Source organism: Roseimarinus sediminis, assembly GCF_050433125.1.
Taxonomy (GTDB): domain Bacteria; phylum Bacteroidota; class Bacteroidia; order Bacteroidales; family Prolixibacteraceae; genus Roseimarinus; species Roseimarinus sediminis.
Map to the genome: position 1 here is coordinate 39,550 of NZ_JBNPXV010000016.1, position 57,671 is coordinate 97,220.

The following is a 57,671-nucleotide window of genomic DNA, read 5'->3' on the forward strand; positions in this document are numbered from 1 at the left end:
CAAAACCAAAGCCAACCTTCGGTTTTGGTCTTTTTTGTTTCCCCTTCGCTTTGCAACGAGTTGCACGCTCTGTGAAAACAAAAAAGCCCCGCAACAAGTTGCAAGGCTTTGGTTTTGCGGAGAGAGAGGGATTCGAACCCCCGGACCGCTCGCACGGTCAACGGTTTTCAAGACCGCCGCATTCGACCACTCTGCCATCTCTCCTGAAATGCGATGCAAAAATAGACGTTTTTTTCAATCCCCCAAAAATTAGTCATGAATTTTAAGTGCTTTTAAATGCTCATTTTTGCCATAACGGGCTTAAATAGCTGGTCGGAAACCTCTTCCTATCCCTTCGTTCAACAAATATTTTATCAACAGTAGTTAATATCTTCATTTTCAGTGTTTGTTATTTATGTGCCAGTGCTTATTCTTTTGTAAATCAATGGGTAATGTCATGATCGACAATAGTATTATTATGAAAAATTACGACAGCTTAAGTCTGAAACCCCCTATTTTACTGAATGTTCAGCGTTTTTTTTTATTGTTAATGTTTGCAAAGCTCACTAAAAACAATATATTTGTGTGAGTTAACGTAGTTTTATAACCCTTAAATCTCAACTTATGAATAAAGCTCAATTAATTGATGCCATGGCTGCAAAGTCGGGCCTGACAAAAGCTGATGCCAAAAAATCGTTAGACGCCTTTATTGATGCTACCAGTGAAGCATTAAAAGCTGGTGACCGTGTTGCTTTGGTTGGATTTGGATCTTTCTCAGTAGCTAAAAGAAGCGCTCGTACCGGACGCAACCCTCAAACTGGTAAAGAAATTCAAATTAGCGAGAAAAACGTGGTAAAATTTAAGCCAGGAAGTGAATTATCAGAAAGCGTATAGTTTTTTTTGATGTAAAGAAATTCTGAGGGAGGACAAACAAAGGTTCTCCCTTTTTTGTACCTTTGGCTGCGCATTTATCATGGAGGAAAAACTGGTAAAATATCTTTCAAGTTATCTTACAGCGAATCGGTTTAATCTTTTTAATCAACTGGTTGAAAACCGAACGCGTTATCTTACTGTTGTACTGGAAGACATCTACCAAAGCCAGAACGCCAGTGCCGTTTTACGCACTTGTGATTGTTTTGGAATTCAGGATGTTCATGTGGTTGAAAATTACAATAAATTTGATGTAAACCCCAAGGTGGCCCTGGGAGCTTCCAAGTGGTTGTCGATCCATCACTATAAGAAAGGAGAAAACAATACCCTTGAAGCGATCAAACGACTGAAGGCCGATGGTTACCGTATTGTAGCCACCTCGCCACATGAAAATGATGTGAACCTTGAAGATTTCGATCTTGCTGCCGGGAAGTCGGCCCTCGTATTTGGTACCGAGTTAAAGGGAATTTCAGAAAGCGTGCGTGAAAATGCTGATGAGTTTCTGAAAATTCCGATGTATGGTTTTACCGAAAGTTTTAATATTTCTGTTTCAGCTGCCATCATCCTTCATTACTTAACGCATCAACTGAAGCAGAGCACGGTTGACTGGAAACTTACTGGCAGCCAGCGCAATGAAATCTTACTTGAGTGGTTGAAAAAGTCGGTCAGGGGAAGCGATCAACTGATTAGAAAGTTTGAAGCTGAAACTAACTTATAGCTTGTTAAATAGTTTTTATTTTAATGCCTAATTTAACTATATTTGAATTAAACATGACGATTCACTATGAACTGTTTGATTATTGATGACGATAAGCTGTCGAGAAAATTGCTTGAAAAGTTTGTGGAAAAAACCGATTTACTCGATCAGTATTTTTCTTTCCCAGGGGCCATCGAAGCCATGAATTTTATCCGTAAGGATGAAGAAAAGATCGATCTGATCTTTCTTGACATTGAAATGCCCGATATGAACGGTGTGGAGTTCATGCAGTCGTTGGGTGATCATCCGATACAGATCATTGTTGTTTCGTCGAAGGAAAAATATGCGCTCGATGCCATTGAATACGATGTAACCGATTATTTACTAAAGCCGGTAACTTATGTGCGTTTTTTAAAGGCTACCGAGAAAGCAGTTAATAAGTTACGCGAAGAAATGCTTCCGGCTTCAAATTCCAAGGAAGACTTTTTTATACGAAATAATGCCAGTCTTAAGCGACTGCGTTACGAAGATGTGGTTTGGATTGAAGCCCTTGAAAATTATATTGTGGTGTATACCAACGATGAACGCTATACGATTCATTTCACCATGAAAGCCATCATGGACCAATTGCCTTCGGACAAGTTCTTCCGGATTCATCGCTCATACATTGTCAATCGCAGCAAAATTGAACTGATCAAAACCAATTCGATTGAGGTCAAAACCAAAGAGGGCAAACAGTCGTTGCCCATAGGTAAATCGTATCGCGAATTATTACTGCGTGATATCAACCTGTTAAGCAAATAGTCGGGGTGCAGGAAGCATTTATTGCACCCTGATAAGCGAAGGGATAAATTGTATGGTGCTGTGCAGTAGTATTTTTCTGTCGTCGCTTGCATCGGCCAATGCTTCTTTTAGCTGATCGATGTATGCTTTTGCCGATGTTTCGGAAAGATGACCTTCCGTATTCTCTATCAGTGTATACGCCTCGAAGGCAAGCATGTAAGAGCCATTGATCAGCAAGTTGATGAAAGTGGATAAATAATTGGTGTAATCGAGTCCGTTTTCCCAACATGCTCTGACAATTTGTTCCTTGATTTCCTCTGATTTTGCATTTTCAATTGCTGAAACCAAAACGGGCACGGCATTGGTATGTTTCACTTCCGAAAGCAGACGCATTATTTTTTGTGCTACTTCACTGCTATCATTTTTCTCAAGCTGATCAAGCAACATGGGGATGTATTCGCTGTTGCCACTTTGCCCGATTTCGTCAATGGCAGCCAGTGTCTCTGCTTCAGTATTTGAATACAGTCTGCTGATTAAAGCATCGTTTACATTTTTTGTTGTCATTGTTTTCTTACTTTAGGCTGCAAAGGTAATTAACAAGGTAAACAAATACACTTTTCATCTGTTCGAATTTAGTTTTTATAGCATTGGTGGGATGTGCGATTGCATACTCACCTGGAAAAAATAAGTGAATCAATGGATCAAACACATGCGCTGGGAAATGAAAAGGTAGGATTATTAATTAAGCGTTTTTACTGGCCTGCATTTGTCAGTGTATTTGTCAGTGCGCTTTACAATATTGTCGATCGCATATTTATAGGGCAGGGGGTGGGTGCTGCTGCACTTTCGGGTTTAAGCATCATCTTTCCCATCATGCTGATCATGATGGCCTTTGGAATGTTGTTTGGTGTGGGAACAGGCGTCCAGGTGTCAATCAGTCTGGGTGAAAAAGATCAGGTAAAGGCAGAGAAAACACTGGGTAATGGTTTTTCACTCATGTTGTTGGTTTCGGTTTTTATTACCGTGCTCACCATGCTCATTAAAGATCCGCTCTTGCGTGTATTTGGGGCTTCGGATGATACCATCGGATATGCCCAGGATTACCTGATGATTATACTCCCGGGGGTTATTTTTCAGGTGGTTGGTTTTTCACTCAACAATGTAATTCGCAGCGAGGGCAATGCAAAGGTAGCCATGTATTCCATGCTCATTGGTGCAGGTATCAACATTGTGCTCGATCCAATTTTTATTTTTGTACTCGACATGGGAGTTAAAGGAGCTGCCTTTGCCACCCTCATCTCGATGATGATGATGTCGGTTTGGGTGTTGAGCCATTTTATCAGACGCCGTTCGGTGGTCGATTTACACTATAAGTACATGCGGCTTGAGTTTCCGGTGGTGAAGGCAATTGTGGCCATTGGGATGGCGCCTTTTGCCATGCAGCTGGCAGCAAGTGTGGTACATGCACTTTTTAATCTTCAGTTGGTAAGGTTTGGGAATGATATTGCCGTAGCGGCCAACGGAATACTGATGAGTGTTATGTCGATGATTTTTATGTGTGTTGTTGCCGTGAACATGGCTACTCAACCCATTATCGGTTATAATTACGGGGCAAAAAATTTCGATCGGGTAAAACAGACTTTGTTTAAAGGAATAAAAATTGCCTCGCTGATTGCCGTGGCAGGATTTATTCTGGTGGAAGTATTTCCGGGTGCCATTGTCAGGATGTTTAATAACACCGACGAGGAATTATACCATATTGGTGTCAGGGGGATTCGTATCGGACTGGCGATGACGGCACTGGTAGGATTTCAGGTAGTGGTGGGAAATTATTTCCAATCGACCGGCAAGGCACGCCTGGCCATGATCATTTCATTGTTGCGCCAGGTGATTGTGTTAACACCGCTACTGATGATTTTTCCCCGCTTTCTGGGGCTCGACGGGGTGTGGTTGTCGATGCCGGTTTCTGGTTTTGTATCGGCACTCATTGTGGCCTGGTACTTTCGCAAAGAGTTGGTACGGCTCAATGAGCTAATCGACAGTCAGGAGAAACTGCTTTAAATTAGTTTCTCCTTCAGGTATTGACCGGTGTACGATTTTTTAGTTTTGATCAGTGCTTCGGGTGTTCCTTCAAATACCAGATTTCCACCCAAATCTCCGCCTTCGGGGCCCAGATCGATCAGCCAGTCGGCCGATTTAATTACTTCCATATTATGTTCTACGATGAGCAGGGTATGGTTGCGTTCGAGCAGCGCTGAAAACGATTTTAGCAGGGTTTTTATGTCTTCAAAGTGCAGCCCGGTGGTTGGTTCGTCGAAGATGAAAAGTGTGTGTTCACTCTTTTCCTTTGCCAGAAATGAAGCCAGTTTTACTCTTTGACTTTCACCTCCCGACAAGGTGCTCGACGATTGTCCCAGCTGCACATAACCCAAACCTACATCCTGCAGTGGCTGCAGCTTCTTAATAATTTTTTGATTGTAGCTTCCTTTGTTGCTCTTAAAGAAATCAATGGCATCATCAACCGTCATTTCAAGAAGATCGTGAATATTTTTACCATGGAAATGAACTTCCAGAATGTCTTCCTTAAATCGTTTGCCTCCACAACTTTCGCACACAAGATAGATGTCGGCCATGAACTGCATCTCTACTTTAATCTGACCTTCACCCTGGCATTCGTCGCAGCGTCCTCCATCGACATTGAATGAAAAGTGGGATGGCTTTAAACCCTGTACCTTTGCACTTTGCTGACTGGCAAACAGGGCCCTTATTTCGTCGTAAGCCTTAAGGTAGGTTACCGGATTGGAGCGGGATGATTTACCAATCGGGTTTTGATCGACGAATTCAACACCATGAATCAATTGGAGATCGCCTTTGATTTTATCGTGTTTGCCGGTTCTTTCTCCATAGGCTCCAAAACGCTTGGCCAGTGCCGGATAAATGACCTGTTTTACCAGCGATGATTTACCTGATCCGCTCACACCTGTTACCACCGTCATGGCGTTGAGCGGGATCTTTAAATCGATGTTCTTCAGGTTGTTTTCGCGGACACCTGCTACTTCAATGAAATTGTTCCATTTGCGCCGTTGGTCGGGAATTTCAATTTTTTCCTTTCCTGTCAGATAGGCTGCAGTCAGACTTTTCTGATCGTTAATCAGTTCTTCCTGGCTGCCGGTAAAAATGACCTCTCCGCCATGCGTTCCGGCCCGGGGGCCTATGTCAATCAGCAGATCGGCTGCCCTGATGATTTCTTCATCGTGTTCGACCACCACAACGGTGTTGCCCAGATCGCGCAAGCGGGTCAGAACCCCAATCAGTCGTTGTGTATCGCGCGAGTGAAGCCCGATACTGGGTTCGTCGAGTATGTAAAGCGAACCGACCAGTCCGCTTCCCAATGAGGTGGCGAGATTAATCCGCTGGGATTCTCCGCCCGAAAGGCTCGATGAAAGTCGGTTGAGTGTGAGGTAACCAAGCCCCACATCGCAAAGAAATTCAAGCCGGTTATTGATTTCCTTTAGCAGTCTTGATGCAATTTTTTCTTCATGCGGAGGAAAAACCATCTTTGCAAAAAGCGGACGCAGTTCGTTGACGGGCAGCAAAACCAGCTCGTGCAGTGAAAGGCCGTTGATTTTTACATAAGCGGCTTCTTTCTTTAATCGGGACCCATTGCAGTCGGGACAAATGGTTTTGCCTCTGTAGCGGGCGAGCATTACCCTGAACTGTATTTTATAGCTTTTTTCTTCGAGGTGTTTAAAAAATGCATTAAGCCCGTCGAAATAGCGGTTGCCGGTCCAGAGTAATTTTTTTTGTTCGGGGCTCAGGTCTTCGATTGGTTTGTGTACCGGAAAATTGAAACGATCGGAATGCAGGATGAGCTGATTTTTCCATTCCGACATTTTTTCGCCACGCCAGCAAACAATGGCATCATCGTAAACCGACAGCGTTTTGTCGGGAATGACCAAGTCTTCGTCAATACCAATGACTTTTCCATAGCCCTCACATTTTGGGCAGGCACCCAGCGGGTTGTTAAAACTAAACATGTCGGGCGAAGGTTCTTCGAAGCGCATTCCATCGAGCTCGAAACAATGTGAGAAGCTTTTTGCTTCTACCTGATCATCAACAAAGACTTTGATAACGCAGTTTCCATGGCCTTCGTTAAAAGCCGACTGTACTGAATCAGACATGCGGCTGATGCTATCATCGCTGTTACTCACTGCGATGCGATCGATGACCACATTCAGCTCATCTTCATGTCCTTTCATCTTTTCGAAGGTTTCGCCCGAATCGATTTTCAACAGTTCATTATTCAGTTCAACGCGAGTAAATCCCTGTTGAAAAAGCAGACCAATTTCTTCTTCCGGTTTTCGGTGGTGATCAGTATGAAAGGGAGTAAGAACCAGCATACGCGTACCTTCGGGATAAGAAAGCAAGTAATCGACCACATCGCTCACATCGTGTTTCTTCACCTCTTTACCCGAAAGCGGTGAAATGGTTTTACCGATTCTTGCAAACAGTAATTTAAGGTAGTCGTAAATCTCGGTCGATGTACCAACAGTCGACCGGGGATTGCGTGTATTCACCTTCTGTTCAATGGCAATGGCTGGTGGTATTCCTTTGATAAAGTCGACTTCGGGTTTGTTAATTCGGCCCAGAAACTGACGGGCATACGACGAAAGACTTTCAACATAGCGACGCTGTCCCTCGGCATAAAGGGTGTCGAATGCCAGTGTCGATTTTCCTGAGCCCGATACCCCTGTAATGACCACCAGTTTGTTTCGGGGAATCTTAAGTTCGATGTTTTTGATGTTATGGAGCCGGGCTCCTTTGATGTGTATATGGTCGGTTAATGCTGTTTTTGCTGACATTTAGTACCTAATTATTTGTACGTTAATGAAAAATACTTATTTTTGAGGCAAAGTTAACATTTTGTTTCACCATTAAAACGATAGGAGATACTTATAGAAACAACTCTACCTTAAATTAACTTCAAAATAATAAGGTAATGATCGACAGAAATAACCTGAGCGATAATGAGTTGGTTCAATCGTATCTGAATGGTGATTTTACTTCACTCGAAGAGCTGATACAGCGCTACAAGGATAAGGTATACACTTATATCCTGATAACCATTAAAAATCAACACCTGGCAGAAGATATTTTTCAGGAAACCTTTATTAAGGTCATCCGATCGTTGAATCTGGGCAAATATACCGACAATGGTAAATTTGCTTCATGGGTGATGCGTATTGCCCATAATCTGATCATTGACCACTATCGTCGCGAACGCAACATGAATACTTATTCGAACGATGGTTCTGAAATTGATTTGTTCAACTCGGCCCGCTTTTCAGAAGAGAATGTGGAGGAGGTGATGATTAATGAACAAATTTTGAACGAAGTGCGTGACCTGGTTGAGGAATTGCCCGATGATCAGAAACAGGTGGTGATCATGCGCCATTATCTGGGGCTGAGTTTTAAAGAAATTGCTGATCAAACAGGGGTAAGCATCAATACGGCACTTGGTCGTATGCGTTATGCCCTGATTAATTTGCGAAAAATAATTAATAGTAAAGGAATTGAATTGACTAAGATTTAAAAAAAAAGCGGCATTCCGAATAATAAACTTTACGCAGGCACGTTACTTATTTAAACATTAAAACGATAGCGTGCCTATGAAAAAAAGTTTTACCTTAAAATTTTATTACAGCATATACCAAGCCGGAAATGAACATGGTTTAACATCTGTTCGCTTAGCGTCCGAAAATAATCAGGAAATGAAAAAAGCTCCGGAAGGATGTGTTGAATACATCATGAATTTTGCCCGTGCATACAGCGTGAAAGAAAGCCAGTCGGCAGGGAAAGTTGAAATGATGTTGAACTGAAAAAAGCAGTTTTAGCATTATGAAAGCCGGTAATCACCATGTTACCGGCTTTTATTGTGACGATTATTTTGAATGAAGCAAAGAATTAACCGGCTTTTTTGCGGATGTTACGGATGGTTTCAGCATGCTTACCGTTTTTTTTACTCCAACTTATTTTTGAGCTTGCTATACTTGTCGTAAATTCGTTTAAATTTTAAACCTTACAAGATGAACCAACAACAATTTTTATGTCCGAAGTGTGGAAACCGTGAGTATGAAGTCGATCAGATGAGGGCTACCGGTGGTGCCTTTGCAAAAATATTTGATGTACAAAACAAGAAGTTTACAACGGTGAGTTGTCGGAATTGTGGCTATACTGAGTTATACAAAGGACGAACTTCAACCATTGGCAATGTGTTCGACTTTTTTACCAGCTAGCCAATGCTAACAAATGTTTAAATTTTCTTCCTGTTCATAAGCAATTGAATGAAATCAACGCCTTGATTGTTAGTTTTATGTGCTATTTTGCTGAAAAAGTGTCAAGCGCTTATTTCGGTTGAATTGGCTCATTTAAGCATTTTGAAATAGTTTGATTATCATAAAAATTAACAAGACAATGGCTATTAGCGCATTACAAAAAGAAAGGGCCAAATATCAGCCCAAACTTCCCAAAGCCTTAAAAGGAAATGTAAAAGCAGTTAACGGTGATGCAACCCAATCGGTTGCCGATCAGGAAGAGATCAAAGCGCTTTTCCCCAATACCTATGGTTTGCCTTTGGTTACTTTCTCGGCAGACGATGCAAGTACCGGGGCATCCGGAAAAGTGCAGAATGTAGGAGTGATTCTTTCAGGAGGTCAGGCACCCGGTGGTCACAATGTTATTTCAGGCATTTTCGACGGGCTGAAGGCGCTCAATCCTGAAAACAAATTGTATGGCTTTTTAGGTGGTCCCGACGGCTTCATGAAAAATGAAGTGGTTGAGCTCACAGCTGAGATTATTGATGAATACCGCAATACCGGCGGATTCGACATCATCGGTTCAGGTCGTACCAAACTCGAAACTGAAGCCCAGTTCGACGAAGGATTACTTAATTGCAAAAAATTGAACATCAATGCTGTTGTTGTAATTGGTGGCGATGATTCAAATACCAATGCCTGTGTGCTGGCCGAATACTATGCAAAAATTGATGCCGGAGTTCAGGTAATTGGTTGTCCCAAAACCATCGATGGTGACCTTAAAAATGAAATGATCGAAACATCGTTTGGTTTCGATACGGCCTGCAAGGTATATTCCGAGCTGATCGGAAACATTATGCGCGACGCCAATTCAGCAAAAAAATACTGGCACTTTATCAAACTGATGGGGCGCTCGGCTTCACACATTGCTTTGGAATGTGCACTGCAAACCCAACCCAATATCTGTTTGATTTCGGAAGAAGTAGCTGAGAAAAAGCAAACGCTTGGCGAAATCGTCGACAACATGGCCGACGTGATTGCACGCAGGGCCGAAGACGGACATAATTTTGGGGTGGCACTGATTCCTGAAGGACTGATTGAATTCATTCCTGAAATGAAGGTGCTCATTAATGAGCTCAATGAATTACTGGCCGAAGGAACAGCAACTGCTCAGGCTTTCTCGCATGTTAAGAAATCGCACCGCGTTGATTGGGTAGCCGAAAAACTGACACCCGCTTCATCGGTTGTTTTTCGTTCATTACCCGAAGGAATTGCCACTCAGCTGACACTCGACCGTGACCCGCATGGTAACGTACAGGTATCGAAAATTGATACAGAGAAGTTGCTCATCGAAATGGTAGAGGCCGAATTGACCGAACGCAAGCTGGAAAACAAATACGCAGGCAAATTTGGTTCGCAGGACCACTTCTTTGGCTATGAAGGACGTTGTGCAGCTCCTTCGAACTTTGATGCCGATTACTGCTATTCTTTGGGTTACAATGCTTCGGCTTTGATCAACAGTGGCCTTACCGGTTACATGTCGTCGGTGCGTAACACCATTGCTCCGGCCGACGAGTGGATTGCCGGCGGTATCCCAATTACCATGATGATGAACATGGAACGCCGACACGGACACATGAAGCCGGTTATTCAAAAAGCGCTGGTTGAGCTCGATGGAAAGCCATTTACTTATTTTGCTTCGAAACGTGACGAGTGGGCGGTAAAAACCGATTTTGTATATCCCGGTCCAATTCAATACTTCGGTCCAAGCGAAGTATGCGACCGTGTTGCAGAAACCCTGAAACTCGAAAAATCGTAAATCAATACTGATCATTCAAAACAAAGGCACAGGGTAGTTTACCTTGTGCCTTTGTTTTATGAATTGCTTGCTAGCGATTTCTCCAGCTACGGATGTGGTGTATCAGTTTCCGTTTCAGGCTTACCCTTATTTTTCGCAGCGGGCTATTTTCAAATTTTCTGACATACTGATGAATGGGAATGCAAACTTTTTCAGGATGCTTTCTCGCCCAGTCACTAACAGCTTCGTATTGTTCCTGTTGAAAGTCGAAATTGAGAATCGGAAAATTCTTTTCCAGGGCTGGTATTGAAATGTAAATGTTCGAAGCAATTTTATGCTTGCGTGACCAGCGATGCAGCCGTTTAACAAAGGTGTCGAAGCCGTTTTGTGAAATCATTTCAAGGAAGAGTCTCAACACTTTAAATTCCTTCAAATCCATTTTGAAACGGTCGCTGGCAGGAATCAGTGCCTTGAGTGCATCAAAGTCTTCCTTAACCACTTCGCGCATGGGGCTAACTATGTAGATATTGTCGAAAGGTCCGTTTTGTCTGAACTCTTTTTTCAAGTGCTTTTCAAACCGTTTGAAAGAGCCCCCGATTCCGCCATCGGCAAAGTTTCCATTCAGAAATTTTTGATTTTTGGGATTGTTATTAACTATTGGCTGATCAGGAAAAATAAGAGGAATGGCCGTGGTAGCCATCAGCAAGGGCAAGAGTTTACTTTCGTTGTGATGTTTGTTTCGGTTGTGCACCCAAATGGTGCTTAGTCGCCTGTACGAAAAGGCCAGAATGTAAGTGTTAAAGCGGCATTGATCAAAGTTCTTCATTCCTGCTTTATCCAAAAATCCATTCAACATATTTCGCAGCGGGGTGGTGTTGAAAGGAAGTGTTTTTCCGGTATTCAGCACATCGGCCGTTTTTGCTTTGAAAAGCAAATCTTCTTTAAAATGCTTATCCCACGAAAGTGGCTGCTCAGTTCTGAAGCAGGCGTTGATTGCAGCAATGTTTAAGGCACCAGAACTGAAACCTGCCAGCATGGTATTTTCCTGATCGATGTTCAGCTGCCTGTGTTCAATCAGCTGGTCGATGAGTGCTACTTCCTGCGAAATTCGTGCCGCCGCGCCGGTTAGTAATAGTGCATTTCTCATAGGGTAAAGCTAAATTTTTCGTGGTCAAAATTACAACATTTTAAAAGCGAATCCTATTCCTGCAAGTCCGTTGATGGAGTAGAGCGGAACATGTGCTTTTCCATCAACAACCGGGACGACAGAAGCGCTGGCAAGCAGTTTGCCCTTGGCCGGCAGAAAGAAATGTTTCCCAATTTGGCATTCAACATAGTAATAAAGAGGCAAAGGAAAGCGGTAAAAGGAAGGATGATCGCAAAGGAGAAACGAAAGACTTTATTTCCAGATTTTATTTCGGTTAAGTGCCTGGCGGTAACGGGCTGCATTTCGGTTGTGTTCACTTAGTGTACGGGTAAAATGATGATAGCCCGAAAAGTCCTCGCGGGCACACATGTACAGATAATTGTGTTCTTTGGCATTTAAAACGGCATCGATCGATGTAATTTCGGGGAAGTTGATGGGGCCGGGAGGAAGCCCCGCATATTTGTAGGTATTGTAGGGTGAATCGCTTTCGAGCATCGCGTTGGTGATGCGTCGTACCGTAAAATCGCCGATGGCAAATTTGATGGTCGGATCGGCCTGAAGGAGCATTCCCCTTTTTAAGCGATTCAGATACAGGCCGGCAATGATGGGGCGCTCTTCAGCTTTAACACTCTCTTCCTGTACGATTGAAGCCAGGGTGCTTACTTCGACCGGCGTCAGACCCAATTCTTCCGCTTTTTTTTTTCGGCTGTCGTTCCAAAAACGCTGGTATTCCTTGTGCATGCGTTCAACAAATTGTTCCGGGCTGCTGGTCCAGTAAAATTCATAAGTGTTGGGTATGAACATGGCCCTGAAATTTTCATGCCCGAAAGGGTAATCGTTGCTTTGCTCTTCGCTGGTGAAAGCGGCAAGCAATTGCATGGAATCGGCTTCGAAATAGGGATTTAATTTACCGGCCAGTTCTTCAAAGGTTCGTACATTGTTAAAAGTAACATCGACCGGATCCTGAAGGCCACCACGCAACACGTTCACCACCTGGTTGGTGTTCCATCCTTTTTTGAGTTCGTATTTGCCGGGTTTTATGTTCTTTTTGTATTCCTTTTTCTTCGAAACCCAGCTGAATGCTTTCATGTTATTGAGGAGATCCTGTTCAATCAGCAGGGCTTCCACATCTTCGAAGCTTGCATCGGAGGGAATGTAAATTACCGCATCTTTTTTAACATTTTCCTTAAAAATGTATCCAAACAATTCAAAGGCACGCACGCCTGCTACCAGCAGCAAAAGTGCAAAAACGATCATCGACCATTTGCCGATTTTTGGAAATAGCAATGCGCGGGTTTTTTTGTCAATCGCCATATTTCATTCTTTTTTGCAAAAATAAACTTTTGCCACGTGTACTGCCGAACATTTGGTGAAAATATTGTTAAAATGGCCAGATCGTTCAGGAGGGAACAGGCTTTCTCCCTTAAAACACTTAAATTTGCAGGCGTTAAATTTTAAACCACGAGCTATGCATAAGGTTCACCTTGCCGATAACATTTTCTATCTGGGCGTTAATGATCGTCGTACCAGTTTGTTTGAGAATTTCTGGCCGCTGCCCTACGGGGTAACGTACAATTCTTATCTCATTGTCGACGATAAAGTTTGCCTGATCGATACTGTTGATCGCAAATTTACTGACGATTATTTTGAAAAACTGGATGAGCTGCTGGGCGACCGGGCGGTCGATTATGTGGTAATTAACCATGTAGAGCCCGATCATTCGGGTTCACTCTCCGCATTGAAGATGAAATATCCCGAAATTACCATCGTTGGAAACAAGAAAACATTTCCAATGCTTGAAAATTTTTACGGAATCACCGAAAATACCCTGGTGGTAGCCGATGGAGATGAACTCGATTTGGGGAAACATCAGCTCAGCTTTCATACCATTCCGATGGTACACTGGCCCGAAAGCATGGTGACTTATGAACGCAGTCAGCAAATACTTTTCTCGAACGACGCCTTTGGTAGCTTTGGCACACTCGACGGCGGCATTTTCGACGATGAACTGAATCTTTCGTTTTACGAAGAAGAAGCCATGCGTTACTTCACCAACATTGTTGGTAAGTATTGCCCGCACACCCAGCGTGCGCTGGTGAAACTCGAAGGACTCGAAATAAAGCAGATTGCTCCTTCGCATGGTCCCATCTGGCGGAGCCACCTTGCTTACATTATGGAAAAATACCAGCAATGGAGCAGCTATATCACCGAAAAAGGGGTGGTCATTATTTTTGGATCGATGTATGGAAATACCGAAAAAATGGCCGATGTCATTGCCCGTCAGCTGGCAGTGCGAGGTATTAAGAACATTCGGATTTACGATGCTTCAAAAACCCATGTGTCGCATATCATCAGCGATGTGTTTAAATACAAGGGAGTGATTGTTGGAAGCTGTGCCTACAATAATGAAATGTTTCCCAGTGTTGAAGCTGCTGTGAACGAATTGGTGCACAAAGGAATAAAAGATCACTTTCTGGGTGTTTTTGGATCGTACAGCTGGAATGGCGGAGGCGTGAAAAACCTGGAAAAATTCTCCGAGGAAATTAAATGGGAAGTAGTCAATCCGTCGGTTGAAGAAAAGGGGGCATTGAAAAAAGACAAATACGAAGAGGCGGTTCTATTGGCCAATTCAATGGCCGACCGGCTCGATGCATTTTTTAAATAGCAAAGAAAATTGCGTTTTACACCAGGGGGTGAAGTTTTGTAGCTTCACCCCTTGTTTGTTATCTTATTCACGAAAGTGAGAAATGAGTCGCAACTGATTGGGAATAATTGAAACATGCAGGGGGTGTAGTCCAAGAAATTCTCCATCGGCTTCGGTATAAACCGGGCTCGAGACTTCTATCTTCATGTCCTGAACCTGATAAAAGTCGAAGTATTTGATTTGATCGACCTTGCCTCCAAACAATTTGGGCAGACTGACAATCAGTTTTTGCCTGGTGATTTTACAAGCCAGGGTCACATCGAGCAAACCATCGTCGGGTACAGCATGTGGCAGCAACCTGAAACCACCTCCCTTGTACTGGCAAACTCCTATGGTGAGGTTGTAAATTTTGCTGTCGATGATCTGGTCGTCGAGATGAATGAGTGAACTGACATTTCTGTGGGCAAACAACGATCGTATCAATCCCTTCATGTAATCACTCTTGCGTGATTTTCCCTTTATTTTACCGGGAAGATTGTATTTTACAACGCGGGCATCGAAGCCAATGCCGACCGAATTAACAAAATACCGGGTTTCAGGCTTTTCATTTCCATTCTGATAAGTAATCTGTCCCACATCCTGGGTAATGGTGTTTCCGGCTTTGATTTGTGCAATGGCCTCCTTGTAGTTGTTTGAAATATTGTGTGTTTTGATCCAGTCGTTGCCCGTTCCGACTGAAATCATACCCAATAATATTTCTGTAGGAGGAAGCTCTTTTTGCTGCATGATACCATTAACCACTTCATGCAGGGTGCCATCGCCACCAATGGCTATAATTTTTCGATAACCCTTTTCAATGTTCTTTTGCACCAGATCAACAGCGTGACCTGCGTAACGGGTTTTAACGGTATCGAAGAGAAAGTCCTGCTTTTTTAGTTCTTTTTTTATCGAAGGCCAAATGCTTTGAGCCTGTTGCCCTCCGGCATTTGGATTCAAAACAACCAGCCATTTCTTTCTTATTCTGCTTTCCATGGTGCTAAATTGGTCTGCAAATTAGACAAATCGTTTTAAAAAATGATTTTTCCGGTAGCTGCTTTTCGACATCTGTCCGTTAAAAATGCTAAAATTGAAAGAAGTAGCATCGATCGCAATGCAGCATTATTTTTTGTAAATTGGCGCAAACTAAGCCAATGAGTCCTTTTAGAATAGCTGGTTTCCTTGTTTCACTTTTGTTGCTTGTTTTTCTTTTTAACGAGCGGGAGAGTTTCAACTCGTTATTTTCAGAAAATATGACTGAATTGCCTGAAAGTTTTAAAACTGATCATTCAGCCGATTCGTTGTTCACTACAGAGTTGACTGAAAATACAAAGAACAAGGACGATTCATTACAAAAGCCTGATGCAAATCCCGTTATGGCCAATGAGCAGGCTCTCACCACATTCTTTACAAAACTGGGTACAACACACGATACACTGGTTCGGATTGTTTATTATGGAGATTCACAAATTGAAAGAGATTTCATCACCCATACTTTCAGGAAAAAACTGCAGCATCATTTTGGAGGAGCCGGACCGGGTTATGTGCCTGCCGGCATGTATTTTAATAAAGCCGAAGGGGTAGATATCGTCAGTAATGATTTTGAAAGTCACTCACTCTCTTATCAAAACGGAAACGATAATTTTGCTTTGTATGGAAGATATTTCGTGGCAACAGGCAATCGGGTCCGTTTAAAAATTAAAAACAGGAAGGCAGAAAATTTCCGTTGTCTGAAGCTTTTCTATCATGGAAATGGAAAGCTGAATATACAGGACGATGAAGATGGCCCGGTTTTTTTTACGCTGAACGACTCTCTGGACAATTTATTTACTAACTGTTTCGGCGCCAGTCCAGGCACCCTGCGTCTGTCCATCGAAAGCGATTCGTCGTTCCTTATTGACGGACTTCTACTGGATCCCATCAAGGGGCTTGTTGTTGATCAGGTGGCTTTCAGGGGAAATCTGAATTTGATGGCCCATAAAATCAATGGCGACAGGTATTTGAATATGGCCCATAAGATGAATATCGGGCTTTTTATACTTCATTTTGGTTTAAATGCCATTCCTGATCAAAGGAGCAGTTACAGCGCTTATCAAAAAGCACTTGAGCGGGATATTTCGCTGTTGAAATTGTGGGTTCCCGATGCTTCGGTGCTTGTTATCGGTGCATCGGACATGGCCTATCGGTTCGAAGGAGAACTGAAGCCCTATCCAAACATTGATGCGCTGATCGAAGCGCAGCGGAAGGCGGCTTTCAGTCAGGGGGCTGCGTTTTGGGATATGCGGGCAGCCATGGGAGGTAAAGGGTCCATTGTTCAATGGGTTGAAGCACAACAGGCCCGATCGGATTATGCCCATTTGACCCAAAAGGGAGGCGAAATAATTGGGGAGCACTTGTACCTCGATTTGATGAAAGCATATAATCAATACCTTGAGCACGATGATTGAAGATTTGGCACAATATTTTAGTCAATGGCTCAGTTACCAGTCTGGTTCGCCATGGCTGTTCACCAGAATTGAATTTTGGGTGTTTCTGGCACTGGTGCTTGTTGTTTATACTTTTTTTTATCAAAAGGTGCGCAGTCGCAACATTTATCTTCTGATCATTAGTTTGTTTTTTTATTACAAAACAGGAGGTTGGTTTACATCGCTGCTTATTTTTTCCTGCATCAGTAATTACTTGCTGGGAAACAGGGTGGGGCTTGCACTGAAAAAACGATCGAAGCAAGTGTGGCTTGCACTTGGGATCACCATGAACCTGGCTTTGCTGGCGTATTTTAAATATGCCTATTTTTTTACTGCTTTGCTCAACCGAATGGCCAATGATGAGTTTGAAACCTATAACTGGCTGGCACAGGTGTGTAACAGGATTTCGCATACATCCATCGATACTTCAGAAATAATTCTTCCAGTTGGTATTTCCTTTTTTACTTTTCAGGCCATCAGTTACCTGGTTGATGTTTACCGAAAAGACACCCGGGTGGTTCACAATATCTTTGATTTCAGCTTCTACCTATCCTTTTTTCCCCAACTGGTTGCAGGTCCAATTGTTCGTGCTTCGGGCTTTGTGCCACAGCTTTACCGGGCGGTAAAAATTACCCGCGAGGAGTTTGGACATGCAGTGTATCTAATACTAAGCGGTTTGCTGAAGAAAATAATCTTGGCTGATTATTTGGCCGTTCAATTCATCGATCGTGTTTTTGACAGTCCGGCCAGTTATTCCGGTGCCGAAAACCTGATGGCTGTTTATGGCTATGCCTTGCAGATTTTTGGCGACTTTTCGGGTTACACCGACTTGGCGATAGGTATTGCACTTTTGTTGGGCTTTAAGTTGCCGCTTAACTTTAACGCTCCCTACAAGGCACTTTCGATGACTGATTTCTGGCATCGCTGGCACATCAGTCTTTCAACCTGGCTGCGCGATTATTTGTACATCCCGCTGGGCGGTAACAGACGAGGCAAATTCAGAACCTACCTGAATCTGATGCTCACCATGGCGCTGGGCGGTTTGTGGCACGGTGCCAATCTGCGCTTTTTGATGTGGGGAATCTTTCATGGATTTCTGCTGGCCGGTGAAAAACTGTTTTTGCCCTTGCGAAAAAGAATACCAACTACCCGGCTGGCAAGGTTCTTCTCTATTCTGCTTACCTTCCATCTGGTTGGAGCGGGGTGGATCCTTTTCAGAGCACCTTCAACAGAGCATGTGCGGCTCATGATCCTGCAAATCGTTCATGTCTTCCATTGGAAAAACTTCGTCGACATGGCTCAACACTATCCTTTAATTGTGGCCGTTATGTTTAGCGGATTGGCCATTCACTGGTTCCCTTCGATGTGGCACGAAAATTTCAGGGGCTGGTTCATTCGTCAATCAATTTGGGTGAAAGCCGTTTTGGTGCTGATCGTTTTATATATATTGCATCTTTTTAGGGTGGCCGATTTGCAGCCTTTTATCTATTTTCGTTTTTAATTCTATAAGTCAATTAAATATAAATTGAATGTTGTCATCTATTAGAACAATTTTTGAACAGGAGGCTGAAGCAATCAGAAATATTCCTGTTGATGAAAACTTTGAACAGGCCATTGCGGTAATACATGAGCATGTGCATCAAAAAGGCGGAAAACTGGTTGTTACCGGAATGGGAAAAGCAGGGCAAATTGCCGAAAACATTGCTACGACCTTCAGCTCAACCGGAACGCCTGCAATTTACCTGCATCCCAGCAATGCCCAACACGGCGACTTGGGGGTGCTGGCTGTAAACGATGTGATGCTGCTTTTGTCCAATTCGGGGAAAACGCGGGAAATCATCGAGTTGGTAATGCTTAGTAAGCGGCTTTATCCGCAAATTCCAATGCTGGTAATTACCGGTAATTGTGAGGGTGAACTTCCACGGCTTTCTAAAGTATGTTTGTTTACCGGGAATCCGCCTGAAGTTTGTCCGCTGGGCCTTACGCCAAGTACCTCTACCACTGTTATGACCGTAATGGGTGATGCTTTGGTGGTATCGATGATGATAAAAATTGGCTTTACCAGTGCCGATTATGCAAAGCGTCATCATGGAGGCTATCTTGGAGAAAAATCGCGCGAACAATCTTCCCTGTAGTTTATATTTTTATTAACTATGAACACAAGTCAGCAAATGGTGCTGAAAGCAAAAGCTAAAAACTGATTTTTGTTGAAACCAATAAAATTGAAACCATGAGAATAAATAAAGAACAAAGCATCGCGGTGATGGTCGATGTACAGGAGCGGCTCTTTCCTGCAATGGATATGAATATGGATTTGCTGAAAAAGAGCAAAATGCTGATTGAAGGACTCAGTGTACTGGAGGTGCCCATGCTGGTAACCCAGCAGTATACCAAAGGACTGGGTAAAACCATACCGGATCTGTCAACCATTATTGCTGATTTTTCACCCATTGAAAAGATTGCTTTTAGTTGTTGCGATGAAAATGCTTTTGTTGAAGCTTTGGAAGAAGAAGAACCAGCCTATGTAATTTTGTTTGGTATCGAGTCGCATGTGTGTGTACTCCAAACGGCCATCGATTTAAAAAGTATGGGTTATGAGCCGGTAATTGTAGCCGATGCCATTGCGTCGCGCAAAGCAGCCGATATGGCCATTGCCATGGAACGCTTCAGGCACGAAGGCATTATGGTCACTACCGTTGAATCGCTTTTGTTTGAGTTGCTTCGCATGGCCGGATCACCGCAATTCAAAGCCATTTCAAAACTGGTGAAATAATACAGTGTAGAAAACAGATGTACTTAGGGCCCGATAATTCGCTTACTGCTTTTTATGGAACTTTATTATCAGCTTACTGCTGTCGTATTGCTGGCTGAAACCATCGGTTTATGGGTTTGGTTCGATGTATTCGGGAAAGAAGCGCCTGGCTGGAAACAAATGAAAAACCGCTTTTTTCTACTTGGTGATTTATTGACAGGGCTGATGCTTCTGGCTTATCTGGCGCTGAGTGCTTATGAATGGACCCGGTGGCCAATGGCACTGATGGTGGCCATGGAACTCATTACCCATTACAGGCGAACCAGCGAATACCTGCTCAAGGTGCCTTCGCGTTACTGTAAGTCGAAACTGATGTTTACAGTCAATTCGTTCAAACTGCTTTTGCTTTTTGGTTTGTTGTTCTTGCTGATTCCTTTTTAATTAGTAGAAGTCAAGTAAGCGAATGTCGAATTGAAGCACAGCATTGGGGGGTATTTTATTGCCGGTACCCTTACGGCCCCAGGCCAGATCGGATGGCACCCAGAACTTGAAACGGCTGCCTTTGGGCATTAGCTGCAGGCCTTCCTGCAAACCTTCAATTAGTTCATTTAGTGCCACTTCGTCGGGCTGATTTTGCCGGTAAGTATCTTCCAGCAGGGTTCCGTTAAGCAGTAACGCTCGTTGGTGAATCGTCACCTTACTCCATTCATCGGGCCGATCGCCCTCAGTAAGTTCTACAATGGCATACTGCAAGCCCGATGCTGTTTCTTTTACATCGGCCTTATCCCTGTTTTTCAGAAGAAAATCTTCGCCTGTTTTTCGATTGTTTCCTGCTGAACCTTTTTGTCTTTTTTTGCTTTCTCTTTTACTCAATGCCAATGATTTTGTTGATTAATAATTACAAAGCTATAAATTTGCCGGAAACAGCACATTCAATAAGATAAAAGGGGTGAAGATGATCCTCACATCCATTCCTCCAAGTCCTGAATTAGCGAAATATGAACCCGACTTTTGAAAATCAGATGCCAAATAAAAATAATGAACTCCGGCAAAAGCTGAGCCGACAGGAAGGATGGATCTCAATCATTGTGAATATCATTCTTTTTGCGTTGAAATACTGGGCAGGGATTGTTAGCGGCTCACTGGCTCTGATTGCCGATGCCTGGCATACGCTTTCCGATTCGATCAGCTCAATTTTTGTTTTAATCAGTTCCCAATATTCCTACAAAAAAGCCGACAGGGAACATCCTTATGGTCATGGTCGCTTTGAGCTGGTAACTACCATTTTTATCGGCATCCTTCTGGTTTTAATTGCACTTAATTTTGTAAAAGAAGGGATTGAGAAATTTTTGGATCACGAAACAGCCCAATATGGGTGGATTGCCATTGCAGCAACCGTATTATCGGTGATTATGAAGGAAGGGCTGGCCCAGTTTGCTTTTTGGGGCTATCGCCAAACTGACTCCGAAACACTTAAGGCCGATGGATGGCATCATCGAAGCGATGCCATTTCATCAATCGTAATTCTGGCGGGTATTTTTGTCGGTCGTTTTCTTTGGTGGATTGATGCTGCCCTTAGTGTGGTGGTGTCGATGTTCCTTTTTTATACGGCCTACGAAATCATTCGTAACAGCATCAGTTCAATTTTGGGTGAGGCGGCAAATCCGGAGCTCATCGATCAAGTAAAGAAGGTTGCCTATTTTGAAGCACAAAGGGAAATATACATGCACCATATTCACCTTCATAACTATGTGACGCACAAAGAAATGACCTTTCACATTTGTCTGCCCGACGATTATACCATTGAAAAGGCACATCAGTTGACTTCATCAATCGAAGCAGCCATCAGGATGCAATTAAACATCGAAGCCACTATCCATATCGATCCATTGGGAGAAGTTCCCGGTGAACTGATTAATAAATAGCGGCTTCGAAAAAAATCAATCTGAGCCGGTGTTTACGATATATGCAGATCGGTTCTGCCTGCAAACTCAAAATAACGGCGCAGTGAATTGGTCAATAAACGTTTGTAGTTGGTTGTAAAATTGTTGGCATCGATGTATTCAGCCAGAAAGCGATTGATATCGCCCTCACTGATATCTTTGTCATCCTTGTTTTTAAACCAGCCGAAAAATACATTCAGCATACTAATGTACACTTTAACTGTGCCTTCGCTATAGCCTTTGTTGAGAAAACTCTTGCTGAATTGCTCCAGTTTTGCCTGCTGTTCTTCCGAAGGTTTTTCTGTTCTGATTCGTTTGCGTCTTTCCTTTTTTTCAGGTTTTTCTTCAAACTCATAGTTTTTGAAGGCAGAACTGTCGATTACCGCAATATTTTTTAATGCTTCCCCAATCTCCCTGATTGTATCAGCTTTTAAAGGCATGTGCCAGAATCTGTATCCTGTGCTCCATTCGACTCCTTCAAAATCTCTTACTACCTCGTCAACTTCAGCACTGTTTGGTGACAGTATCGCAATGTGCTCTCTTCTTCTGAACTTAACAGGCTGTAAAATGACTTTAGTTTTACGTCCCATTGTTGTAATTATTAATTTATTCCCCCAATTCGATAGTGATCAAATATAAGAATAAAATAAATGTTATCAATAATTAAAAATAATTAATTTTTTTGACGATTTTTTTAATAAGCCATTTTAAAGCAAAACTAATGGTAAAAGAACAATACCAAAACTGTTGTACAAGCTGCTTTTTCTATACTTATTGACTTTATTCTAAGAAACTTTGTCTAGATCCCCATTGAATGTTTTGTGAGTGGCTTATGATTTTTAGGGCTTATCGGTTCAGAAAAATTAGGGTTTGCGATAACGCTTATTATTAATTCAGGAAGTAAATCGTTTGGTCACTTATAAACCTGTTCCTGAAGATCGATAGCTGGTTTTGCTTAAATTGCTTTTATGTTTATTGATGGGAATAAAGTATTAATGTGAACCATCATGATAAGCAGTATATTTTATTTTGGTAAGTTGTTTTGTTGTTTCTGATGATATTATTCATCTCCCGGCAGTTTTCTGTTTGCATTTGGGTCAAATAAAGATATGCAGAATTGTGTATATATCTGTCTGTGTTTGACAGTAGTGGCTTACCTGGCGAAAAATCTTTGTTTAAAAAATAATCAAATTATGTTGTCAACTGTTAAATTTTTATAATTTTACTGCAATCGTTTGATTAATTCACGTAATGGAGATGTTGAAAGAGCTTGACTTCCTTGTTGTGTGAAATCATTAAAAACTCAATTGTGGTGGGTTAAAATAGGGGGAATGTTAAGTTTAATGTATAAAAAAATAATTGACCCCCTCTTTTATTCTGTGATTGTGTGTTGAAATGTATATTTGTTTTGAGATTTACTTAATCTTTATAAGAAAATAAATTGCGAAAATGTCTTTTATTAACCTAAATTAATTTTTTATGAGAAAATTTGCGCTTCTAATTACATGCTTCTTTGTTTTCAGTATGCATGTAGTTTTCGCTCAAAGTCGCACCATTACCGGTACGGTAACTGATGCTGACGATGGAAGTACCTTGCCGGGTGTATCGGTTGTTGTTAAAGGTACCAGCATTGGTACTGTTACCGATATCAATGGTGAATTTACTTTAAATGTAACCGAAGATGCTGAAACTTTGGTGCTGTCGTTTGTGGGAATGGCTACAACAGAGGTTGCTTTAACTTCGGCCACTGCTTACAACCTGGAAATGGAAAAGGCCGATATTTCGGTTAGCGAAGTAGTTGTTACTGCTTTGGGACAAAGCCGGGCCAAAAAATCGCTGGGTTATGCTTCACAGGGAGTTGAGTCGGACGAAATTATGGCAACCAACGAAATAAGTCCTATTTCTGCACTTTCTGGTAAGGTAGCAGGTTTGACTATTTCGGGTCAGAACTTTTCTGGTTCACAAAACATCCTGATTCGTGGTGCCAGCTCATTCAGCCAGAACAACCAGCCTTTGTTTGTTGTCGATGGAGTTCCAATCAGTAATGAAAACTTCAACGATGTAAGCACACAAACCGGTGGTGGTGGTTACGACTACGGTTCGATGATTAACGACCTTAACTCCTACGATATTCAAAGTATCGATGTGTTGAAAGGTAGTGCTGCTTCGGCCCTTTATGGAAGCCGCGGTCAGAACGGTGTAATCATGATTACTACCAAAAAAGGCAGTGCCGGTAAAAAAGATTTCTCGGTTGAAATCAACTCAGGTGTTGGCTTTGAAAATGTATCCATCCTTCCTGAATTACAAAGAAGTTATGGTGGTGGTTATGGCGATTTCGAAGTGGTTAACATCGATGGAAAAGACTACAATGTTGTATTGTACAATATGGATGAAAGCTGGGGACCAAAATATGATCCCAATGTGGAAGTACTGCACTGGTGGGGTGCTGCCGATTATGAGCAGGGAATTACCTCAACACCGGTTACCGCTCCATGGGTTGCTCCCGAAAATGATGTAGATGCTTTCTATGAAACTGGTATTTCTTACCAAAATTCGGTTAACGTAACCAATTCATCAGAAAATGCAGCCATTCGTGTAGGTTACACCAATGTGAACCTGACGGGTATTGTACCTAACTCTTCACAAAACAAAAACAGTTTCAACGTAAACGGTAATATCAAATTGTTTGATGGTTTTGCTGAATTGTCCTCAAATATTAACTTCATCGATACCTATACAAAAGGTCGTCCTCAGTTTGGATATGGTGACAACTCACAATCGCAGAAGTTCTTCCAGTGGGGTCAGCGCCAGTTGGACATGGATCGTCTGAGCAACTACGTGAATCCCGATGGTACCATGCGTACCTGGAACCGTGTTTCATGGGATGATGGTAGCCCGGTTTATTCTGACAACCCTTATTGGACCGCTTACAAAAACTACCAGGATGACGACCGTATCCGTGTATTTGGAAAATCAGCCTTGACCCTGAATTTTACTGATTTCCTGAGCGCTACCGGAACGATTTACCTCGATACTTACACCTTTAATCAGCGTGAGCGCGTTGCCAAAGGTTCACAGGCACTGTCTATGTATCGTCAAATCAATCGTCAGGCTACTGAAACCAACTACGAAGGTAAAGTGAATTACAACGATAACTTCGGCGATTTCAGTGTGTTGGCCATGTTGGGTGGAAACATCCGTAACGAAGATTACAGTCGTTTTGAAGGTGAAACCAATGGCGGACTGGTTGTTGATGGTTTATACAACCTGAACAACTCTGCCAACTCACCTATTCTCGACGACTTCAAACGTTACAAGCGGGTGAACAGTTTCTTTGGATCGGCCAGTGTTGGTTTCAAAGATCTGGCTTATGTTGACGCCACTTACCGTAAGGATTTTGACTCATCGTTGCCTTCAGGTAATAATGAATATGCTTATTCATCGGTTTCTGCAAGTTTGATTCTTTCGGAACTCATCGAAGCCGAAGCGATCAACAATCTGAAATTGCGTGCCAACTATGGTGAAACCGGTAATGGTACCGGTGCTTACCAGGTTTACAATACTTACCTGATTTCTGACCCGTTTAACGGAAACCCACAGTTTACAAATAGTGTAAGGCTGAAAAATCAGGATTTAGTTCCTGAAATTACCAAGGAAATTGAAGCCGGTTTGGAAGGTGCGTTCTTCAAAAACCGCATTGGTTTCGATTTCAGCGTATATTCACGTAATACCGATAACCAAATTGTACCAGTAGAAGTTTCGGGTGCAGGTGGTTACACCGAGCGCGTAATTAACGCAGGTAAAATTAACAACAAAGGAGTTGAATTGCTGGTGTATGGTTCACCTGTTCGTACCCGCGATTTTTCATGGGACATCAACGTGAACTTTGCCAAAAACGTCAATACAGTTCTCGATCTTCCCGAAGGTCTGGATAAAATTCAGCTGGCTCGTGCACCATTTGGCGGAGCTTATCTGAATGCTGTTGAAGGTGCCACCTTCCAGGAACTTTATGGCTACGACTTTATTTATGATGATGCCGGTAACCGTGTAGTTGATGCTGGTGGTATGTGGCTCACTTCAGGTGAACTGACCTCTCTTGGTTCAGTACTTCCTGACTGGACCGGTGGTATCCACAATACCTTTAAGTACAAAAACTTCGATGTAGGTGCCTTACTGAACATTTCGATGGGTGGTGTTTACTATTCATTGTCGAATATGTGGGGTATGTATTCGGGTATGTTGGAAGCTACTGTTACGCCAACTACCGATGGAAAAACCATTCGTGAAGACGGTATTGTACTCGAAGGTGTAAATGGTGACGTAAGCTTTGATGAAGAAGGAAATGCCGTAGTTACCAATACCAAACCAAATGATGTGGTTTTGGATGCTGAATCATACGGTGCTTACCATTATCATGGTTATGGAACTCCCAGTGCAACCAGTATTTTCGATGCCTCTTACATCAAACTGCGTGAGTTATCATTTGGTTATACTTTGCCAAAGTTTGTTGATGTAGTGGAAACTATCAGGGTTTCGGCCTACGGACGTAACCTGGCCGTTTGGGGCCTCGATAACAAAGGAATCGATCCTGAAACAGTGGTTGGTGGTTCTGGTAATATTCAGGGCCTTGAAGGAGGTATTGTTCCTGCAACCCGTTCATTTGGTTTCAATGTAAAAATTATTTTCTAAAAATGCTTAATAAGAAGAATATGAAGACTTTAAGATATATTGCTTTAATTCTTGTGGGCACCTTCCTTTTTTCTTGCGAAGTTGACTATTACAGCGATCCTAACAGTCCTGAAATAGCGCCTACTTACGGAATTATGAACCGTGTTCAAAAACGATTGATGGACGATACCCGTGACGAATGGTTCTCGGGACGTCAGGCATTGTTGTGGGTTCAGTACTGGAACCAGGTAAATTACACCGAAGAAGACCGTTTCCAATATCGTGAAACGGTTAATCAGGCAGCTTGGGACGATTTGTACAAAAATGCCCAGGATTTGGTTGACATCATTGAGTTAAATACCAACGAAGAAACCAAAGGTGATATGGCGCAATATGGTTCGAATGAAAACCAAATTGCTGCGGCCCGTATCATGTTGACCTTTGTTTACCTGAATGCAGTTGAATTGTGGGGCGATGTGCCTTACTATTCATATGGCAGTGACAATGCCAGCTTTCAGGCCAACCAGCTAAAAACTGGAGGTTTTGATCAGCCTGTTTATGCAAGTCATCAGGACATTTACCCCGACATGCTGAAAGAGCTCGATGAAGCTCAGGCCATGATCGATGTCAATTCAAAAATGATTGACGGGGACAATTTCTTTGGCGGTGATGCAGCCCAGTGGAAAAAGTTTGCCAACTCACTTCGCTTGCGTATTGCCAACCGCATTAAGGATGTACATTCAGGTGCTCAGGCTCATATTACTGCTGCTATTGCTGCAGGTGTAATGGAATCGAATGCAGATAATGCAGGCGTGAAATATGAACCCAATGCGGTGAATGGTGCTCCAATGTACCGTGCTTTTGTGGTTAGCGCACGTAATGACTTTGCGCCTTCGATGCAATTTGTTGAGCTGCTTCAGGGTAAGCGGGGAAATTTCCCAGCTGACCCACGTTTGGACCTCTACGTTGCTGACAATAAGGATGGACTGAAAGTGGGTATTCCACTTACAGAATCAAACGATATTGTGACCAAGTTTGCTTTCGAATCAATGCCCGGATCGGCTGTTCTTGCCGCCAACTACACCGAAATTTACATGGAGTACGCCGAGGTTTGCTTCATTCTGAGTGAAGTGAATGGCTGGGATCAGGACTGGTATGAAGCGGGTGTACGTGCTTCGATGGAGCGTTGGGGTGTTGCCGCAGCCGACATTGATGCCTATGTAGCTGCATTGCCTGCTGCCAATGAAGAGAATGTGATGATGCAGAAGTACATTGCCTTGTACATGCAACCCATGGAAGCCTGGAGTGAATACCGTCGTACGGGTTATCCCAACACGCTGGTTAAACCCAATACTCCTTACAACTACACCTGGCAGGTTAAAGTTGACGGAGCTTTGAAAGACACTACGGCGACTTACGAATTCAAGCCAATTGGTGGTTTGACCGATATTCCGGCTCGTAATAAGTACCTGCTCAACGAAGCAAGTATCAACGAAGCCAATGTTAAAGCTGCCGGAAGTGCAATGGGCGGTGACAAACAAGATTCTAAATTGTGGTGGGCTAAGTAAGAAGTCTGCTAATCAAAATAAAAAGAGCCGTTGGATTTTTTCCAACGGCTCTTTTTATTATTGAGTCATTAAAAATAGTCATTAAGTTATTAGTTAAGAGTCATTAAGTCATTGGTGAAGAGTTATTAAGTCATTAGTAAAGGGGCATTGGTCAGAAAGTCATTAAGGAAGAAGTGGAAAAGAGTCATTAAGGTGTTGATTTTTAGACTTGTTTATTTAACCCTTTCAACAATGACAACCCTATTACAATCCTTTCAACGCTAACCCGTGGCTTAAATATCCTTAAACACCGGCACGGTAAAATAGAAAGAACTCCCTTTGCCAGGTTCGCTAACCACCCAGATACGTCCGCCAAAATACTCGACAAACTCCTTGCATATTTTAAGTCCCAGTCCGGTACCGGTTTCCTTTTCAGTTCCTTTACGATGAAAGTTGACATCAATCCTGAAAAGCTGGTCAATTTCCTCGCTGCGTAGCCCTATTCCATGGTCTCTGATACAGAAATAGAGTTCGTCCTGGTACTTGTTAACGATGATTTTTATGGTGCTTCCGCGAGGAGAAAACTTTATGGCGTTGGTTACCAGATTGCGAATCACTGTGGCAACCAAATTCTCGTCGGCGTAACCTGCCTCGTTGCTCAGGTATTTCTCTTCTATAATAATTTCCTTGCTTTTTGCCAGGTTTTCAACAGTCTCGAGTGCCAGTTCAACCATGTTGGCAGCATCGATCATTACCGGATTGTTTTTGATGGTACCACTTTGTGTGCGCGTCCATTCCAGAAGGTTCTGCAAGAGATTAAACGCGTTTTTTGAAGCGATGTTGATGTCGTTAATGACTTCTTTCTTTTCTTCGTCATCCACCTGATCAAAATCGCTTACCAGATAACTTGAGAGTCCCATGATGCCATTGAATGGGTTTTTTAAGTCGTGGGCAACAATCGAGAAAAACTTGTCTTTGGTTTGATTCAGTTCAATGAGCTTTTGTTCCGACTGGCTGATGGCTTCATTCTGTCGCATGATGCTGATCCGGTTCAGCACCAGGTAGCCGATTCCAAACATGGCCAGCATTACAATGATGACATTGATGATAAAAATGGCGTCGTTCATTTCCCTGGCTTTCATTAGTATGTGGTCGTTGTTTACTGCCAGCAGATAAACCGACAGCTCCTTGTCGAAACTGTGAAAACGTGAAAACGAAAGTGCTGCAGCTTCATGGCGGGTTTTAAAGTGTACCGAGAAGTCGGGTTCTTTTTCCGAATTGGCTAGTTGCTGTCTGATGTTTGCCAATAAGTGATCGGTACCTCTGATATTGTCGGGAACTATAAAATCGTGATTGATCCAGGTGTTATCCGAAAGTGAAGTCGTTCTGAATTCATTGTTAAAAAGCAGGAGAGGAGCAAGACCGGCGGTGTTTCCGCTAATTAAAAAACCAGTTTGTATTGTAGGGTCGATGGAGTGCAAATACTGTTGCAGGCTGTGAAAGTCAAGCCCGATTTCAACAAGAGCAACAATTTCTTCCTGAAAATAGCAGGGAAAAACAAAGAGATAACCAAGCAGGGCTTCGTTAATCACAAAGCCTTGTATCATTGACCTGCTTGGCAGTTGTTTTTCAAATAGCTCTAGGTAGCTGCTTTTTTCGGGCACTTGTATTTGAAAAAAGGAAAATCCCGCTGTTGCAATATTTGCTGCCAGTAAGCTGGTATTTTGTCTTAGCAGGCCGATGAGCTCTTGTTTTTTTTCAGTTGAATTGGTAGCTCCCAGTTGCTTTAATAGTTGAATGCAGGTACTGTCGGAATTGATCTGATTTTGGGTAAAGAGCGCAGTTTTTTGGTAAGCATTAATGGCATGACTTTGCTGCGTTTTTAAAAAACCGGTGTAAAACTCCAAACGGGATGCCTGTGTTGCACGCGTATCGCGTTGGATAAAAATCCTGACAAATACAATAAATAAAATTGCTGTTATAATTACTATGGTAATAATTGAACTCTTCCTGCCCATCCTTCTGCCTTTTCACGGTGTGATGACAATTTACGAAAAACTATTAAATAATGAAGCAGGAAAATTTCAAGCAAAAAAAAAGGACCCTGGAGGGGTCCTGTATCGTTGTTGATTTTACCATTAATATTCATCCTCATTGAAGAAAAAGTCGTCTTTGCTTGGATAGTCAGGCCAGATGTCTTCAATGGATTCATAAATTTCACCTTCATCTTCAATTTCCTGAAGATTTTCGATCACTTCGAGAGGTGCTCCCGAGCGGATAGCATAATCAATAAGCTCGTCCTTGCTCGCTGGCCAGGGCGCGTCTTCTAGTTTTGAGGCTAATTCAAGTGTCCAGTACATAGTATACTTACAATTAACAATAAATCCTTTAAAATTATTGCGAATATAAAAAATATTTTCAATTAACGCAGGAGAATAAAATTAAGTTTTAGCGCTCGTCCATTTTGTTTCTGAAATCCCTTGCTGGTGGTTGATGTAACGGGCTAGTACAAAGAGATAATCTGAGAGGCGGTTGATAAAAATTATCACCTCTTCATCTACTTCAGCCATCGTTTTTATACTTGTAATACGCCTTTCGGCCCGGCGACAAACGGTACGGGCAATTTGGCACTGAGCAGCTGCTACTGCACCTCCTGGTAGAATAAAGTTTCTTAGTTCAGGCAATTGTTCCTGCATGCGGTCGAGTTCATTTTCGAGCATATTTATATCATCGGGCTTGCAAAGCATCCTTTGTATTGCATTGGGGCTTTTGGTATCGGTGGCAAGATGCGATCCGATTACAAAAAGCTTATTCTGAATCAGCTCAAGCGTAGTGGTAACGAGTTGATCATGAACTGCAGTGAGGAGCAATCCGATCCATGAATTGAGCTCATCAACAGTGCCGTAGGCTTCGAGCCGGGCATCCGACTTTTCAACCCGTGTACCTCCAATTAATCCCGATGTGCCGTCATCGCCTGTTTTGGTATAGATCTTCATTTTTTCTTTTCGTTTTGTTAATTACAATTAACAGTGAATTTGGTTCGACCTGACAAAGATAAATATTTAACAGCCTCGAAAGGACTTGTTAATAAAAAGTGACCAAAAAGCTGCTTCTTCGTGCCATTGAAATAATATATTTGCCAGATGCCTACAGTGTTATCAAGCGACCTTAAGTTTTTACCCGGGGTAGGACCCAAAAGGGCCGAATTGCTTCAATCGGATCTGGGCCTTGCTACCTTTGGTGATTTGCTTTATTATTTTCCCTATAAATATGTCGATCGCACCCGTTTTTATACCATCCGGGAGGTGAATGGCAACATGCAACATGTACAGGTGCTGGGGCAAATTACTTCGCTTGAAAAAACCGGTGAAGGCCGAAAAATGAGGCTTACAGCTACCCTGACCGACCGAAGCGGAATCATGGAATTGGTTTGGTTCAAAGGAATACAGTATTTGGTGAAAACTTTGCAGAAAGGCATAAATTATGTTGTTTTCGGAAAGCCGTCGGTGTTTAATGGCAGAATTAATATAGTACATCCCGAGATGGAACCCTACGATGCAGGAAATGTGCAATCGGTTGGTAAAATGGAAGCCCATTACAATACCAGCGATAAGATGAAGAAAAATTATCTTAACTCCAAAGCCATATTGAAGCTGCAGCATAATTTATGGCAGGCAGTCCATGCGAAAATCTTTGAAACACTTCCGGCCTGGTTTGTACAGCAATTAAAACTGATTTCATTAAGCGATGCATTGAAGGGCATTCATTTTCCCGAAAGCAATGAAGAATTGCAGAAAGCGCGTTTTCGACTGAAGTTTGAAGAGCTTTTTTATATTCAGTTGAAAATTCTGATTTTGAAAGAATTACGAACACAGAAATTTAAGGGGCATGTATTTGGTGTAATCGGCGAAAATTTCAATCGCTTTTATCACGAATGCCTGCCTTTTGAAATGACAGGTGCTCAAAAAAAGGTAATCAGAGAGGTTCGGGCCGATGTGGCCAGCGGTCATCAAATGAACCGCCTACTACAGGGCGATGTGGGCAGTGGTAAAACACTGGTGGCATTAATGTGTATGCTCATGGCCATCGATAATCAACTGCAGGCTTGTATGATGGCACCAACTGAAATACTTGCAATTCAGCATTTCAACACCATCAGCATGTTGCTCGAGCCTTTGGGACTGACCATTCGTTTGCTCACAGGATCAAGTAAGGCAAAGGAACGCCGACTCATTCATCATGAACTGGAAAATGGTGAGTTGGATATACTGATTGGAACCCATGCGCTGATTGAGGACAAGGTGGTTTTTAGAAATCTTGGTTTGGTGGTTATCGACGAGCAACATCGTTTTGGGGTGGCTCAGCGGGCACAGCTGTGGAACAAAAGCCAAATACCACCACATGTGCTGGTGATGACGGCTACACCAATTCCCCGAACCCTGGCCATGACGGTTTATGGTGATCTCGATGTGTCAGTTATTGATGAACTGCCTCCCGGAAGAAAACCTGTGATGACCCGTCATTTTCACGATAACAAACGTAAGCAGGTTTATGATTTCCTTCACGGGGAGCTGAATAAAGGTCGTCAGGTTTATATTGTTTATCCCCTGATTGAAGAATCAGAGAAACTCGACCTTAAAAACCTTGAAAGTGGTTATGAAACTGTTTGTAAGGTATTTCCGGCATACAAAGTAAGCATGGTGCATGGAAGGATGAAACCGGCCGAAAAAGATGAGGCCATGATGAAATTTAAGAATCATGAAACTCATATAATGGTTGCAACCACTGTTATTGAAGTGGGAGTAGATGTTCCCAATGCCAGTGTCATGGTGATTGAAAGTGCCGAACGTTTTGGTCTTTCCCAGCTACATCAGTTACGCGGCAGGGTAGGGCGGGGTGCTGATCAGTCGTACTGCATTCTCATGTCGTCGTACAAATTATCGAAAGAAAGCACCATCAGAATGGAAACCATGGTTCGTACCACCGATGGCTTCGAAATAGCTGAAACCGATCTGAAATTACGCGGACCGGGCGACATTGAAGGAACACAACAAAGCGGGCTTGGCTTTAACCTGAAAATTGCAAACCTTAGCCGTGATGGCGAGATCCTGCAATATGCACGCAATGTGGCCAACGATTTGTTGAAAAGTGACCCGCAACTTCAACTGGAAGCCAACCACTTGTTTAAAAAGCAATTAATAAAAATGAAGCAGGCACAGTTTAACTGGAGTGTGATCAGCTGATGTTTTTTTTAGGTTAAATAGAAAAGAAGATGTAGTTTAGCATGTTCAATAATCAAAGTATAGATGATGAGAATAATTACTACCCTCACACTGCTTCTGACAGGAGCGCTATTCATGACGGCCGGGGCCGAAGGTAAGAATTACAGACAGCAGTTTCAAAGCAGCGAAATAGCAGGTGTATCTTATGGAATTGAAAAGGATGTTTTTGTACGGATACCGCCGCCAGCGGCTTTTCTGGAAAAATCAAGTGAAGCACAGCAAGCCGAGATTGTGGTGAACTATCACGATTTTCCGGAAAATGCACGTACGGCCTTTGATTATGCGGTATCGATATGGGAAAGTCTGCTGAGTTCGCCTCAAACCATTTATATTGAGGCTTACTGGAAAAATCTGGGTCCTGGTGTTCTTGGATCATCAGGTCCTACCAATTACTTCAGGGGCTACGATGGTTTTCCGCAACGAAATGTATTTTATCCCATTTCGCTGGCAGAAAAAATGATTAATGAGCAGCTCAACGAGCCCGGAGAACCCGATTTAATCGCTAATTTCAGCAGTACGGCAGCCTGGTATTTTGGTACCGATGGCAATACCCCTTCATCACGATTCGACTTTGTTACAGTAGTATTGCACGAATTATGTCACGGATTGGGCTTTACCGGAAGCTGCAGCGTGGATAAAGGAATTGGTTCATGGGGCTGGGGTACCGGATCTACTTTCACTTTCGATGATTTCATTTATGATGTTCAGCGCAATCCAATAACTGATACGTCTTTTGTTCCGAATCCATCGAAAGCGCTCGCTGACAAATTGACCAGTGGTTTACTCTATTTTGATGGACCAGTGGTGGGAAGTGAAATCGGCAATCGCATCTTGTTGTATGCTCCGTCTGATTTCGATTCGGGGTCGAGTATCTATCACCTGAACACCACTTTCTCGTTAGGCAATGATCGGTTGATGACACCTTTCACCTATACTGCAAGTTCGAACCACAATCCGGGCAGAGTAGCCATGAGCATGATGGGCGATATCGGCTGGCGACATTTATTTATCGATCACCAGCCAATAAATAACACCGAAGTGGTGGCCGATATTCAGGTGAGTGCCAATATCTATACCGACTTTCCTTCGCCGGTTGAGCGACCACGATTGTATTATTCGGTCGATAGCACCGATTATGTTGAAGTGGACATGATTCAGGATGAAAATGATACCACCTTGTTTCATGCAAGCATCCCTGTAGACGATGCCTGTGAAATTTCCTATTATCTCAGTGCCGACGACCGTTACAACCGACGCTTTCATTTCCCGGTAAGTGCACCTGACTACAATGCATCGTTTGTTGTTGGCCCCGATAACGAGGTGCCCGAAATTGTGCATTATCCCATGATTTTTCTGTTACCGGGTCAGGATTCACTCAATGTGCAGGCCAATGTGAGCGATCCCTTTGGCGTCGATTCCGTGTGGCTTGAATATAGCATCAACGAGCAGGAAATCCGCCATCTTGGTCTTGACAGCATCGGTGAAAACAAATACATGGTCACCCTTCATCAACTGAGCACATTACTCAGTATTGGCGATTCGGTAACATACAGAATCTTTGCACGCGATGCCTCTTTGAGCTCCAATGTAGCTGTTTATCCCGAAACAGGCCATGTAAGCGTGAAAATGGAAGCCGTTCCTGATTTTGTAGATGAAATCGAAGACGATTTTGCAGCCAATATGGGCAACTTCATCATGCAGGGGTTTCAAATCAGTATACCAAGTGGCTTTGATGACGGTGCTTTACATACGTTTCATCCTTATGAATTTGCAGGAGAAGAAAGCTCTCTGGAGTACATTGCCCAACTACGTTTTCCCATTAAAATAAAGGAAGACAAACATTTCATGTCGTTCGACGAAATTGTGTTGGTTGAGCAGGGGGAACCAGGTACTGTTTTTGGTGATGAAGAATTTTGGGATTATGTAATTGTGGAAGCCTCATCGGATGAGGGCAATACCTGGCTGCCCCTTAAAGATGGCTGGGACTGCCGATTGCATGCTGAATGGGAAGATATTTATACGAGTTCAATTTATAACCAGTTTTCACAGGCCATTGGTAATCCGAATCTTTACAAAAAACACCTGATTGACCTTACCGCCTCAGGGGATTTCAAGCCGGGTGACATCGTGATTTTGCGCTTCAGACTTTTCTCCGACCCCTTTGCCTACGGTTGGGGCTGGGCCATCGATAATCTGCTCGTACAAGCCCGAAATGTGGCCAGTCCTGATCTGATTCAAAAAAGCGAGCTCCTTGTTTATCCCAATCCTGTAAGCGATGGAATACTGATGATCGAGGGCAAGGATCCTATCGATCGATTGTACTTGTATGATTTGCAAGGTCAACTGATTCACTCAGCTCAGCCTGCCGCTACAAAGGTCAACGTTTCGACCAGTGCCTTTGCTTCGGGTACTTACCTGCTTCGCGTAATAAGCAACGATCGTTTCTTTGTTCAAAAAATCGTAATACCATAAAATAGAATTAGTTGCTGTTTCCGCTTAATCGTGATCGCTTTTAAAGGGGGTCACGATTTTTTTTAGGTCTGGATGCCAGGGATCATCGAAAGCGGTTTCCTCGTTTGCTCCCCGCTAAAAGTAGCAGGGCATTCACGGCAAATGCGGAAATAATCAGCACTTTACCTGTAAATGGATCGGAATAGAGGGAGATAAGTTTACCGGAGAGCGCCATTAGTCCGCCTGTAATGATTGCGGCCGATACCATCGATTGTTTTATCTTAATTCCTGCCAGTCCTGCCAGTACCGGGAGGGTAAAGGCTCCTGAATAAACAGTGAGGGCAATGAGCAGCATGCCAATGATGGAATGAAAATGAAGGGCAATAAGCAGACTGATGAAACCAGTAAGTACGATAAGGTACCTGCTTCGCTTCAGGCTTTTCTGTCCGGGTTGCTGTTTGCCATCGAAGAGCTCGGCAATAATGATGGAGGCACTGAGCAGGGTGGTATCGGCCGAGGAGAGTACGGCACTGAGCAACGACAATACAATGAGTGGTAACAACCACGCAGGCAACACACTTTTCCCAAGTTCGATAATGACAGCGCCCTGAGTACCGCTTTCGCTCACAAGGGAGGCTGCTGTGGTTCCTAAAAACCCGATGATTAGTGCCACAGGAATCAGAACGGCTATGGTGGTGATAATGGCACGCCGGGCTACCTGTTCATTTGCGGCACAAAAAATACGGGAATAAATGTCGGGACCCGCAGTAAATGTTGTGGCATAGGTGAATAAAAGAATCAGCAAATCGAAGGGTTTAAAATGACTGTTGAAAGGAAATGCCGGTGTTTTGTAGTCAATAGCTTTCATGTCATGCAGCTGAAGAGAAAAAACGGCTACTAGAACCAGCCCTGCCAAAATGAGCAGTGACTGTACTGCGTCGGTTTTCAGAATCGATAATTGTCCACCGGCAACGGTGTATCCGATAAAGACCAGGGCTGCAATCCAAACTCCGGCAGTGTAGCTCATTCCTGTAAAACTTTGAAGAATACTGGCAGCAGCAATAAGTTGTGCCGCGACGATGCCGGTCCAGGCAATTGGAATAATAAAAGAAGCGATGAGCCGGCTCTGCCGACCGTACAGGTCGTTCAGTAAATCGGGCAGGGTGAAGCGCCCCAGACGGCTTATTCTGCCTGTAAGCGGCAGCAATGCGGCAAGCCCGATGGCAGCAGTGAGCATGTACCAGCTTGAAGCCCAGCCTAAAGAAGCTCCTTCGTCAATGGCTCCGATAACTGCCGATCCTCCCAGTATGGTTGCAATCAAACTGCCGCTAACGGCCCTGTAGCTTCCACTTTTTCGGGCAACAAAGAAATCGTTGAAATCGCGGACCTTTTTGAAACTGCCTACGGCCACTGCAATCAGTAATGCAAGATAGAGTAATAGTATTATTGTAGTCATTGAAAGTCAAATGCCTTGCTTAATGAATTTTTATCGTGTTATGTTTAATTGTTTTGGAATACTGTCTGTTTAGTTATCGATCAAAAGTGCAGAAATGGCATGCGACAGTTTTTCAATGCTAACTGGTTTCTGCACTATTTTACTATTGGGGCGGTTAAAGGTTTCAAGCAATTCCCGATCGATGTTGTAGCCAGTTAAGAGTACAATTTTTACCGTACTGTTAAGTTCCCTCAGTTGAGCAAAAACCTCACTTCCGTCCATGCCGGGCATGTGCTTATCGAGTATCACCAAATCGATGTTGTTCCGGTTTTCCTTGAAGAAGCGTATGGCTTTTTCACCTTCCGAGAAGCTGAGTACATTGTAGCCCAGTTTTTTAATCAGTTCGCCGGTAACGATTCGAACTACATCTTCATCATCGACGATCATGATGTTGGCCGTACCTTTTACCATGAATTGTTCGTCGGGTTGAATGCTGTTTGCAATCTCATCCTTGTCGTACTGTGGAAGATAGAGAAAGATGTTGGTTCCGCTTTTTTCCATAGCTGATTCAACAGTAATCATTCCACCATGTTCGCTGATTATTTTTTGTGCAATGGTGAGCCCCAGTCCCGAGTTCAGGTCGTTATTGCGTGTAGTATAGAATGGATCGAAAATTTTGCCGATATCGTTTTTACCAATACCATGCCCTTCGTCGCCAATTTTTATTCGCAGGTATTTTCCGCGATTGAGCTTTTGAAGTTCTCCTCCGGGCACCTGGTCGAAATATACCGATTGGGTGCTGATTGTGATCGTACCTCCGCGTGGCATCGACTCAACGGCATTGTCGATGATGTTTTGAAGTGAACGCTGTAATTGCGAAGGGTCACAAAGCAGGGTATCGCTGTCGTGATCGAAACGTGTTTTTAAATTGATGTTTAAAGGCAGTTTGTTTTCACTGATTAGCTCGTCAAACATTTTACTCACCCGGGTAAGTACTTTGATTCGGCTATGGTTTTGTGAGAATGAAAGCAGTTTCTGCGTGTGGTCGGTTGCTTTGTGCAAAGCATTAAAAAGCCCTGCAGCATAGCGATTGAGTTGTTGATCCTGCGTGTTACTCTTTAACAGATAAGCATTTCCATAAATGGCCATCAGCAGGTTGTTGAAGAGATGGGCAAAACTGTTTCCGATGTAGTTGAGCGTTTGCAGTCGTTGCCGGTTCAATTGCTGACTTTCCTCTTCCTTCCTGCTGGTAATGTCTTCAACAGACTGAATGGCCATTACAATTTCGTTGAACTGATCTTTGAACGGGCTGGCCTTTGCACTGATCCAGCGTCTTTCGCCTGTCAGACTTAGCAGGCTGATGTCGTGCTGAATTTCAGGTGTAACCCCCGAAAAAAGTTCTGAAAAATTGTTGACCAGATCAGACAGATTGCTGGTTTCAACCAACTGATCGAGCCGCATGTTAATGAGCTGATCGGTATTGGCTCCCAGTATGGCAGCATACTGTTCATTACAGGCTATAATGTTTCGGTTGTTGTCGATAAGGGCTGTTCCAACAGGTGCTTGTTCAAACAAAGTCCGGTAATGTTGAAGCGCTCGCTGAAGGTTTTCACTAGTTTCAACTTTATCGGTAATATCCCTAACAACAACATATAACGCCTTTGATGAAATGAGTTCGACCGGTTTCATTTCCACAAAAATGGTTTTATTCGGTGAGCGTTGCTGTTCAAAGTGCAGGGCATTTTGGCTGTTAATCGCTTCGTTGAAATTAACTGCCACGTTATTTTCAATAAAGTACAGATGATTGAAGGTGATCACCGATTGCTCGAGCAGATCAATTTCCATCAGTTTTAACAGGGGTTGATTGTAAACAATGAGCTCCTGATCCTGATTGAATAGCCCGATGGCAGTAATTGCCTGGTCAATCATCGATTTAAACAGGAAGTTCTCTTCAGTTAACAGATCGATCTGGCTTTTGAAGAGGTCGATATTTTCGAGATAAACCACCAGCCACTTTTTTTCGTCATCGGCAGATGGTAGCATTTTCATTCTGATACTTATCCAAAGTTTGTTGTTAAGCAAGGTTTCGCTGTGACTTTGAGCGGCCGATCCCTGGCGAATGTTTGCGATGTCGTTACTCACACGCTGTCGTTCTTCCTCACTAAACAAATGGAGAAATTCATTTTTTGAGCGTGTTTTTTCCCTGTATCCCGAAAGTTCTGAAAATTCGTTGTTGTGGTATACCAGGTTGTTGTGTTCATCGATGACGGCGATTCCGTTCGTTGAGTCTGCTGCAATGGCTTTAAACCGGTTGAGTACCTGGCTCATTTCCATCTCTTTCAATTTGCGCCGGTTGATGTCGTTGATAATCGCAAGAGCGGCTGTACGTCCCTTGTATCGAACCGGTGCCAGGAGTAGTTCAACCCATTTGCTACGTTTGAATTTGGTTTCAATTCTGATTTCAACTTCTTCCTTCGATTGCCCCTGATTCATGATGTTGTCATAGATCCTTTTTACTAAAGGTTTATCTTCGGGTACCACTAAATCGAGAAAGGGAATTTCTCCAGTATTGTATTCATCGGGTTTAAAACCGGTTAATTCTGTGAATTTCTCGTTGATGAATACCAGTTCCTGATCCTGGTAAATGATGATGGTTTGATTGTTTTTTTCGAGATAGCCTCGTATGAGTTGCTGTTCTTCCTTCGATCGGAGCTCTTCTTTTCTGAAATGGGTAATATCCTGAAATATGCCCCTGTATCCGCTTAATCTTCTGCCATGGTCACTAATGGGGCGCGAAATGGCGTTGATGTAACGGGTTGTGTTCTCCGTAATTATCCTGAACGAATGATTGATTACATCCTGTTGTTGTGGTTCAATAAATTGAGCGATGAAGTCATCCTGGTCTTCAGGGTGTACCTGACTTTGAATTTGTCTGAGTGATACCTGTTCCTGGTTGTTGATACCAAAAAGAGAAAAGGTATTGTTTGAACCTTCAAAAAGCATGGTTTTAAGGTTGAGCTCCCAGAATCCGACATTGAGCCAGTCGAGGGCAACGAGATATTGCCGGTTATTTTGTTCGAGTTGATCGCGCTCAATGATGTGACGTGTTATGTCGGTTTGAGTTCCTAAAAAACGTTCAGGCTTGCCTTCATGGTTGTAGGTAAATATTTTGCCTCGTGAGTTGATCCATTTGTAACTTCCATTCTTACATCTGAATCTGAAAGTCACATTAAAATCGAGGGTTTTTGCTGTGAGATAGGCATCTATTTTATTGTAAACAGCCGCTATGTCATCGGGATGTACACGTTTTTCAAATTCTTCGAAACGATTGGGTATTTCATCGGCTTCATAACCGATGATTTTCTTCCATGTTGCTGAATAGAAGATTTCATTGGTCACCACATTCCAGTCCCATACACCGGTGTGACTTAAATCGAGTGCTTCTTTCCAACGGTTTTCCTTCAAGAGCAAAGCTTCTTCAATTTCTTTCCTTGGACTGATATCACGCACTACGGCATGTATTAATTTTTCATTCTCGAAAAGAACAGATGATAGTCTCAAATCGGCATAAAAAGTAGTTCTGTCTTCTTTGAGAAACAGCCAGTCTGATTCAAGCTGCCGGCCCTGAAGGGCCATTTGCATCAATTCGACTACTTTCAGTCTTGAATCTTCACCATTTTTTTGGCGTTCGGGTGAAATGTTCCATAATGTTTTATTTTCAAGAGAATGAAGACCTCCGCCAAAAAGCTGTATGGCTTTCCGGTTGAAATCGATGATCCTGTAATTCCGGATGATTAGCAGCGCATCGTTGGAATAATCGAATAACTGCTTGTATTTCTTTTCACTTTTTATGAGTTCGTTTTGTTCACTAACCCTTCGGGAAATGTCACGAATGGCGATCGTTATCACCCTGCGTCCTCCCCAGTTGAAATAAGCCAGCGTTGCCTCGGCCGGAAATATATTGCCTTCGCGGGTCACCAATTCACATACAAATTGAGTAAGTTTCCGATCAACAATCATTTGTTTGCTTGCTTCCGGGTCGCGGGTTAGCTCATTGAAGGGCCTGTTGATGAGTTTTTCTTTGGAATAAGCTAGCATTTTGCATCCCGATGGATTAACATCGATAATGTTTCCATTTTTAAAATCAATCACAAACAATGCGTCGTTTCCAATGTGGAAAATTTGTCGGTACTTCTCTTCACTTTCTCTTAAAGAGCTGTCGGCCTGTACGATGAGCGAAACATCACGCCATAGCGTGGCAATTATATCGGGCGATGGTGCATAGATGAGCACGTCGAGGAAAAGGTCGATCGATTGCACAAAAACCCGGTCCTGTTGTGCCTGCCCGGTCAGGGCTGTCATTTTAAAGTAAGGATTGAACTGCTCAAAAAGTTGATACTGGAATGAAAGCGGCTGGTTGATTATTTCGTTACTGTTGACTTGAAATTTTCGTTCATAGGCCGGATTAACAGCACGGTAAATATAGTCAATCACTTTGCCATTGCTGTCTTTAACCAGTTCGAAGATGATAAAAATGTCGGAAAGACGGCTAAATAGATTACGGTACAATTCATCATTCTTTTTGAGTTTTTGTATCTCGTAATGCGATGCTGTGATATCGCTCATATTTCCGGCAATCGACAACATATTCTCATTGCTGTCGCTTATAAAACGGGCGCGGATGTCGAAAAAACGACTGCTACCATCTTTAAATGTATGCTGTAAAAGGAGGCTGGGGTTTTTATGTTTTTCCTCGATTTGACGAATGAAGTCTGCTATTTTTTCGCGTTCCGAAACAGGAAAGAGTTGTTCTTGAACTTCAGGGCTTTGTAGGTCGGTGTCTTTAGGAATATCCAACAGGCTAAACAGTTCGTCAGAACAGCTCAGCTTTTGCGAAGAAAAGGAGTAGCTCCAATAGGCAACAGGATTAATGCTCCGTGCAATTTTTAAAAGTTCAGCTTCAGCATTGCCTGGTTCTTCAATTTGGGCATTTACTGCATTCAATTGTTTTTGCAGTGCATCGTTTTCAGCTTTTAACCTTTCGATTAATTTTTCGGGATCTTCTTTTTTTACCATAAATACCAATGGAATTTTAAAGACGGAAAAGTTACAATTTTTATGGTAAAACCGGCTTCATAATGAAAAGAAAGCTTCATTCGTTTCATTATTTGTGGACCTCCAACATTTAATTTAACATTATTTAAGCTGGAATGCGTAATAAACAGGGTGCATTTCCTACCTATTGGACAAGCTGTGAACCATGATCAGTAAGCAGTCAGAACTACTTAAAATATGGTGGGTACAATGATTCTGCTATCTTTGTGGCTTGGATAAAACAAAACAGAATATGAACATTGCATTAATTGGATATGGCCGTATGGGCCATGAGATTGAAAAAATTGCCATTGAACGCGGTCATCAGATTGGATTAATCATCGACGTTGATAATCAGGATGATTTGAAGGCCGAAAACCTGAAGGGCATCGATGTGGCCATTGAATTTACCATTCCGGCTTCGGCCATTAATAATTATAAAAGTTGTTTTGATGCCGGTGTGCCGGTAGTGAGTGGCACCACAGGATGGCTCAATCAGTGGGATGAAGTGCTTGCCTATTGTAAGAAAAATGAAACTGCCTTTTTTTATGCTTCCAATTTTAGTTTGGGAGTGAATCTCTTTTTTGAGTTGAATCGTAAACTGGCAGCACTCATGAAGCCCTTTGAACAATATCGGGTAGAGATGACAGAGGTGCATCATACCCGCAAGCTTGATGCACCAAGCGGCACTGCCATTTCGCTGGCCGAAGATGTGTTGAAGGCCTACCCGTCGTTAAAGGGATGGGTAAATCACCCCAGTACTCAAAAAGACGAACTTGTTATTGAATCATTGCGGGAAGGCGATGTTCCCGGAATACATACCATCAGGTACGATTCAGAAGTCGATTTCATTGAAATTACCCACGATGCCAAATCGCGCAAGGGCTTTGCTCTGGGAGCTGTGCTGGCAGCTGAATTCACAGCGGGAAAAAAAGGAATATTGACTATGAAAGATTTATTGAATTTGTAAGCCATTAATATTAAAATCTATAAAGGTGAAGACGATTAAACTGAACAAGTGGGTGAAGTTTGCCATATGGGGACTTCTCTATCTTTTATGGGTCATCTGGCTCGGGAACTATTGGTTCCTGATCGGGCTGGCTGTAATCTTTGATATTTATGTGACCCAAAAGGTACACTGGGCATTCTGGAAAAAGAAAAACCCACCCAATGGCAAGCAGAGTAAAACTGTTGAGTGGATCGATGCAATTATTTTTGCAGTGATTGCGGCCTCATTTATACGGCTTTTCTTTTTTGAAGCTTATGTGATTCCCACTTCGTCGATGGAAAAATCGATGCTTGTTGGTGATTATCTTTTTGTGAGCAAGGTGGCTTATGGCCCTAAGCTGCCGAATACACCGCTTTCGTTTCCCTTTGTTCACCAGTCGATGCCGCTGAGTAATCACAAGGTGAAATCGTATGTCGAATGGATAAAAAAACCTTACAATCGCTTGGCAGGCCTCGAAGAAATTGAAAACGACGATGTGGTTGTATTTAATTTTCCCGAAGGCGATACGGTAGCAGTTAATTTTCCAAGTCAGAACTATCATGAACTGATCAGGATGTACGGGCGCGAAAGGGTTGCCAACGACCAGCGTACCTTTGGTAAGCTTTATTCCCGTCCGGTCGATAAAAAGGAAAATTACATCAAGCGTTGTGTTGCCATCGCTGGTGATTCAATTCGTATTATCGACGGGCTGGTATATATCAACGGCAAAGCACAGGAGCATCCCGAAGGCCTTCAGTACAACTACATTATCACCACCGATGGTTCGTTAATCAACCCCAGGGTGCTCGATAAATTAGGTGTAGCCAACGACGATCGTGAAATTTTTTCAGGCGGACGCTACATGTTTCCACTAACCGACGAGCAGGTAAAGGGCTTTAAAACACTGAAGAATGTAGTTTCGGTGAATAAGTTTGTAATGCCAGCCGGCAGCAGCGATCCCAATATCTTCCCGCATTCAGATGAATACGATTGGAATGTTGATAATTTTGGTCCGCTGTATATTCCGAAAAAAGGAGCTACCGTGAAACTTGATCTGCACCAGTTACCACTTTACGAACGTATTATAAAGGTGTACGAAGAAAATGAACTCGAAGTACGCGACAGTGTAATCTATATCAATGGTGAAGCTGCTGACAGTTATACCTTTAACATGGACTATTACTGGATGATGGGTGATAACCGACATAAGTCGGCCGACTCACGCTTCTGGGGGTTTGTGCCCGAGGATCATGTGGTTGGAAAAGCAGCCATTATCTGGATGTCGCTCGATAAGGATAAAAGCTTCCCGTCGAAAATTCGTTTCAAGCGTATACTCAAAAAGGTACATTAAGAAAGTCAGAATAATATCAATCCGGAAGGGTATCGTAAGGTACCCTTCTGTTGTTAAAGTGCCGGGCGGTTTCAGTGATTGGAAAAACGGCTCAATAAGGCTAAGGAAGTAAAACAAATGGAACAAGTGCTGTTGACATCGGCCTATCTGGGGCCTTTGAATTACTATGGAAAAATGCTGATGGCCGATCAGGTGCTGATCGAGCAATACGATAGCTACCATAAACAAACCTGGCGAAACCGTTGCCGCATCATGGCTGCCAATGGTCCGCTCGACCTGTCGGTTCCCGTGGTGAAAAAAAGTGGACAGAAGATGTTGATGAAAGAAGTTGAAATCGACTACAGTACCCGCTGGCAGGCCAATCACTGGCGTTCGCTGCTTGCTGCCTATGCTTCTTCGCCGTTTTTTGAATTCTATGAAGATGATTTCCGCCCTTTTTATGAGAAAAAATGGTCGTTTCTGATTGACTTTAATCAGGAAATAAATGCATGTGTTTGCAATCTGCTGGAGCTTCCGGTGCCCTTAGGATTAAGCGATTCATTTGTTGTTCCTGAAGAGCGACCCGGAGATTTTCGTTTCAATATTTCACCCAAAAGCAGCCACGAAGCCGACCCCTTGTTTCAGCCGGTGGAATATTATCAGATTTTTGACGAAAAGTACGGTTTTGTGCCCAATATGAGCATTGTCGATCTGCTGTTTAACACCGGCCCTGAGGCCCTCCTTGTGCTTGAAGAAAGCGTTAAAGCCAACGGGTAGGTTTAGTATTTTATTCCCAGGCTGTCGAGCTCACTGCGCGAGATAGTCGGGAAGCGCTTGTATTGCAGTTTTTGAATGGCCAGGTTTCCGCAGGCCCTTGCATCTTCCTCACTTTTGAATGTGATGCGGCCACTAATGGCAGGAATGTGTTTCTGGAGGATGAAGAGGGTCGTGTCGTTATATATTTCGTATATCCAGCCCTGTGCTCCTTGATATACTTTCAATGACCAGTCAGGAGAGCTATCAGAAGAAGTCCCGGACCTCACAGGTTCGGGACTTCTTTTGTATTTTATACTAATAATGGCAGTTGCTGCTATCAGCAACAGTGCTGCCATTACGATCGTTTTTTGATTTTTAGTCATTGGTAACTTTGTCTGCATTGGGCTGGAACATGTAGCAATCGTCCTTGTAGCTCGAACCGGCACGACCGCCTACGATATAGCCGTAATCGTTGATCACAAAGCTGCCTGCACCTTCGCGCTGTGAAGCTTCGAGGGCTGTTTTTTCAGTCCATGAATCGCTCGCCGGATCCCACTCGTAAACCGAGGTGGTTACGGTTGAATTTTGATTACCGGCAACCAGGTATATTTTACCATCCGAAGCAAAGGTGCTTGCATTGCGACGAGGAATGTTACTGTTTCCGGTATCTTCGTCGGTTAACGAAGTAAGCGGTGACCATGAGTCGCTTGCCGGATCGTAGCTCCACATATCGCTCAGTTCGTCGTTGTGAAAACCGCTGATCACATAACCTTTACCGTTGAGGCTGGTGGCATTGGCCTGACGACGTTTGTCGCCTGTCAGGCTGGTAATTTTACTCCAGCTGGTTCCGTCGTATTTGTAAAAATCTTTGGTGTACAATTTATCGTTTTCCTGCGTGCCTGTGCCAACATAAATATTATTGTCGATGGCAAAAGCAGTAGCGTAACGACGGGCACCACCAGCAAAGGAGTCAATCTCTGCCCATGAGTTGGATGCAGCGTCATAAGCCCAGAAATCGGCCAGATCGTCGTCACCATCGTATCCCAGACCAACAAAACCTTTCGATCCGTTGCTGATGCTCACATTGTATGCGCGGGGTGTTCCCGGAAAATCAGCCACCTGATCCCATGTGTTATTTACCGGATCATATTGCCAGAAATCGGAGTAGAAGGTATCATCATCTTTACCCATTCCCCAATAACCAAATCCATCGATGGCGAAACTGGTTCCATCGGCACGTGAGTATTTTTCAAAAACTGCTTTTTCAACCCAGTTTCCAATTGTTTCTACTTCATCTTCGTTACACGATGCGAACAAAGCTGTTGTAATAACAGCAATCATTATCAGAGTTCTAAATTTCATTATTAATGGTTTTTTGAAAATTTTTTATTTTGTGTTTTCAAGTTTATGCTGTTTAAAAGCTAATTATTCAATTCAAAAGTATTTTTTTTTACTTCCGAATTGATTGGTGTCAAACATGACTTATAACCTTCAGCTGACGAATGCTCGTTTTCTGTTTGTATTTTAATCAAAAATCATAGCGTCAAGCTGAATTTGAGGTTGACAAATATAAAACTTTTCATGATAAACTAAGGGGCATTAGCGTTTTTTATGATATTATGTTAAGGCTTGTTAAATAAGGGATTCAGCTGTTTAAATGCTATAAGCGCTCGCAAATAATTTTTACATTTGTCGCCTGTTTAAAACAAAAAATCAGGCAGGTTCCTTTTATAATGCTATTTTTGGCGATGAATTCTGCAAAACAGTTTTTCAGACTGACGCTTTGAAAGCATATAAAGAAATTAAAAAAGATTCTATATAGATGATGAAATTCAAATTTTTATTCGGAGCATTCTTTCTGTTTGTCTTGGCTTCGTGTGAGTTCGACGAGGGCTTCAGGTACAATCTGGGTAACGACTTTGTGGACGATCCTGCCAATGTGATTCTGGTAGATACCATGACAGTTAGAACCTTCACTGTGGCAAGCGACTCATTTGCAACATCGCAGGCCGATCGTTTGCTTAGCGGACAATTCATAAATAACTTCGGTGTTTCCACCTTGTGTGAAGCCTATTTCAGATTAGATCCGACCTCCAATAGTTCGTTTCATGTATCGAGTACCTACGATTCGGTCCATCTGGTATTGCATCCCGATGGTTATTTATTGGGTGATACACTGCAACAGGGCCTATTTGATGTGTATCGGCTGAGTGAGGAAATTGTGGTAGACAGCGACAATGGGAATATCTACAATCATCAACAATTCGCAACAGAAGATACACCACTGGCTACTTTTTCAATCAACTTTCAAAACGAAGTGGAAGAAATTGTTGTTCCGCTTCCCGAAGAACTGGGACGAACACTATTTTCCATGGCTGTAAATGAGTCGGACACTATTAAAGATGCCGAATTGTTTAAAAGCTTTTTTAAGGGCCTGGTGATTAAGCCGCGTGCAGAAAACCGATTCATTATGGGATTGAAAGCGTATGCTGATTCTGTTAGCGCACCTCGCATCAGGGTATATTACCACGATATATCGACCAGTGATGATCTGAAGATTGATTTTCCTCTTGAAGATACCGGAGATGATATTTCGGGAACCGATTTGAGTAATTTTTATGCCTTCAGCAGAATAGAAAATAATTATGCGGGGACCATTTTTGAAGCGGTTACAGCCGGGCGGAGTGAAAAACTTCCGGCAACAAGCACCGATCATGTTACCCTGTTACAGGCCGGCTCAATGCTGAGTACACGGATTGAGATTCCGGGAATCGACAACCTGGCTTACGAAGTAGGAAAGGCATCGGTGGTAAAGGCTGAATTGGAATTGCACCCAATCAGTTCTACTTTTTATAATAAGTCGGATTTGCCCGTGACCCTTCAAATGACGCTGGTGGAGCCTGATAATGATCAGTACGACGCGCTTTATAAAACCGGAACGGAAGAACCTGCGTTCGGTTCTCTTCAGTTCGACGATGAGTTCAAAGATAAATCGTACTACTCGTACGACATAACCAATTACATCAAAACCGAATTCGAAGAGAATGCCGATCCGATATACTCGCTCATGCTGTATACGCCCTTTGATCGTAATGTGCCCGATGTGAGGCAAATTGTACTTGGAGATGCTTACAAAGCCAATCATCAGCTTAAACTAAAAGTTTACCTTACAAATTATTAAACCGAAAAAGCGAATGAACTTTAAAAATCATATCGTCCTGTTACTTGTAGTCGTGTTGGCCACTCCATTGTTATCTCTGGCACAAAACAATACTTCATCGCCTTACTCGGTATTTGGTGCAGGCGATTTGTCGAATGTAGCCTATGGACGCTCCCTGGGGCTTGGAGGTACAGGCTATGCCTTGCGTAGTTCCAACTTTCTAAATTTTAAAAACCCGGCTTCACTAACCGCCATCGATACCCTTTCAACGCTGTTTGAAACAGGCGTTTTTGGTAAATACACACAGAATGCCTCCAATGAAGCAGTTCAGGATTTCTGGGATGGAAATATCACCCACCTTGCTTTGGGACATCGCTATACCTCATGGCTGATGGGGAATTATGGTTTTATGCCTTACAGTGATATTGGTTATAATTTTAGAACCAATAAATTTGTTAGCGGTGAGGAGAGTAGGGTGGTAACCGACTGGAAAGGAACAGGTGGAATCAGCCGGTTCTTTTATGGTGTTGGATTGAAGGTTCACAAGTATTTTTCACTGGGTGGTGAAGTGGCCTATTATTATGGCCCGGTGAACGAATCACGATCGACAACAGCCGAAGTTCAACCAGAAAACAGTACCATTTATTATACCAATACCCCCTATAGCGGACTGTCATACAAGGGTGCTTTTCAGTTAATTGCCCCCCTGGGTAAAAAAGGCAGCGGACTGACTCTGGGTGGGGTATTTTCACCCGGCCATCGTCTGGGTGGCACCTCAAATGTTACCATTCAGCAAAATTATGGCTCAGCAGGAGGCGTGATTGTTCGTTCGGAAGAGGAAAAAGCAAGACCAATTGAGGTACCTGTGAGTTATGGTGGCGGTTTGGCTCTTACCTGGAGAAACAAATACCTTTTGACCTCCGACCTTGAGTTGGAAAACTGGAGCAGCAATACCGATCAGGATTACATCAACCGTGAGGTGATTTCGGCCGGTTTTGAGTTGCTGCCTCAAAACAGTCTTAATTATTTTGAGCGTTGCTCCTACCGGGTAGGCTTTCGTTACGATTCGGGCTATTTCCGTACCAAGGGCTATGCCATCGACGATGTGCGTTTCACAATGGGGGTGGGCTTTCCGGTCCAAAAGTCACGATCGACAATTAACGTGAGCCTCGAAGCCGGACAAAGGGGAACCAATAACATGGGTCTCATTCGCGAACGCTATACCAAACTAACCGTGGCATTCTCATTTCACGATTATTGGTTTGTGCAGCGTAAGATTGATTAAGCAGAAAAGAAAGTACGAAATTCAAAATATTTAAAATTGGCGACCCAAAAAGTCGTCAATTATTGTTCTGTGATCAAAAGCAAGCGAAGGCAGCTCATTCAGATTAAACCAGCGTGCATTGGCTGCATCGTCGCCGCTGCGTGGAGTAATCCGATCGTTAATAATGGAATAAAAAACTACCGAAATGGTTCGTCCGCGCGGGTCACGATCAACAGCACCATAGGCGCCCAGTTGTTTCAACACCATGCCCCGAAGCCCGGTTTCTTCTTCCAGTTCGCGGGCACAGGCGGTTTCAAGATCTTCGTTCATTTCGATAAAACCACCCGGCAGTGCCCATTGGCCTTTGAATGGTTCAATACCCCTTTCGATGAGCAGGATGAAACGCTTCCCGTTTTCCTGGCAAATGATAAGGGCATCGGTCGTAACTGCCGGTCGGGGGTAATCATAAGTGTAGCTCATATTGGGATCTTTAATCCTGAACAATTCGTTTCATCAGTCTTAGCTGATGGGTATAACGCCGGGTTTCGAGATTGAAAATACCGGCATGGTCAAGGTTGTCAATTCTGACCTTTCCTGACGAATGGATGATTTTGTTTTTTTCCCAGATAATGCCCACATGAACAATGCTCCCCTCGTGATTATCAAAGAAAGCCAGATCGCCGGGACGGGCTTCTTCCACAAAAGTGAAATTTTCGCCCATGGCAGCTTGTTGAGAGGCATCGCGTGGAATTTTTATTCCTGCAATTTTGTAGACAATTTGTGTCAGTCCCGAGCAATCGATACCCAGCGGAGTGCGACCGCCCCAAAGGTAGGGTGCATTAAAATAATTAAGTGCAGCATTGATTATTTTACTACGCTCGTCAATAGCGACAGGAAACATTACTGCATTGCCTTCGAGCCGGTAAAGGGTGTCGGCAATGGCAAAGGTCGATTCGTTTTTGTCGAAGTGGGGGAGTGTACTGCCTGCTACAATCAGAAAATTACGGTAATGATTTACCTGTTGAACAATGTTGAAGATGTCGGTTGAGACTGCTTGTTTCTCCTGGCACAAAAGTGTGTATTCCTTTTCGCTCACCGGAGTAATCATTTTGGAATCGATCCATCCTTCATACCCGTCGTGGTGCAAACGGATGTTGCACCATTTGTCATCCTGTTCCAGGATTTCGTAGTGTTCGCCCAGTAAAATCTGGGTACACATCTCGCTTTTTTCGGCCGGTTCTGTTCTTACCGGAATGGAACTTAAATTCGAAATCCCGTACATAGGCAATCTTCAACTCTGAATGCGGTTAATGATTCAAATATACAATATTTGTCAGGGGAAGCGGCATTATGGCAAATTATTTTCTATTTTTAAGTTTCGGTAAAAAACGGATTTTTAGCTAGCATTATGAACAAAGAGCCCAAGCAAACCACGGGATGGTCAAAGAAAGTATATTATGCTTTTTTCATGGTCACCACCTTAGCCATCATTTATGTGTTGTATCCGAAACAAGCCACTTTCAGATACGAATTTCAAAAAGGTCAGCCCTGGGGCCACGAAACGATGATTGCCCCCTTCGATTTTGCTATATTGAAACCCGAGGCCGTACTGGAAGCAGAAAAGGATTCTTTGTTAAGCAATTTTACTCCCTATTTTAACTATGACGAAACAGTCTTTGAAGTGCAGATGGAGTTGCTTGAAAGTGCATTAAACAAGTCTTTGAATAACTATCCGACTGAAATAGATACCCTAAAAAGAAGAAAGCTGATCACATTAATTACCAGCCTGTATAAGCAACTTTATGAGCCGGGCATACTTGAAATGTCTCCAGAGCATTACGAACGACTGAAACCCGACGGGGCACTTAACAAGGTGGTGGCCAATGTGGCACACAAACAAGCGGTTGCGGCAAGCTATTCACTTAAATCGGCGTATTTGTTTCTGAATGATACCTTAAATACCCTGGCCACAAACGATACTTTGCTGATTGGAATACAGAACCAGATTGATTTCAGTACTTATCTGGTTCCCAATTTAGTGTATGACAACGAATTTAACGAAGGCAATATCAGAGAAGTACTTCAATCGGTTTCTACCACACGTGGAGTAGTACAGGCCGGTGTACGTATTATTTCGGAAGGCGATGTGGTCGATGGAGACAAATACCTCATTCTTATGTCACTAAAGAAGGCCTATGAGCAAAACCGTGCCTATGGAGGATGGATGTCGACCATTGTTGCTGGTCAGATGTTGCTGGTGCTGTTTTTGTTTGGCTTATTGGTGTTGTACCTTCAGAGCTTCAACCGAAAGATATTCTGGAAAAAGCGGAATTTCTCAATGATTCTTTCTACCATTCTGGCCACCTATGTATTGGCAGTGTTGGTTCATCAAAACGATGCGGTAAGCATTTACCTGCTGCCGGTATGCATTTTGCCAATCATTATCCGAACTTTCCTTGGAGCACGCATGGCCGTGTTCATTCATTTGGTTACCATGTTGCTTATTGGCTTTATGGCTCCTAACAGTTTCGAATTTGTATTTATTCAGCTTGTTGCTGGTACAGTAGCCGTCATTAGCCTTAGCAGACTGCATCGTCGGGGGCACCTTGTAATTACAGCCTTGCTGCTGGTGGCTGTTTATTCGCTAATTTATTATGCCTTTGAAGTGATCAAGGAAGGCAGTTTTACCGAAATCGACTGGTCGTACTTTAAGTGGTTTGCAGGAAATGGCTTGTTGTTGCTGATTGCCTATCCTTTAATTTATGTGATTGAGAAGATATTTGGTTTTATCTCGGATGTCACCTTAATGGAGCTTTCGGATACCAATCACCCACTTTTGCGTAAACTGGCCGAAATTGCTCCGGGTACCTTTCAGCATTCAATGCAGGTGGCCAATCTGGCCGAAGAGGTGATTCTGCGCATAGGAGGCAATCCGATGATGGTACGGGCAGGCGCCCTTTACCATGATGTAGGTAAAATAAAAAGTTCACAGTTTTTTATTGAAAACCAGGCCACGGGGATCAATCCTCACGATAAGCTTTCCAATAAAAAGAGTGTTGAAAAGATTGTAAGCCATGTGTTCGACGGAGTAGCACTTGCTAAAAAGCACAAAATCCCTGAGTCGATTATCGATTTTATTAAAATGCACCATGGGCGCAGTGTGGTTAAATATTTCTACTTGAAATACAAGGAAGAACATCCCGATGAGAAGGTGAATCCCGAAGATTTTATGTACCCGGGTCCCAATCCTACAAGCAGAGAAACTGCTGTGGTTATGCTGGCCGATGGAGTAGAGGCAGCTACGCGCAGTTTGCCAGTGAAAAATGCCGAAAGTATTGAAAAGTTGGTCAATCAGATGATCGATTCAAAAGTGCAGAATCATGAATTGGATGATGCCCCCATCACTTTCAGGGATATTAAAGAAATTAAGAAAATATTTATTGAAAAGCTGAACACCATTTATCACATCCGGATACAGTACCCCGAAGAGAAGCAGGATGAAAATAAGAACAATTAAGCGGATGAGTCTTCAGTGAGTAAAACCTAATTTAAAAAGAAATAATGATGAGTTTAGTAGCAGCAGCTGAGTTTGAGCAGGAAGTGAATGGAAGAAAAACAGGATTATGGACCCTTCGCAATAAAAAGGGGCTCGAAATGCAGGTTACCAATTACGGAGCCAAGGTGGTAAGCCTGTTGGTGCCAGATAGTAAAGGCCAGCCTGTGGATGTGGTATGCGGATACCGCAAGCTCGACGATTACCTGAAATCGGGAGAAGTTTATTTTGGAGCAGTAATTGGTCGTTATGGAAATCGCATTGCCAATGGTCGGTTTGAGCTCGACGGAGTAAGTTATCAGCTCGAACAGAACAACGGTAGCAACAGTCTGCATGGCGGTCCTGGTGGCTTTCATGCTGTGGTTTGGGAAGCAAAACAAAGCGATGATGCAACACTCGAATTGACTTATCTGTCGAAAGATGGAGAGGAAGGTTTTCCGGGAAATCTGAGTGTTAGAATGATTTACAAGTTGACCGATGACAACGAGTTTCTGGTTGATTATTATGCTGAAAGCGATAAAACGACCATCTGTAACTTAACCAATCACAGCTATTTTAATTTGAGTGGCGAAGGCACTACCACTATATTGGATCATGTACTGCAAATCAATGCCGAAAGTTATTTGCCAACCAATGAAGATGCCATTCCTCTGGGGCATCTGGCTCCTGTTGAAGGAACTCCCATGGATTTCAGAAATCCGATGGAAGTGGGAGCGCGTATTGAACATGATTTTGTCGATCTGAAGCTGGGCAAGGGCTACGACCACACTTATGTGATCGATGGTAAGGCCGGGGATCTAAGGTTGGCAGCAACTGTTTATTCGCCTGTTAGTGGTATTAAAATGGAAGTGTTGACCGACGAGCCCGGGGTGCAACTATATACCGGAAATTATATGAATGGAACCGAAATAGGAAAGTCGGGCAAAGCATATTTGCAGCGTTCTGCTTTGTGCCTCGAAACACAGCATTACCCCGATTCACCCAATCAGCCACAATTTCCATCGGTTGTGCTTGCTCCGGGTGAAACTTACCGGCAAACAACGGTTCATCGCTTTGGTACTGTCGATTAATAAAGTACTTCGAATTCTGCAGGATTATACTGGCTGTATTTGTAGTTGAATATAGTCAGTATACACTGTTAGTAGAAAAAAAGGAGAAACCATCGCTTACGATCATCTCTCCTCCATTGGTGACTCAGCTGGGGTTCGAACCCAGGACCACTCCCGCAAAGCGGGATACTCTACCAGCCATAGGCAACAAAATCCAGTTGGTTTACTTATTGATTATAGCTTCAATGAAGGAACGTGATTTTTGTCTTTTAAGGAAGAGTTCCCTTGACAGAGCCTCTGCTTTGGTGCTAAATTGTTCTGTGTATTTTAATTCCCATGGAATACCACGATCGGTATACTTTCCTTTTCGCCGGTTATGTTCATACAGGCGACGTTTCAGATCATTGGTGTAGCCAACGTAGTAATGATCAATTCGGGCACTATATAAAATATAGACAGTATACACTGTTAGTAGAAAAAAAAGGAGAAACCATCGCTTACGATCATCTCTCCTCCATTGGTGACTCAGCTGGGGTTCGAACCCAGGACCCCTCCCGCAAAGCGGGATGCTCTAGCAGCCATAGGCAACAAATTCCAGTTGGTTTACTTATTGATTATAGCTTCAAAGAAGGAATGTGATTTTTGTCTTTTAAGGAAGAGTTCCCTTGACAGAGCCTCTGCTTTGGTGCTAAATTGTTCTGTGTATTTTAATTCCCATGGAATACCACGATCGGTATACTTTCCTTTTCGCCGGTTATGTTCATACAGGCGACGTTTCAGATCATTGGTGTAGCCAACGTAGAAATGATCAATTCGGGTACTATATAAAATATAGACAGTATACACTGTTAGTAGAAAAAAAAGGAGAAACCATCGCTTACGATCATCTCTCCTCCATTGGTGACTCAGCTGGGGTTCGAACCCAGGACCCCTCCCGCAAAGCGGGATGCTCTACCAGCCATAGGCAACAAATTCCAGTTGGTTTACTTATTGATTATAGCTTCAAAGAAGGAACGTGATTTTTGTCTTTTAAGGAAGAGTTCCCTTGACTGAGCCTCTGCTTTGGTGCTAAATTGTTCTGTGTATTTTAATTCCCATGGAATACCACGATCGGTATACTTTCCTTTTCGCCGGTTATGTTCATACAGGCGATTCACGATCTGTGTACTCCTAGAATTCTACCTGAAATATCGTTTTTACAATACGAAGGGAAACACATTATTCGTGTCCAAATATTCAAAGGAAGTACACCTCCATATCATTTGAAATCAAGAAATGTTGAAGATGGAATCTTTATTCGGGTAGGATCCACTAACCGACAAGCTTCCATTAAAATGATTAATGAATTGAGCCGACACAAAACAGCATTTTCTACGTTAGTGAATTAGTATATTCAACACCTGTCGATCAATTGGATTTATCATCATTCCGTGATCAATTCAAAGAAAAAACAGGAGAAGAGTTAAATGAAAATTTACTCCGAAAACTGGAATTGACAAAAGAGAGCCAAGTACAAAAATATTTTAATAAAATAACAAAGTAAAAAGTAATTGTATACATCAATATTTCCACCGATGACTTTAAACTCTTAATGCAAATTGAAAAAAAACAACAAAAGCTCCATACCAATTACTTTCAATTTTCTTTAAATTCACTAGGCGAACATCCTACATATTGTTTAAAATATTTACTAAAAAACGATGGGTTTGGAAAAGAGAGGTAGTATGCAATTTGCTTAACATTCATGTCAGACGTTTTCAACATCGTTTTTGCTTCCATAATAATATATTCGTTAATCCATTGCGATGCTGACATTCCACTTATTTCTTTCATCATCGAAGAAAGGTATTTTGGTGTAAGCGATAAGCGATCAGAATAAAAACTAACTTCATGTTGTGTTCTGAAATTCTGCTGAAGTAATTCCATAAAACGTATAAAATAATCATCTTTACTTTTACTCTTGACGAAAATCTTGCTTAATCCAAATTCATCTAAATCTTCCGATATTTTATATATCATCGAGGCTGAAAGTCCCTTAATTATATCCTCTTTTTGATTACTTTTTTCATCACTTAATACATCAAATATTAAATCGTAGAATTTTGCAATTCTTATTAAGTTTTGAGTTGTGAATCTAAACATTGGATTATTTCTCAAGTATACATAAAATGGCAAGACTTCTTTTAAGTTAATGTTTATAAATTTTAAATAATCCATTGAAAAAAGAATTGCAAAACCTTCAAAATCTGAACTTCGGTCATTAATCTTCAGAATATTTTCAGGTAAGCTGATTAAATAAGTGCTTTTGGTCATTTCCCAGCCTGTTAAATTAATGGTTACGTTCATACTGCCTTTGGTACATACGAAAAAACCAAAAGCATTGACACGAACAGGGAAATTGAAAATATCACAGTATAGTTTTAACTGAGAGGTCACATAAATATCATTCTTAATACCAACACCACCATTATAATTCTGTAGTAGTTGCTCAATTGATATGCTAAAAAGAGTCTTGTCTTCCATTGTTGAAATTTCCGTTAAGGTAATAAAATACAGATAAATAATTTGAACATGCAAGAATTATTCGACTTTTAGAACATTTATATAGCAATATTGATCTTTTTCACCTAGTAAGTGTAATGTAATTTTGTCATAATTAATTCAGTGACCTTTCAAGGTTAAAATGTTTAATAAATTCTATGTGATTATGGCATTCAGACAATTATTTTCGACAGAAATAGCAAGTGCTGGCAATATTAAAAGTCGCCCAAAATCAGTTTGGTATTGGGCTGGTTTTGGAATTATAATAACTCTTTTTGCTTGTTTTGTTTATGGGAGTTGGATTTTTGACTCAAATCAGTTTAAGCCTGTAAGTATACCCTTCGAATCAATGTCTGCCCAAAATATTTTAAAAATTAGAATATTTGAGACAATAAGCCTGCTTGTTGCTATAGTTACGCTATGGATTTATCTGGTTAAACCAATCATGAAGACAGGCAAAGCTCCAATTGAAGGATGGATGTTAATCGCAACTTTAATAGGTTATGTTTTTGACACTTCAATTAATTATACCGATTATGTGATGGCATGGAACGTCCACTCAATTAATTTAGGTACATGGGGAGAACATTTTCCAGGGCATTCAGGGCCTGTACGTTATGCTGAAGGTCTGCTCTGGGGACCTTCAATGTATATGTATTTTGGCTTATTGCTTGGGTTAATTCAATATAATGTTATTGAAGATTTAAAACCTAAAATTGGTACATTAGGAGCTGTTAATGCATCGTTTATTCTTGCCTTCTTGTTCGACTTTATCGTAGAATCAATTATTATACGAACAACCGAAGTTTATGCATATCCACATATTGTTCCTGCACTTACTGCATTTGTTGGTCACCAATATCAATTCCCACTTTATGCATCGTTTTTGGTTGCCACATATTCAACTATATATGTATTATTTATCTATTCGTCTAAAAGGAGTAATGAATCATTTGTAGAAAGAGGATTATCTACAATTCCTGTACGATTTCAATTTCCGATACGTTTTTTAGCTGCCGTAGGTTTTACTGCATTGCCCATTATCATCTACTTTGGAGGCATGTT

47 protein-coding genes and 1 tRNA gene (1 of these 48 running past the window's edge) are annotated in these 57,671 nt (G+C 42.5%); 27 read left to right on the plus strand and 21 right to left on the minus strand.

The features are described 5' to 3' along the window. Window positions 1–117: 117 nt before the first annotated feature. A tRNA-Ser gene (locus tag FHS86_RS16765) sits at window positions 118–204 on the minus strand. A 399-nt stretch (window positions 205–603) separates the two neighbouring features. On the opposite strand from FHS86_RS16765, the gene FHS86_RS16770 reads away from it, so the two are divergent. The 3 genes from FHS86_RS16770 to FHS86_RS16780 all read left to right on the plus strand — a co-directional run bounded on the left by FHS86_RS16770 (window position 604) and on the right by FHS86_RS16780 (window position 2,410). Continuing rightward, on the plus strand, window positions 604–873 hold the full coding sequence (locus FHS86_RS16770) for an HU family DNA-binding protein (protein WP_429416401.1): 270 nt from the start codon (window positions 604–606) through the stop codon (window positions 871–873). Window positions 874–952: 79 nt separating this feature from the next. Beyond that, window positions 953–1,627 (plus strand): TrmH family RNA methyltransferase, encoded by a 675-nt coding sequence (locus FHS86_RS16775; protein WP_429416404.1) that lies wholly within the window; start codon window positions 953–955, stop codon window positions 1,625–1,627. A 66-nt stretch (window positions 1,628–1,693) separates the two neighbouring features. Next, window positions 1,694–2,410 (plus strand): LytR/AlgR family response regulator transcription factor, encoded by a 717-nt coding sequence (locus tag FHS86_RS16780; protein WP_429416407.1) that lies wholly within the window; start codon window positions 1,694–1,696, stop codon window positions 2,408–2,410. Window positions 2,411–2,428: 18 nt separating this feature from the next. Here FHS86_RS16780 and FHS86_RS16785 read toward each other — a convergent pair whose 3' ends face one another. Continuing rightward, complete coding sequence (locus tag FHS86_RS16785; RefSeq protein ID WP_429416410.1) at window positions 2,429–2,953, minus strand: HEAT repeat domain-containing protein; 525 nt, start codon at window positions 2,951–2,953, stop codon at window positions 2,429–2,431. 132 nt (window positions 2,954–3,085) lie between these two features. On the opposite strand from FHS86_RS16785, the gene FHS86_RS16790 reads away from it, so the two are divergent. After that, on the plus strand, window positions 3,086–4,450 hold the full coding sequence (locus tag FHS86_RS16790) for an MATE family efflux transporter (protein ID WP_429416413.1): 1,365 nt from the start codon (window positions 3,086–3,088) through the stop codon (window positions 4,448–4,450). On the opposite strand, the gene uvrA is transcribed toward FHS86_RS16790, so the two are convergent. Continuing rightward, the gene (gene uvrA / locus FHS86_RS16795; protein WP_429416416.1) at window positions 4,447–7,251 is read right to left on the minus strand and encodes an excinuclease ABC subunit UvrA; all 2,805 of its coding nucleotides are present in this window, start codon (window positions 7,249–7,251) and stop codon (window positions 4,447–4,449) included. The genes FHS86_RS16790 and uvrA overlap by 4 nt on opposite strands. 137 nt (window positions 7,252–7,388) lie before the next feature. Here uvrA and FHS86_RS16800 point away from each other — a divergent pair, with 137 nt between their 5' ends. The 3 genes from FHS86_RS16800 (at window position 7,389) to FHS86_RS16810 (ending at window position 10,522) form a co-directional block, all read left to right on the plus strand. Further along, a complete protein-coding gene (locus tag FHS86_RS16800) occupies window positions 7,389–7,982 on the plus strand; it encodes an RNA polymerase sigma factor (RefSeq protein ID WP_429416419.1) in 594 nt (197 codons plus the stop codon). A 493-nt stretch (window positions 7,983–8,475) separates the two neighbouring features. After that, on the plus strand, window positions 8,476–8,685 hold the full coding sequence (locus tag FHS86_RS16805) for a zinc ribbon domain-containing protein (protein ID WP_429416422.1): 210 nt from the start codon (window positions 8,476–8,478) through the stop codon (window positions 8,683–8,685). A 178-nt stretch (window positions 8,686–8,863) separates the two neighbouring features. Beyond that, entirely contained in the window at window positions 8,864–10,522 is a 1,659-nt protein-coding gene (locus FHS86_RS16810; RefSeq protein ID WP_429416425.1) for a diphosphate--fructose-6-phosphate 1-phosphotransferase, read from the plus strand. A 70-nt stretch (window positions 10,523–10,592) separates the two neighbouring features. On the opposite strand, the gene FHS86_RS16815 is transcribed toward FHS86_RS16810, so the two are convergent. Further along, on the minus strand, window positions 10,593–11,648 hold the full coding sequence (locus tag FHS86_RS16815; protein ID WP_429416428.1) for a patatin-like phospholipase family protein: 1,056 nt from the start codon (window positions 11,646–11,648) through the stop codon (window positions 10,593–10,595). Window positions 11,649–11,900: 252 nt separating this feature from the next. Further along, the gene (gene mltG, locus FHS86_RS16820; protein ID WP_429416430.1) at window positions 11,901–12,962 is read right to left on the minus strand and encodes an endolytic transglycosylase MltG; all 1,062 of its coding nucleotides are present in this window, start codon (window positions 12,960–12,962) and stop codon (window positions 11,901–11,903) included. A 154-nt stretch (window positions 12,963–13,116) separates the two neighbouring features. Between mltG and FHS86_RS16825 the strand changes: the two genes are divergently transcribed. Then, complete coding sequence (locus FHS86_RS16825) at window positions 13,117–14,313, plus strand: FprA family A-type flavoprotein (protein WP_429416433.1); 1,197 nt, start codon at window positions 13,117–13,119, stop codon at window positions 14,311–14,313. A 63-nt stretch (window positions 14,314–14,376) separates the two neighbouring features. On the opposite strand, the gene FHS86_RS16830 is transcribed toward FHS86_RS16825, so the two are convergent. Further along, a complete protein-coding gene (locus FHS86_RS16830) occupies window positions 14,377–15,324 on the minus strand; it encodes a diacylglycerol/lipid kinase family protein (protein ID WP_429416436.1) in 948 nt (315 codons plus the stop codon). A 158-nt stretch (window positions 15,325–15,482) separates the two neighbouring features. On the opposite strand from FHS86_RS16830, the gene FHS86_RS16835 reads away from it, so the two are divergent. The 5 genes from FHS86_RS16835 (at window position 15,483) to FHS86_RS16855 (ending at window position 19,986) form a co-directional block, all read left to right on the plus strand. Continuing rightward, a complete protein-coding gene (locus FHS86_RS16835) occupies window positions 15,483–16,775 on the plus strand; it encodes an SGNH/GDSL hydrolase family protein (protein ID WP_429416439.1) in 1,293 nt (430 codons plus the stop codon). After that, complete coding sequence (locus FHS86_RS16840; RefSeq protein WP_429416442.1) at window positions 16,768–18,294, plus strand: MBOAT family O-acyltransferase; 1,527 nt, start codon at window positions 16,768–16,770, stop codon at window positions 18,292–18,294. The genes FHS86_RS16835 and FHS86_RS16840 overlap by 8 nt, the downstream gene beginning before the upstream one ends. A 28-nt stretch (window positions 18,295–18,322) precedes the next feature. Further along, window positions 18,323–18,928 carry a KpsF/GutQ family sugar-phosphate isomerase gene (locus FHS86_RS16845; protein ID WP_429416445.1) on the plus strand — a complete coding sequence of 202 codons (606 nt, stop codon included), beginning with the start codon at window positions 18,323–18,325 and terminating at the stop codon, window positions 18,926–18,928. Window positions 18,929–19,023: 95 nt separating this feature from the next. Continuing rightward, the gene (locus tag FHS86_RS16850; protein ID WP_429416448.1) at window positions 19,024–19,566 is read left to right on the plus strand and encodes an isochorismatase family protein; all 543 of its coding nucleotides are present in this window, start codon (window positions 19,024–19,026) and stop codon (window positions 19,564–19,566) included. A gap of 54 nt (window positions 19,567–19,620) precedes the next feature. After that, window positions 19,621–19,986, plus strand: a complete 366-nt coding sequence (locus FHS86_RS16855) for a hypothetical protein (RefSeq protein ID WP_429416451.1) — start codon at window positions 19,621–19,623, stop codon at window positions 19,984–19,986. Here the strand turns inward: FHS86_RS16855 and FHS86_RS16860 are convergent, their stop codons facing one another. Further along, entirely contained in the window at window positions 19,987–20,418 is a 432-nt protein-coding gene (locus tag FHS86_RS16860; RefSeq protein ID WP_429416453.1) for an FKBP-type peptidyl-prolyl cis-trans isomerase, read from the minus strand. Between the two features lie 149 nt (window positions 20,419–20,567). Here FHS86_RS16860 and FHS86_RS16865 point away from each other — a divergent pair, with 149 nt between their 5' ends. Continuing rightward, a complete protein-coding gene (locus FHS86_RS16865) occupies window positions 20,568–21,470 on the plus strand; it encodes a cation diffusion facilitator family transporter (protein ID WP_429416456.1) in 903 nt (300 codons plus the stop codon). 32 nt (window positions 21,471–21,502) lie between these two features. Here FHS86_RS16865 and FHS86_RS16870 read toward each other — a convergent pair whose 3' ends face one another. Further along, entirely contained in the window at window positions 21,503–22,078 is a 576-nt protein-coding gene (locus FHS86_RS16870; protein WP_429416459.1) for a phage integrase N-terminal SAM-like domain-containing protein, read from the minus strand. An 889-nt stretch (window positions 22,079–22,967) separates the two neighbouring features. Between FHS86_RS16870 and FHS86_RS16875 the strand changes: the two genes are divergently transcribed. Together FHS86_RS16875 and FHS86_RS16880 are read left to right on the plus strand one after the other, a co-directional pair. Beyond that, window positions 22,968–26,177 (plus strand): SusC/RagA family TonB-linked outer membrane protein, encoded by a 3,210-nt coding sequence (locus FHS86_RS16875; protein ID WP_429416462.1) that lies wholly within the window; start codon window positions 22,968–22,970, stop codon window positions 26,175–26,177. A 20-nt stretch (window positions 26,178–26,197) separates the two neighbouring features. After that, window positions 26,198–27,724 (plus strand): SusD/RagB family nutrient-binding outer membrane lipoprotein, encoded by a 1,527-nt coding sequence (locus FHS86_RS16880; RefSeq protein ID WP_429416464.1) that lies wholly within the window; start codon window positions 26,198–26,200, stop codon window positions 27,722–27,724. A 272-nt stretch (window positions 27,725–27,996) separates the two neighbouring features. Here the strand turns inward: FHS86_RS16880 and FHS86_RS16885 are convergent, their stop codons facing one another. The 3 genes from FHS86_RS16885 to FHS86_RS16895 form a co-directional block, all read right to left on the minus strand. Beyond that, entirely contained in the window at window positions 27,997–29,721 is a 1,725-nt protein-coding gene (locus tag FHS86_RS16885) for a sensor histidine kinase (RefSeq protein WP_429416467.1), read from the minus strand. Window positions 29,722–29,841: 120 nt separating this feature from the next. Beyond that, window positions 29,842–30,063, minus strand: a complete 222-nt coding sequence (locus FHS86_RS16890) for a DUF2795 domain-containing protein (protein WP_053183863.1) — start codon at window positions 30,061–30,063, stop codon at window positions 29,842–29,844. A gap of 81 nt (window positions 30,064–30,144) precedes the next feature. Beyond that, a complete protein-coding gene (locus tag FHS86_RS16895; RefSeq protein WP_429416470.1) occupies window positions 30,145–30,699 on the minus strand; it encodes a cob(I)yrinic acid a,c-diamide adenosyltransferase in 555 nt (184 codons plus the stop codon). A gap of 147 nt (window positions 30,700–30,846) precedes the next feature. On the opposite strand from FHS86_RS16895, the gene recG reads away from it, so the two are divergent. Together recG and FHS86_RS16905 are read left to right on the plus strand one after the other, a co-directional pair. Further along, complete coding sequence (recG, locus tag FHS86_RS16900; RefSeq protein ID WP_429416473.1) at window positions 30,847–32,946, plus strand: ATP-dependent DNA helicase RecG; 2,100 nt, start codon at window positions 30,847–30,849, stop codon at window positions 32,944–32,946. A 63-nt stretch (window positions 32,947–33,009) separates the two neighbouring features. Next, window positions 33,010–35,457, plus strand: coding sequence for a T9SS type A sorting domain-containing protein (locus FHS86_RS16905; RefSeq protein ID WP_429416476.1), 2,448 nt, complete (start codon window positions 33,010–33,012; stop codon window positions 35,455–35,457). 82 nt (window positions 35,458–35,539) lie between these two features. Here the strand turns inward: FHS86_RS16905 and FHS86_RS16910 are convergent, their stop codons facing one another. Continuing rightward, entirely contained in the window at window positions 35,540–36,892 is a 1,353-nt protein-coding gene (locus tag FHS86_RS16910; RefSeq protein ID WP_429416479.1) for a sodium:solute symporter family protein, read from the minus strand. Window positions 36,893–36,961: 69 nt separating this feature from the next. Beyond that, the gene (locus FHS86_RS16915; RefSeq protein ID WP_429416481.1) at window positions 36,962–41,947 is read right to left on the minus strand and encodes a PAS domain S-box protein; all 4,986 of its coding nucleotides are present in this window, start codon (window positions 41,945–41,947) and stop codon (window positions 36,962–36,964) included. 271 nt (window positions 41,948–42,218) lie between these two features. Between FHS86_RS16915 and dapB the strand changes: the two genes are divergently transcribed. The 3 genes from dapB (at window position 42,219) to FHS86_RS16930 (ending at window position 45,060) form a co-directional block, all read left to right on the plus strand. Beyond that, window positions 42,219–42,935: a 4-hydroxy-tetrahydrodipicolinate reductase gene (dapB, locus tag FHS86_RS16920; RefSeq protein ID WP_429416484.1), complete on the plus strand. Its 717-nt coding sequence runs from the start codon at window positions 42,219–42,221 to the stop codon at window positions 42,933–42,935. A 25-nt stretch (window positions 42,936–42,960) separates the two neighbouring features. Then, complete coding sequence (locus FHS86_RS16925) at window positions 42,961–44,304, plus strand: S26 family signal peptidase (protein ID WP_429416487.1); 1,344 nt, start codon at window positions 42,961–42,963, stop codon at window positions 44,302–44,304. Window positions 44,305–44,421: 117 nt separating this feature from the next. Further along, window positions 44,422–45,060 (plus strand): WbqC family protein, encoded by a 639-nt coding sequence (locus FHS86_RS16930; protein ID WP_429416490.1) that lies wholly within the window; start codon window positions 44,422–44,424, stop codon window positions 45,058–45,060. Between the two features lie 2 nt (window positions 45,061–45,062). Here the strand turns inward: FHS86_RS16930 and FHS86_RS16935 are convergent, their stop codons facing one another. Then, window positions 45,063–45,422, minus strand: a complete 360-nt coding sequence (locus FHS86_RS16935) for a DUF4907 domain-containing protein (RefSeq protein WP_429416493.1) — start codon at window positions 45,420–45,422, stop codon at window positions 45,063–45,065. After that, complete coding sequence (locus FHS86_RS16940) at window positions 45,415–46,401, minus strand: Kelch repeat-containing protein (RefSeq protein ID WP_429416496.1); 987 nt, start codon at window positions 46,399–46,401, stop codon at window positions 45,415–45,417. The genes FHS86_RS16935 and FHS86_RS16940 overlap by 8 nt, the downstream gene beginning before the upstream one ends. A gap of 460 nt (window positions 46,402–46,861) precedes the next feature. On the opposite strand from FHS86_RS16940, the gene FHS86_RS16945 reads away from it, so the two are divergent. Together FHS86_RS16945 and FHS86_RS16950 are read left to right on the plus strand one after the other, a co-directional pair. Continuing rightward, window positions 46,862–48,220, plus strand: coding sequence for a hypothetical protein (locus FHS86_RS16945; RefSeq protein WP_429416499.1), 1,359 nt, complete (start codon window positions 46,862–46,864; stop codon window positions 48,218–48,220). A gap of 13 nt (window positions 48,221–48,233) precedes the next feature. Beyond that, a complete protein-coding gene (locus FHS86_RS16950; protein WP_429416502.1) occupies window positions 48,234–49,484 on the plus strand; it encodes a hypothetical protein in 1,251 nt (416 codons plus the stop codon). Window positions 49,485–49,514: 30 nt separating this feature from the next. On the opposite strand, the gene FHS86_RS16955 is transcribed toward FHS86_RS16950, so the two are convergent. Further along, a complete protein-coding gene (locus FHS86_RS16955) occupies window positions 49,515–49,943 on the minus strand; it encodes an NUDIX domain-containing protein (protein ID WP_429416505.1) in 429 nt (142 codons plus the stop codon). Window positions 49,944–49,953: 10 nt separating this feature from the next. Further along, window positions 49,954–50,745 (minus strand): C40 family peptidase, encoded by a 792-nt coding sequence (locus FHS86_RS16960; protein ID WP_429416508.1) that lies wholly within the window; start codon window positions 50,743–50,745, stop codon window positions 49,954–49,956. 126 nt (window positions 50,746–50,871) lie between these two features. On the opposite strand from FHS86_RS16960, the gene FHS86_RS16965 reads away from it, so the two are divergent. Both FHS86_RS16965 and FHS86_RS16970 read left to right on the plus strand, forming a co-directional pair. After that, window positions 50,872–52,980, plus strand: coding sequence for an HD family phosphohydrolase (locus tag FHS86_RS16965; RefSeq protein ID WP_429416511.1), 2,109 nt, complete (start codon window positions 50,872–50,874; stop codon window positions 52,978–52,980). Between the two features lie 47 nt (window positions 52,981–53,027). Continuing rightward, window positions 53,028–54,086, plus strand: a complete 1,059-nt coding sequence (locus tag FHS86_RS16970; protein ID WP_429416514.1) for an aldose epimerase family protein — start codon at window positions 53,028–53,030, stop codon at window positions 54,084–54,086. Between the two features lie 202 nt (window positions 54,087–54,288). Here the strand turns inward: FHS86_RS16970 and FHS86_RS16975 are convergent, their stop codons facing one another. The 3 genes from FHS86_RS16975 to FHS86_RS16985 form a co-directional block, all read right to left on the minus strand. Further along, on the minus strand, window positions 54,289–54,531 hold the full coding sequence (locus FHS86_RS16975; protein WP_429416517.1) for a GIY-YIG nuclease family protein: 243 nt from the start codon (window positions 54,529–54,531) through the stop codon (window positions 54,289–54,291). A 137-nt stretch (window positions 54,532–54,668) separates the two neighbouring features. Next, window positions 54,669–54,911 carry a GIY-YIG nuclease family protein gene (locus tag FHS86_RS16980; protein ID WP_429416520.1) on the minus strand — a complete coding sequence of 81 codons (243 nt, stop codon included), beginning with the start codon at window positions 54,909–54,911 and terminating at the stop codon, window positions 54,669–54,671. A 137-nt stretch (window positions 54,912–55,048) separates the two neighbouring features. After that, window positions 55,049–55,222 carry a GIY-YIG nuclease family protein gene (locus FHS86_RS16985; RefSeq protein WP_429416523.1) on the minus strand — a complete coding sequence of 58 codons (174 nt, stop codon included), beginning with the start codon at window positions 55,220–55,222 and terminating at the stop codon, window positions 55,049–55,051. Here FHS86_RS16985 and FHS86_RS16990 point away from each other — a divergent pair. After that, window positions 55,202–55,453, plus strand: coding sequence for an AlbA family DNA-binding domain-containing protein (locus FHS86_RS16990; RefSeq protein WP_429416526.1), 252 nt, complete (start codon window positions 55,202–55,204; stop codon window positions 55,451–55,453). The genes FHS86_RS16985 and FHS86_RS16990 overlap by 21 nt on opposite strands. 247 nt (window positions 55,454–55,700) lie before the next feature. Here FHS86_RS16990 and FHS86_RS16995 read toward each other — a convergent pair whose 3' ends face one another. Beyond that, window positions 55,701–56,588 carry an AraC family transcriptional regulator gene (locus FHS86_RS16995; protein WP_429416529.1) on the minus strand — a complete coding sequence of 296 codons (888 nt, stop codon included), beginning with the start codon at window positions 56,586–56,588 and terminating at the stop codon, window positions 55,701–55,703. Between the two features lie 184 nt (window positions 56,589–56,772). Between FHS86_RS16995 and FHS86_RS17000 the strand changes: the two genes are divergently transcribed. Beyond that, window positions 56,773–57,671, plus strand: the 5' portion of a protein-coding gene (locus tag FHS86_RS17000; protein ID WP_429416532.1) for a spirocyclase AveC family protein. The gene runs 64 nt beyond the window's last position; 899 of the gene's 963 nt are visible here — the first part of the coding sequence; it begins with the start codon at window positions 56,773–56,775; its stop codon lies beyond the right edge, outside the window.

Coding starts and splice junctions, on each gene's coding strand:
- mltG (WP_429416430.1), bottom strand. CDS start 12,962: ATGGCGATTGACAAAAAAACCCGCGCATTGCTATTTCCAAAAATCGGC.
- FHS86_RS16955 (WP_429416505.1), bottom strand. CDS start 49,943: ATGAGCTACACTTATGATTACCCCCGACCGGCAGTTACGACCGATGCC.
- FHS86_RS16905 (WP_429416476.1), top strand. CDS start 33,010: ATGATGAGAATAATTACTACCCTCACACTGCTTCTGACAGGAGCGCTA.
- FHS86_RS16910 (WP_429416479.1), bottom strand. CDS start 36,892: ATGACTACAATAATACTATTACTCTATCTTGCATTACTGATTGCAGTG.
- FHS86_RS16995 (WP_429416529.1), bottom strand. CDS start 56,588: ATGGAAGACAAGACTCTTTTTAGCATATCAATTGAGCAACTACTACAG.
- FHS86_RS16895 (WP_429416470.1), bottom strand. CDS start 30,699: ATGAAGATCTATACCAAAACAGGCGATGACGGCACATCGGGATTAATT.
- FHS86_RS16870 (WP_429416459.1), bottom strand. CDS start 22,078: ATGGGACGTAAAACTAAAGTCATTTTACAGCCTGTTAAGTTCAGAAGA.
- FHS86_RS16810 (WP_429416425.1), top strand. CDS start 8,864: ATGGCTATTAGCGCATTACAAAAAGAAAGGGCCAAATATCAGCCCAAA.
- FHS86_RS16875 (WP_429416462.1), top strand. CDS start 22,968: ATGAGAAAATTTGCGCTTCTAATTACATGCTTCTTTGTTTTCAGTATG.
- FHS86_RS16775 (WP_429416404.1), top strand. CDS start 953: ATGGAGGAAAAACTGGTAAAATATCTTTCAAGTTATCTTACAGCGAAT.
- FHS86_RS16805 (WP_429416422.1), top strand. CDS start 8,476: ATGAACCAACAACAATTTTTATGTCCGAAGTGTGGAAACCGTGAGTAT.
- uvrA (WP_429416416.1), bottom strand. CDS start 7,251: ATGTCAGCAAAAACAGCATTAACCGACCATATACACATCAAAGGAGCC.
- FHS86_RS16970 (WP_429416514.1), top strand. CDS start 53,028: ATGAGTTTAGTAGCAGCAGCTGAGTTTGAGCAGGAAGTGAATGGAAGA.
- FHS86_RS16800 (WP_429416419.1), top strand. CDS start 7,389: ATGATCGACAGAAATAACCTGAGCGATAATGAGTTGGTTCAATCGTAT.
- FHS86_RS16950 (WP_429416502.1), top strand. CDS start 48,234: ATGAACTTTAAAAATCATATCGTCCTGTTACTTGTAGTCGTGTTGGCC.
- FHS86_RS16990 (WP_429416526.1), top strand. CDS start 55,202: ATGTTCATACAGGCGATTCACGATCTGTGTACTCCTAGAATTCTACCT.
- FHS86_RS16915 (WP_429416481.1), bottom strand. CDS start 41,947: ATGGTAAAAAAAGAAGATCCCGAAAAATTAATCGAAAGGTTAAAAGCT.
- FHS86_RS16930 (WP_429416490.1), top strand. CDS start 44,422: ATGGAACAAGTGCTGTTGACATCGGCCTATCTGGGGCCTTTGAATTAC.
- recG (WP_429416473.1), top strand. CDS start 30,847: ATGCCTACAGTGTTATCAAGCGACCTTAAGTTTTTACCCGGGGTAGGA.
- FHS86_RS16840 (WP_429416442.1), top strand. CDS start 16,768: ATGATTGAAGATTTGGCACAATATTTTAGTCAATGGCTCAGTTACCAG.
- FHS86_RS16790 (WP_429416413.1), top strand. CDS start 3,086: ATGGATCAAACACATGCGCTGGGAAATGAAAAGGTAGGATTATTAATT.
- FHS86_RS16770 (WP_429416401.1), top strand. CDS start 604: ATGAATAAAGCTCAATTAATTGATGCCATGGCTGCAAAGTCGGGCCTG.
- FHS86_RS16835 (WP_429416439.1), top strand. CDS start 15,483: ATGAGTCCTTTTAGAATAGCTGGTTTCCTTGTTTCACTTTTGTTGCTT.
- FHS86_RS16960 (WP_429416508.1), bottom strand. CDS start 50,745: ATGTACGGGATTTCGAATTTAAGTTCCATTCCGGTAAGAACAGAACCG.
- FHS86_RS16815 (WP_429416428.1), bottom strand. CDS start 11,648: ATGAGAAATGCACTATTACTAACCGGCGCGGCGGCACGAATTTCGCAG.
- FHS86_RS16935 (WP_429416493.1), bottom strand. CDS start 45,422: ATGACTAAAAATCAAAAAACGATCGTAATGGCAGCACTGTTGCTGATA.
- FHS86_RS16965 (WP_429416511.1), top strand. CDS start 50,872: ATGAACAAAGAGCCCAAGCAAACCACGGGATGGTCAAAGAAAGTATAT.
- FHS86_RS16940 (WP_429416496.1), bottom strand. CDS start 46,401: ATGAAATTTAGAACTCTGATAATGATTGCTGTTATTACAACAGCTTTG.
- FHS86_RS16830 (WP_429416436.1), bottom strand. CDS start 15,324: ATGGAAAGCAGAATAAGAAAGAAATGGCTGGTTGTTTTGAATCCAAAT.
- FHS86_RS16825 (WP_429416433.1), top strand. CDS start 13,117: ATGCATAAGGTTCACCTTGCCGATAACATTTTCTATCTGGGCGTTAAT.
- FHS86_RS16785 (WP_429416410.1), bottom strand. CDS start 2,953: ATGACAACAAAAAATGTAAACGATGCTTTAATCAGCAGACTGTATTCA.
- FHS86_RS16865 (WP_429416456.1), top strand. CDS start 20,568: ATGCCAAATAAAAATAATGAACTCCGGCAAAAGCTGAGCCGACAGGAA.
- dapB (WP_429416484.1), top strand. CDS start 42,219: ATGAACATTGCATTAATTGGATATGGCCGTATGGGCCATGAGATTGAA.
- FHS86_RS16885 (WP_429416467.1), bottom strand. CDS start 29,721: ATGGGCAGGAAGAGTTCAATTATTACCATAGTAATTATAACAGCAATT.
- FHS86_RS16855 (WP_429416451.1), top strand. CDS start 19,621: ATGGAACTTTATTATCAGCTTACTGCTGTCGTATTGCTGGCTGAAACC.
- FHS86_RS16890 (WP_053183863.1), bottom strand. CDS start 30,063: ATGTACTGGACACTTGAATTAGCCTCAAAACTAGAAGACGCGCCCTGG.
- FHS86_RS16945 (WP_429416499.1), top strand. CDS start 46,862: ATGATGAAATTCAAATTTTTATTCGGAGCATTCTTTCTGTTTGTCTTG.
- FHS86_RS16845 (WP_429416445.1), top strand. CDS start 18,323: ATGTTGTCATCTATTAGAACAATTTTTGAACAGGAGGCTGAAGCAATC.
- FHS86_RS16780 (WP_429416407.1), top strand. CDS start 1,694: ATGAACTGTTTGATTATTGATGACGATAAGCTGTCGAGAAAATTGCTT.
- FHS86_RS16880 (WP_429416464.1), top strand. CDS start 26,198: ATGAAGACTTTAAGATATATTGCTTTAATTCTTGTGGGCACCTTCCTT.
- FHS86_RS16850 (WP_429416448.1), top strand. CDS start 19,024: ATGAGAATAAATAAAGAACAAAGCATCGCGGTGATGGTCGATGTACAG.